General features: G+C 57.2%; 61 protein-coding genes and 1 pseudogene (1 of these 62 only partly in view). 10 read left to right on the plus strand and 52 right to left on the minus strand.

The window, feature by feature from the left end:
* From JFU58_RS10425 to JFU58_RS10445, 5 genes and pseudogenes are all read right to left on the minus strand, one after another.
* Positions 1-152, minus strand: a pseudogene (locus JFU58_RS10425) (transposase); it reaches 1,222 nt to the left of the window's first position.
* An 87-nt stretch (positions 153-239) separates the two neighbouring features.
* Positions 240-650 (minus strand): VOC family protein, encoded by a 411-nt coding sequence (locus JFU58_RS10430; protein WP_177082905.1) that lies wholly within the window; start codon positions 648-650, stop codon positions 240-242.
* A 135-nt stretch (positions 651-785) separates the two neighbouring features.
* Entirely contained in the window at positions 786-1,811 is a 1,026-nt protein-coding gene (locus tag JFU58_RS10435) for a sensor histidine kinase (protein WP_201140547.1), read from the minus strand.
* A 10-nt stretch (positions 1,812-1,821) separates the two neighbouring features.
* Positions 1,822-3,282: an ATPase domain-containing protein gene (locus JFU58_RS10440; protein ID WP_201140548.1), complete on the minus strand. Its 1,461-nt coding sequence runs from the start codon at positions 3,280-3,282 to the stop codon at positions 1,822-1,824.
* On the minus strand, positions 3,279-3,713 hold the full coding sequence (locus tag JFU58_RS10445; protein WP_201140549.1) for a hypothetical protein: 435 nt from the start codon (positions 3,711-3,713) through the stop codon (positions 3,279-3,281). The genes JFU58_RS10440 and JFU58_RS10445 overlap by 4 nt, the downstream gene beginning before the upstream one ends.
* 412 nt (positions 3,714-4,125) lie before the next feature.
* On the opposite strand from JFU58_RS10445, the gene JFU58_RS10450 reads away from it, so the two are divergent.
* From JFU58_RS10450 to JFU58_RS10460, 3 genes are all read left to right on the plus strand, one after another.
* Positions 4,126-4,335 carry a hypothetical protein gene (locus JFU58_RS10450; protein ID WP_046383000.1) on the plus strand — a complete coding sequence of 70 codons (210 nt, stop codon included), beginning with the start codon at positions 4,126-4,128 and terminating at the stop codon, positions 4,333-4,335.
* Between the two features lie 92 nt (positions 4,336-4,427).
* Positions 4,428-4,766 carry a hypothetical protein gene (locus tag JFU58_RS10455; RefSeq protein WP_201140551.1) on the plus strand — a complete coding sequence of 113 codons (339 nt, stop codon included), beginning with the start codon at positions 4,428-4,430 and terminating at the stop codon, positions 4,764-4,766.
* 28 nt (positions 4,767-4,794) lie between these two features.
* Positions 4,795-5,478, plus strand: a complete 684-nt coding sequence (locus tag JFU58_RS10460) for an SOS response-associated peptidase family protein (RefSeq protein WP_201140636.1) — start codon at positions 4,795-4,797, stop codon at positions 5,476-5,478.
* Positions 5,479-5,594: 116 nt separating this feature from the next.
* Here JFU58_RS10460 and JFU58_RS10465 read toward each other — a convergent pair whose 3' ends face one another.
* The 11 genes from JFU58_RS10465 to JFU58_RS10515 all read right to left on the minus strand — a co-directional run bounded on the left by JFU58_RS10465 (position 5,595) and on the right by JFU58_RS10515 (position 15,943).
* A complete protein-coding gene (locus JFU58_RS10465) occupies positions 5,595-5,882 on the minus strand; it encodes a helix-turn-helix domain-containing protein (protein ID WP_201140553.1) in 288 nt (95 codons plus the stop codon).
* Positions 5,883-6,111: 229 nt separating this feature from the next.
* Positions 6,112-6,630, minus strand: a complete 519-nt coding sequence (locus JFU58_RS10470) for a lysis system i-spanin subunit Rz (protein ID WP_201140555.1) — start codon at positions 6,628-6,630, stop codon at positions 6,112-6,114.
* On the minus strand, positions 6,627-7,052 hold the full coding sequence (locus JFU58_RS10475) for a structural protein (RefSeq protein ID WP_201140557.1): 426 nt from the start codon (positions 7,050-7,052) through the stop codon (positions 6,627-6,629). Before JFU58_RS10475 ends, JFU58_RS10470 begins: the two co-directional genes overlap by 4 nt.
* A 57-nt stretch (positions 7,053-7,109) precedes the next feature.
* On the minus strand, positions 7,110-7,670 hold the full coding sequence (locus JFU58_RS32420) for a tail fiber assembly protein (RefSeq protein WP_201140559.1): 561 nt from the start codon (positions 7,668-7,670) through the stop codon (positions 7,110-7,112).
* 2 nt (positions 7,671-7,672) lie between these two features.
* Positions 7,673-8,227, minus strand: coding sequence for a hypothetical protein (locus JFU58_RS10485; protein ID WP_201140561.1), 555 nt, complete (start codon positions 8,225-8,227; stop codon positions 7,673-7,675).
* A gap of 52 nt (positions 8,228-8,279) precedes the next feature.
* Positions 8,280-8,960 (minus strand): hypothetical protein, encoded by a 681-nt coding sequence (locus tag JFU58_RS10490; protein WP_201140562.1) that lies wholly within the window; start codon positions 8,958-8,960, stop codon positions 8,280-8,282.
* Positions 8,961-9,279: 319 nt separating this feature from the next.
* Positions 9,280-12,876 (minus strand): TipJ family phage tail tip protein, encoded by a 3,597-nt coding sequence (gpJ, locus tag JFU58_RS10495; protein WP_201140564.1) that lies wholly within the window; start codon positions 12,874-12,876, stop codon positions 9,280-9,282.
* 59 nt (positions 12,877-12,935) lie between these two features.
* Positions 12,936-13,547: a tail assembly protein gene (locus tag JFU58_RS10500; RefSeq protein ID WP_201140566.1), complete on the minus strand. Its 612-nt coding sequence runs from the start codon at positions 13,545-13,547 to the stop codon at positions 12,936-12,938.
* A 215-nt stretch (positions 13,548-13,762) separates the two neighbouring features.
* On the minus strand, positions 13,763-14,404 hold the full coding sequence (locus JFU58_RS10505; RefSeq protein WP_201140568.1) for a LysE family translocator: 642 nt from the start codon (positions 14,402-14,404) through the stop codon (positions 13,763-13,765).
* 391 nt (positions 14,405-14,795) lie between these two features.
* Positions 14,796-15,137, minus strand: a complete 342-nt coding sequence (locus tag JFU58_RS10510; protein WP_242167177.1) for a hypothetical protein — start codon at positions 15,135-15,137, stop codon at positions 14,796-14,798.
* Positions 15,138-15,286: 149 nt separating this feature from the next.
* Positions 15,287-15,943 (minus strand): hypothetical protein, encoded by a 657-nt coding sequence (locus JFU58_RS10515; RefSeq protein WP_201140570.1) that lies wholly within the window; start codon positions 15,941-15,943, stop codon positions 15,287-15,289.
* Between the two features lie 378 nt (positions 15,944-16,321).
* Here JFU58_RS10515 and JFU58_RS10520 point away from each other — a divergent pair, with 378 nt between their 5' ends.
* On the plus strand, positions 16,322-16,558 hold the full coding sequence (locus JFU58_RS10520) for a hypothetical protein (RefSeq protein WP_201140572.1): 237 nt from the start codon (positions 16,322-16,324) through the stop codon (positions 16,556-16,558).
* Between the two features lie 99 nt (positions 16,559-16,657).
* On the opposite strand, the gene JFU58_RS10525 is transcribed toward JFU58_RS10520, so the two are convergent.
* The 21 genes from JFU58_RS10525 to JFU58_RS10625 all read right to left on the minus strand — a co-directional run bounded on the left by JFU58_RS10525 (position 16,658) and on the right by JFU58_RS10625 (position 33,619).
* On the minus strand, positions 16,658-17,422 hold the full coding sequence (locus tag JFU58_RS10525) for a C40 family peptidase (RefSeq protein WP_201140574.1): 765 nt from the start codon (positions 17,420-17,422) through the stop codon (positions 16,658-16,660).
* A 2-nt stretch (positions 17,423-17,424) separates the two neighbouring features.
* Positions 17,425-18,177 (minus strand): phage minor tail protein L, encoded by a 753-nt coding sequence (locus JFU58_RS10530; RefSeq protein ID WP_201140576.1) that lies wholly within the window; start codon positions 18,175-18,177, stop codon positions 17,425-17,427.
* A gap of 11 nt (positions 18,178-18,188) precedes the next feature.
* A complete protein-coding gene (locus tag JFU58_RS10535; protein WP_201140578.1) occupies positions 18,189-18,527 on the minus strand; it encodes a phage tail protein in 339 nt (112 codons plus the stop codon).
* Between the two features lie 3 nt (positions 18,528-18,530).
* Entirely contained in the window at positions 18,531-21,569 is a 3,039-nt protein-coding gene (locus JFU58_RS10540) for a phage tail tape measure protein (RefSeq protein WP_201140580.1), read from the minus strand.
* A 27-nt stretch (positions 21,570-21,596) separates the two neighbouring features.
* Complete coding sequence (locus tag JFU58_RS10545; RefSeq protein ID WP_201140637.1) at positions 21,597-21,869, minus strand: DUF1799 domain-containing protein; 273 nt, start codon at positions 21,867-21,869, stop codon at positions 21,597-21,599.
* A gap of 47 nt (positions 21,870-21,916) precedes the next feature.
* Positions 21,917-22,297 carry a phage tail assembly chaperone gene (locus JFU58_RS10550; protein ID WP_201140581.1) on the minus strand — a complete coding sequence of 127 codons (381 nt, stop codon included), beginning with the start codon at positions 22,295-22,297 and terminating at the stop codon, positions 21,917-21,919.
* A 3-nt stretch (positions 22,298-22,300) separates the two neighbouring features.
* Positions 22,301-22,957 carry a phage tail protein gene (locus tag JFU58_RS10555; protein ID WP_063030564.1) on the minus strand — a complete coding sequence of 219 codons (657 nt, stop codon included), beginning with the start codon at positions 22,955-22,957 and terminating at the stop codon, positions 22,301-22,303.
* A gap of 72 nt (positions 22,958-23,029) precedes the next feature.
* Positions 23,030-23,446, minus strand: a complete 417-nt coding sequence (locus tag JFU58_RS10560; RefSeq protein ID WP_201140583.1) for a phage tail terminator-like protein — start codon at positions 23,444-23,446, stop codon at positions 23,030-23,032.
* On the minus strand, positions 23,443-24,039 hold the full coding sequence (locus JFU58_RS10565; RefSeq protein ID WP_201140585.1) for a hypothetical protein: 597 nt from the start codon (positions 24,037-24,039) through the stop codon (positions 23,443-23,445). Before JFU58_RS10565 ends, JFU58_RS10560 begins: the two co-directional genes overlap by 4 nt.
* Positions 24,036-24,404, minus strand: coding sequence for a hypothetical protein (locus JFU58_RS10570; RefSeq protein ID WP_201140587.1), 369 nt, complete (start codon positions 24,402-24,404; stop codon positions 24,036-24,038). Before JFU58_RS10570 ends, JFU58_RS10565 begins: the two co-directional genes overlap by 4 nt.
* 147 nt (positions 24,405-24,551) lie before the next feature.
* Positions 24,552-24,998 carry a hypothetical protein gene (locus tag JFU58_RS10575; RefSeq protein WP_201140589.1) on the minus strand — a complete coding sequence of 149 codons (447 nt, stop codon included), beginning with the start codon at positions 24,996-24,998 and terminating at the stop codon, positions 24,552-24,554.
* A 107-nt stretch (positions 24,999-25,105) separates the two neighbouring features.
* Positions 25,106-25,609, minus strand: a complete 504-nt coding sequence (locus tag JFU58_RS10580; RefSeq protein ID WP_201140591.1) for a DnaT-like ssDNA-binding protein — start codon at positions 25,607-25,609, stop codon at positions 25,106-25,108.
* A gap of 143 nt (positions 25,610-25,752) precedes the next feature.
* Positions 25,753-26,190, minus strand: a complete 438-nt coding sequence (locus JFU58_RS10585) for a tetratricopeptide repeat protein (RefSeq protein WP_242488253.1) — start codon at positions 26,188-26,190, stop codon at positions 25,753-25,755.
* 132 nt (positions 26,191-26,322) lie between these two features.
* On the minus strand, positions 26,323-26,904 hold the full coding sequence (locus JFU58_RS10590; RefSeq protein ID WP_201140593.1) for a hypothetical protein: 582 nt from the start codon (positions 26,902-26,904) through the stop codon (positions 26,323-26,325).
* A gap of 47 nt (positions 26,905-26,951) precedes the next feature.
* Positions 26,952-27,917, minus strand: a complete 966-nt coding sequence (locus JFU58_RS10595; RefSeq protein WP_042572010.1) for a major capsid protein — start codon at positions 27,915-27,917, stop codon at positions 26,952-26,954.
* A gap of 12 nt (positions 27,918-27,929) precedes the next feature.
* Complete coding sequence (locus tag JFU58_RS10600; protein WP_201140596.1) at positions 27,930-28,658, minus strand: hypothetical protein; 729 nt, start codon at positions 28,656-28,658, stop codon at positions 27,930-27,932.
* An 82-nt stretch (positions 28,659-28,740) separates the two neighbouring features.
* Positions 28,741-29,826, minus strand: coding sequence for a minor capsid protein (locus JFU58_RS10605; RefSeq protein ID WP_201140598.1), 1,086 nt, complete (start codon positions 29,824-29,826; stop codon positions 28,741-28,743).
* Positions 29,801-31,219, minus strand: coding sequence for a DUF4055 domain-containing protein (locus tag JFU58_RS10610; RefSeq protein ID WP_201140600.1), 1,419 nt, complete (start codon positions 31,217-31,219; stop codon positions 29,801-29,803). The genes JFU58_RS10605 and JFU58_RS10610 overlap by 26 nt, the downstream gene beginning before the upstream one ends.
* A complete protein-coding gene (locus tag JFU58_RS10615) occupies positions 31,216-32,517 on the minus strand; it encodes a terminase large subunit domain-containing protein (RefSeq protein WP_201140602.1) in 1,302 nt (433 codons plus the stop codon). The genes JFU58_RS10610 and JFU58_RS10615 overlap by 4 nt, the downstream gene beginning before the upstream one ends.
* Positions 32,504-32,965 carry a DUF2280 domain-containing protein gene (locus JFU58_RS10620; protein WP_167665108.1) on the minus strand — a complete coding sequence of 154 codons (462 nt, stop codon included), beginning with the start codon at positions 32,963-32,965 and terminating at the stop codon, positions 32,504-32,506. Before JFU58_RS10620 ends, JFU58_RS10615 begins: the two co-directional genes overlap by 14 nt.
* A 30-nt stretch (positions 32,966-32,995) precedes the next feature.
* Positions 32,996-33,619, minus strand: a complete 624-nt coding sequence (locus JFU58_RS10625) for a putative metallopeptidase (RefSeq protein ID WP_201140604.1) — start codon at positions 33,617-33,619, stop codon at positions 32,996-32,998.
* A 73-nt stretch (positions 33,620-33,692) separates the two neighbouring features.
* Here JFU58_RS10625 and JFU58_RS10630 point away from each other — a divergent pair, with 73 nt between their 5' ends.
* Positions 33,693-34,214 carry a GNAT family N-acetyltransferase gene (locus JFU58_RS10630; RefSeq protein WP_201140605.1) on the plus strand — a complete coding sequence of 174 codons (522 nt, stop codon included), beginning with the start codon at positions 33,693-33,695 and terminating at the stop codon, positions 34,212-34,214.
* Positions 34,215-34,291: 77 nt separating this feature from the next.
* Here JFU58_RS10630 and JFU58_RS10635 read toward each other — a convergent pair whose 3' ends face one another.
* From JFU58_RS10635 to JFU58_RS10660, 6 genes are all read right to left on the minus strand, one after another.
* A complete protein-coding gene (locus tag JFU58_RS10635) occupies positions 34,292-34,501 on the minus strand; it encodes a hypothetical protein (protein ID WP_201140606.1) in 210 nt (69 codons plus the stop codon).
* A 48-nt stretch (positions 34,502-34,549) separates the two neighbouring features.
* Positions 34,550-34,894, minus strand: a complete 345-nt coding sequence (locus JFU58_RS10640; RefSeq protein WP_201140607.1) for a hypothetical protein — start codon at positions 34,892-34,894, stop codon at positions 34,550-34,552.
* Positions 34,884-35,225, minus strand: a complete 342-nt coding sequence (locus JFU58_RS10645; protein WP_201140608.1) for an MFS transporter — start codon at positions 35,223-35,225, stop codon at positions 34,884-34,886. Before JFU58_RS10645 ends, JFU58_RS10640 begins: the two co-directional genes overlap by 11 nt.
* 198 nt (positions 35,226-35,423) lie before the next feature.
* Positions 35,424-35,738 carry a hypothetical protein gene (locus JFU58_RS10650; RefSeq protein WP_201140609.1) on the minus strand — a complete coding sequence of 105 codons (315 nt, stop codon included), beginning with the start codon at positions 35,736-35,738 and terminating at the stop codon, positions 35,424-35,426.
* 143 nt (positions 35,739-35,881) lie between these two features.
* Positions 35,882-36,754 (minus strand): putidacin L1 family lectin-like bacteriocin, encoded by an 873-nt coding sequence (locus JFU58_RS10655; RefSeq protein ID WP_201140617.1) that lies wholly within the window; start codon positions 36,752-36,754, stop codon positions 35,882-35,884.
* Positions 36,742-36,936 carry a zinc finger domain-containing protein gene (locus JFU58_RS10660; protein WP_342215244.1) on the minus strand — a complete coding sequence of 65 codons (195 nt, stop codon included), beginning with the start codon at positions 36,934-36,936 and terminating at the stop codon, positions 36,742-36,744. Before JFU58_RS10660 ends, JFU58_RS10655 begins: the two co-directional genes overlap by 13 nt.
* Between JFU58_RS10660 and JFU58_RS32475 the strand changes: the two genes are divergently transcribed.
* Positions 36,844-37,083 carry a hypothetical protein gene (locus JFU58_RS32475; RefSeq protein WP_342215246.1) on the plus strand — a complete coding sequence of 80 codons (240 nt, stop codon included), beginning with the start codon at positions 36,844-36,846 and terminating at the stop codon, positions 37,081-37,083. The two genes, JFU58_RS10660 and JFU58_RS32475, sit on opposite strands and share 93 nt — an antisense overlap.
* Here JFU58_RS32475 and JFU58_RS10665 read toward each other — a convergent pair.
* From JFU58_RS10665 to JFU58_RS10705, 9 genes are all read right to left on the minus strand, one after another.
* A complete protein-coding gene (locus tag JFU58_RS10665) occupies positions 37,032-37,310 on the minus strand; it encodes a DUF1496 domain-containing protein (RefSeq protein ID WP_201140621.1) in 279 nt (92 codons plus the stop codon). The two genes, JFU58_RS32475 and JFU58_RS10665, sit on opposite strands and share 52 nt — an antisense overlap.
* Positions 37,311-37,523: 213 nt before the next feature.
* The gene (locus JFU58_RS10670) at positions 37,524-38,069 is read right to left on the minus strand and encodes a hypothetical protein (RefSeq protein WP_177071706.1); all 546 of its coding nucleotides are present in this window, start codon (positions 38,067-38,069) and stop codon (positions 37,524-37,526) included.
* 72 nt (positions 38,070-38,141) lie between these two features.
* Positions 38,142-38,774: a hypothetical protein gene (locus JFU58_RS10675; RefSeq protein WP_201140623.1), complete on the minus strand. Its 633-nt coding sequence runs from the start codon at positions 38,772-38,774 to the stop codon at positions 38,142-38,144.
* The gene (locus JFU58_RS10680; RefSeq protein ID WP_201140626.1) at positions 38,759-39,364 is read right to left on the minus strand and encodes a recombination protein NinG; all 606 of its coding nucleotides are present in this window, start codon (positions 39,362-39,364) and stop codon (positions 38,759-38,761) included. Before JFU58_RS10680 ends, JFU58_RS10675 begins: the two co-directional genes overlap by 16 nt.
* Entirely contained in the window at positions 39,361-39,831 is a 471-nt protein-coding gene (locus JFU58_RS10685; protein ID WP_056861768.1) for a hypothetical protein, read from the minus strand. Before JFU58_RS10685 ends, JFU58_RS10680 begins: the two co-directional genes overlap by 4 nt.
* Positions 39,831-40,637 carry an ATP-binding protein gene (locus JFU58_RS10690; RefSeq protein ID WP_201140628.1) on the minus strand — a complete coding sequence of 269 codons (807 nt, stop codon included), beginning with the start codon at positions 40,635-40,637 and terminating at the stop codon, positions 39,831-39,833. Before JFU58_RS10690 ends, JFU58_RS10685 begins: the two co-directional genes overlap by 1 nt.
* Positions 40,627-41,484, minus strand: coding sequence for a replication protein (locus tag JFU58_RS10695; RefSeq protein ID WP_201140630.1), 858 nt, complete (start codon positions 41,482-41,484; stop codon positions 40,627-40,629). The genes JFU58_RS10690 and JFU58_RS10695 overlap by 11 nt, the downstream gene beginning before the upstream one ends.
* Before the next feature lie 65 nt (positions 41,485-41,549).
* A complete protein-coding gene (locus JFU58_RS10700) occupies positions 41,550-41,972 on the minus strand; it encodes a phage regulatory CII family protein (protein ID WP_201140632.1) in 423 nt (140 codons plus the stop codon).
* Positions 41,973-42,053: 81 nt separating this feature from the next.
* Positions 42,054-42,266, minus strand: coding sequence for a transcriptional regulator (locus JFU58_RS10705; protein WP_178964894.1), 213 nt, complete (start codon positions 42,264-42,266; stop codon positions 42,054-42,056).
* A gap of 88 nt (positions 42,267-42,354) precedes the next feature.
* Between JFU58_RS10705 and JFU58_RS10710 the strand changes: the two genes are divergently transcribed.
* The 4 genes from JFU58_RS10710 (at position 42,355) to JFU58_RS10720 (ending at position 44,893) form a co-directional block, all read left to right on the plus strand.
* Positions 42,355-43,014 (plus strand): S24 family peptidase, encoded by a 660-nt coding sequence (locus JFU58_RS10710; protein WP_201140639.1) that lies wholly within the window; start codon positions 42,355-42,357, stop codon positions 43,012-43,014.
* 322 nt (positions 43,015-43,336) lie between these two features.
* Positions 43,337-43,645, plus strand: a complete 309-nt coding sequence (locus JFU58_RS10715) for a hypothetical protein (protein WP_201140634.1) — start codon at positions 43,337-43,339, stop codon at positions 43,643-43,645.
* Between the two features lie 22 nt (positions 43,646-43,667).
* Entirely contained in the window at positions 43,668-43,886 is a 219-nt protein-coding gene (locus JFU58_RS32265; RefSeq protein WP_242488260.1) for a hypothetical protein, read from the plus strand.
* An 89-nt stretch (positions 43,887-43,975) separates the two neighbouring features.
* Complete coding sequence (locus JFU58_RS10720) at positions 43,976-44,893, plus strand: hypothetical protein (RefSeq protein ID WP_201140635.1); 918 nt, start codon at positions 43,976-43,978, stop codon at positions 44,891-44,893.
* The last annotated feature ends 1,066 nt before the right edge of the window (positions 44,894-45,959 follow it).

Here is a 45,959-nt window from a genome sequence, read left to right on the forward strand (position 1 = left end):
ATCGGGCTATAGAAATCGGTGAGATAATGGCGCAGGTCGCCCAGATAGAGACACCGATCAATGCTGCGCAGAAGATGATTTGCTGGGATGTGATCTTCAAGGTTGAACGAGTAAAACAGTCGATCCTGCCCACTCGATAACTGTCCCATCATGCTGCGTACGCTCCCGCTGGCCGATGTGTATATTTTGCCGCAAGCCCGGTAGGAGAGCTACTTGTTCAATAAATCGATCGAAAACTGTCAGTCAAAGAACTCCATACCTGCGTATGGATGGCGCCGACATTGCTCAAGCCGCGAAGCCAGACTGCCGACATGCACTTCCAGTCGGTGCCCGTCGGGGTCTGAGAAATAAAATGAGTCACCCTCGCTCGAATTGGTTTTCCACTCGATAACGTTCCGTAACCGCAAGCAAACAGTTACTCCTTCAAAATCGTCCTGCCCCACCGAAAACGCATAGTGAGTGTAATCAGGGTGTTTTTCCGATGCACAGTTCTCATCGAAAGACAAACAAAGCCAGAGATCGCCAAGGGTAAGATAGGCCCCCGTTTCCCAGCGAGCAGCCAGCCTAAAACCGAGTAGCCCCACATAAAATTCGATACTGCGAGGAAGGTTCGCAGTCGCCAACGTAAGGTGATTCAAGCCAGTCAACATGAGCACCTATCCAAAACAAGTCGATGAGAGGGGTTGAGCATACCAACGTCGACTTTTTCAACACAATCGGCCAAAAGCAGTCATTCAATGCTTTATAGTTAGGCCTTTGGAAAGCCTTTTCCCGTCTAGGCGCCGTCAATGGCTCGCTAGGGGTAGTCTCATTACAAACTCGCTTCCCTTCCCTTCTCCCTCACTAGTACCAGTCACCGTACCGCCATGGGCCTCGATCAACTCACGCACGACCGTCAGACCAATGCCCAGGCCCGCCCCGTTGAAACCCACCGCGTGAACATCCTGTACAAAGGGCTCAAAAATAAACGGTAGTGCGTTGGGAGTTATACCAATACCGTTATCGCGAATAAGTATCTCCAAATATTCGGCTTGAGTTGTTGCTGTCAGAATGACCGTACCATCCGCAGGCGTATACTTCGCTGCGTTGCCCAGTAGATTGCCAAGGATTTGAGTAAGGCGCGCTGCATCGCCGTTAACCATCAAAGTGCAATCCGGCAGTTTCGAACTGAAATGCAAGTTATTAGCGACCATCATCGGGGTGCAGATGTCTATTGCCTCATGGATGATTTGAGCCATATCGACAATGTGGCAATCAAGGCGAAATTTGCCGGTGCTGGCGCGTGCAATGTCGAGTAAGTCTTCGACCAGTCGGGACATCTGCTTCACCTGGCCTTCAATCAACATCTGCATGCGGGGTAATTCTTCGCGAGGGACACGTACCAGCCTGCCAGCAATCAAGCTAATGGGCGTCAGAGGATTTCGCAGTTCGTGGGCCACCTGGTTTAGAAAATTGCGTTGCTGCTCCAGCGCATGTTCCGCTGCAACCTGCAGGTCTTGTGCGCTAAGCGCGGCTATCACCAATTGCTCATTTGCCTCGCGCATCTCTAGGTACATCTGCTGTTCTATCTGGGAGCTTGTCGGATTTTCCGCATCCGACTGCGCGGATAGAATTGACAGCACCAACTGCTGGTTGGCCTCAATCAATTGCTCGATATGGAGACTATCGACGAGTTGAGTATTGGCTTGATTGAGTTCCTTATGAACCGCTGCTAGAACCGCACGCGCCGCGACCGTTTTCTGGCCGAGAAGAAACAGTTCACGTGCTGCAGTAGCTATAGCTTGGTCATTCTTGCCGTCGGCCTCGCTCATTATATTTCGCTCATCCTTCGAATGTGACCGTACGCTGTTGGGTAGGTCGCCCCCCTAACAATCCTTCCTTATCTGGCAACATTTTGCCGACTTGCAAGCCATCATCGTCTATCTGGTACAACCGCAGCTCATCGGAATGAGCGCTGGCCCGCACCTTGACCACAGCCATGATCCGCAACAAGCGGCTCTGCACTTCAATGTAACGCTGGACGATGATTGCATCGGTAAGAAATGCCGTGCCGTAAGGACTGAAGCGCAGGTCGGTGTATCGGTCTTCCAGCTCGGAGGTCATCAATACGCTGACCCCTGCACCAGTAAGAGCCGTCACCATGCGCGACAGCGACTCACGGAAGTCTTCACGAAATGTCGGGGCCAGCGCCAGTTCGAAACCTGATAGGGAGTCAATCACGACGCGCGTGGCGTTTAGTCGGCTTATTTCGCTCAACAGCAACTGGACGATTTCGTCGATGGATAAGTCCGGTGCACGGCTATCAACCAGACCGACTTTTCCATCCTTAATCAACCCCGCAAGAGTGGTGTTCTGGGAGTGATTGGGGCGTTGTTCAAATACCGCAATCACGCCGGTCTCGCCATTGCGCGCGCCCTCGGCGAGGAACGTCGCAGCGAGAATACTCTTGCCCGAACCTGACGGGCCTGCCACCAATAACGAGTATCCACGGGGCAAGCCACCACCAAGCATTTCGTCGAGTTGTGGCACACCCATTTTCAGGCGCTGCATCGGAAACGTCGGGGGAGGATTAACGTGGTTGAGCGGTGCCGGCGCGAAAACCTTTATGCCTGACGTGGCGATGCGGAAGGTGTGCAACCCCGGCAGCGTTGGCTGGCCGCGCATCTTCATGATTTCCATCTTGCGCACCATGGAATTGCGCTGCACGCTCTGGCGCAGCCAGATCAGGCCGTCGGCTACGGTGAAAATTGGGTTGGTATCAGTTTCGCTAAAGTATTCGCCAATCAGGAAGGTTGTTGCTTGCCAAGTGGTCATCAACATGCCCAATTGCTGAACGAACTGCGGCAAGTTGTTATTGGGGTTGTCCTGAGTCTGACTCGCTAGCACCACTGAGCGAAACGAGTCGACGAACACCAGCGCCGGTGAGTATGCCTCTACCTCAGCGACGATTCGGCGTAACACTTCATCCAAATCCCCCGCCAGGGTGTCACTGGCCAGGTTGATGTAACGGATCGATTGATTGATAGCTTCGTCGTCGAAAAAGTCGAATTGCTGTTGGTAACGCAGCATCTTCAACGGAGGCTCGCCGAGCACGGTAAAGAACAATGCCGGACGCTCGGGCGTAGCCAGGGCGAACATCATTTGATGCGCCAGGGTGGTTTTGCCACAGCCCGGCGGGCCGGCGATAAGGTTGAACGAAAACTCCGGCAATCCCCCGCCCAGCACCTCGTCTAATCCTGGCACCCCGGTGGCCAAGCGGTTGATAGTCACTTTGGTGTTCATGGCGAATTTTCCTGCGCAGATGTGTCGCTCAAAGAAGGATTCCACACGTCACGAAGCAAGCGTGCGGTGAGCGAGGGCCCGATCAGCGTAGTGAGCAGTTCGTAGAAGGTGGTCAGCATCACCTCACCAAACAACAAGGCGTCTGCTTCGCTTTCTGTAACGAGTTCAGAATTAAGAGCGTTGAGGTCCCGCGCGGTTTGCACACGATCAGATATGTGGGCGAGGTGCGGTTGGCGGGAGGCGCAGAGATGAAGGCTGCGTCGATAAAGCGCTGCGACCCCCTGCTGACCAATGATAGGGGTAAGTGCTGCGTGCATAGCCTCCAAAATCGAGACCGTCACTTGCGCGATGCTTGCAGTATCAGCATTGGGGCCAACCCGGTGCGCCAGAGCAGCTACGATCTGGCGGCTCTCTTCGTTTTGCGCGGACATGGCTAGCTGATTTCTGATGGACAGGTCTTGATAGTACACCCTATAACAAATCATAGAGTCCCAATTGGCTAGAGAACTTTATTCACTGTCAGTACCAATGCTCTGTGTGCCAAATGGGATAGCCTCGATCTCTCGAAATTACCAGCACGGCAGCAACGACTTCACCCAAAAAAGAGTGGACGACGGATTTCTGTTTCCCGAGATTCCTGTGGTCAAGCCTTGATGATCGCTCCCACGCTCTGCGTGGGTATGCCGCTCTGGACGCTCTGCGTCCGGCCGTTGCACAGGCTTTATCCCGTGCCGTAGTGACGATCCCATTTGTCCGCTTTGTCTCGAGAGCGGACACTCATGAACTTGGAATGGGCTCCCAATCGCCAACTGCTAAGCTGTTCACTCCACCAGAGGAACGCCGATGCCCAACTCAGACCTTCTCCCCTCGCTGCTCTCCAAACTCTACGAAAACCAGCTGGCTCTTGAGGCGTCCATCATGGAGATCTCGAACTGGGTCGAGCAGCGAGGCTCCGCTGATGTGGCGGAAAACGTGCGCGGCGCTCTACACACCATCGACGAGAATGAAGAGTTCATCAAGCTGACCCTGGCCGTCCTCATGGCGCCTGACTGATCGTCGGGTAAATCTGCAGTTCGTCGCCTCAAGCCTTCCGCTTCGCCAAATCTCGAATACTGTACGCACATACAGCACTCGGAATACCTCCCATGAACATCGATGAAGACACCTGCGAGTGGCTTGGCATCCCCACGCCTCTCGAAATGCACAAACAGCACGCCCGCCTACTGGAGAATGAGATCCAGGAACTGAACCTGCAGCTGCGCAAAGCACGAGAGGATATTCACGGCCTGGTGCAAATGCTGGCTGAGGCTGAGGCGGTCAAGACGCAGTTCCGTGGATACCTCGCCGAGAGAGGTACCGAAGCCGCCGCCATGCGCAAACAGATCAACGACCTGACGACCTCATCAAGAGCCGACAAGAAACGCGCTGATCAGCTGAAAGAGCTGCTCGATGGCCTCGTCACTCGGCCAAAAACCATCGTCTAAGCTCAGATTTCAGATCGAGGGCCCAATCATTTGCGGAAGACTTTCCCAGTACAGCGGAATTCATGACTTCGTTGCAGCGCTGAGCATGCCCAATGCCCTGGCGAACTCCGTGGGAGAATTGCCCCTGGAGCGGTACAACGTGGCGCCGGCCACCCAAGTCGCCTTGCTCCACCTGCAGGGCGATCTGCTGCACGCCGACCTAGTGCGCTGGGGATGGCGACCGCACTGGGCCAAGGATCGTACTGTACCGATCAATGCCCGCGTCGAGAAAGTGGCGCACGGCCCGTTCTTCCGCACGATCTGGCCGCACAGGGCAATCACGCCCATCGATAACTGGTTTGAATGGGTCGATGAAGGCGGCCCGAAAAAGCAGCCCTACCTGATCCGCCGACGGGATGGCGCGCCCGTGCTGTGCGCAGCCATTGGCCAACTGCCTGACAGCGATGAAGGACCGGGCGAGCATGACGGCTTCGTGATCATCACCGCCGACAGCGCCGGCGGCATGGTGGACATCCACGACCGGCGCCCTGTGGTGCTGACGCCGGACGTGGCGCTGGAATGGTTGGACCCGGACACGCCCAAGGAGCGCGCCGAGCAGCTGGTGCTGCACCAGGGCGAGCCGGCTGAGGTCTTCGAATGGTTCAAGGTGGACACGGCCGTAGGTAACGTACGGAACAAAGGACCGGCTTTGGTGCAGCCCAGTAGCGACTGACTTTACGAAAACGCGTACATGCACGATCCGGCTACTACGACCCATGTGAGAGTCATCAGCAAGGGCAGCGCGGTTATGAATTTCATCATCGTGCCGCTCTTCAGACTTGAAATAAATCAGTGCATCAGCTGTTTTGCCTTTTCGAGGCACTCTGTTGCACTGTCCAATGCCTCAGCAGCTTTAACCGAATCCGCGTTACCGTTTTCGGTGCGTTTGCCAGTGACCACGAACAGGATATCGACGCCGGATTTCGCGACCGATGCGAGGTAATCCGCCCGCGGAAGCCGAATCCCGCTCTCATACCTGCCCTGAGCATTCACTTCCACTCCGCCAACCGCACCAATGGCAGATTGGGACAATCCAAGCCTCAAACGTTCAGACTTCAATCTTGCACCGATGCTCATGGCTGCATATCCAAATGGGTGTACTCATGGGAGCCATCGAATGCGGAGCAAGTTCCCGCCTATGTTTTTTTCATCTACCAAAAAACCACACAACGTCCACCACAACAACGACCCATCTGAGCGTTAAAAGAAAAGAGAGACCTGCCAGCTGCTTGTCCATAAGAGCCTGTCCGTTTTAATGGAAAATCGCTGTCCTGAGCATCCAAGCCAAAAGCGTAGTCCACAATCCTCAACGCGCAATAGCCCTAACATACGCCTGGCACGCCCGCAGCGCGATCAATCCTTGGTCGCCGGTGTCGGTGATGCCGATAATTCTTTGAGCATGCGCTGGGTCAAGTTGGGCTCTACGGGCTGCATGAACCACGCCGACGGCGCCGGCGGCGGCAGGCACATTGCAGACACTGGCTGAATCCGTGGCGTCGATAAGGACTGACAGCCGGACATCAGCAGTGGCAAGGCGATCGCGCAGAGCAGCCTGCTTGCGTTGTTCATTGGAAAGCTCCAGGGAGTGTTGTTGGTCGGCGGCGGCCAGTTGCTGCTCGGTGGCCAGGCGCTTGTCTTGCTCGGCGCGCGCCTGGGCGCTCGCGGCATTGCCGATCGCGTTGAGGTCCGTCTGGAACTGCCCCGCCTGTTTTGCCAGCTTCCCGTCGTACCGCCAGTCCTGCACCTGCCAGCCAGCGCCGAAGCTCACAGCCATGGCCAGCAGGATCAGCGCCGCCAGGCTGGCCATCTTCTGCACCGGCGTCATGCCAGCGCCCGCCGCACGCCTTCCGCCAGCACCGCTTCAGGGTAGGCATAGCCAGCGTTCTCGTGATGAATGATCGCCTTGACGAAACCAGCCATTACCGGCGCCCGGGCCAGATCAATCTCTGCACCTGGCTGGGTGCCGGTGTTCGCCTCGACGGCGCGCACGTAGGCGGCGGTATCGTTCTCCACGGACGGAGCCCAACGACTGATGATCGCCTTCACCGTCTTGAGCCCGTGCTTGCGCTGATAGGTCAGCAGCAGCTTGCCCAGGGCGCGGATGCCGTTCTCCGGCGTATCGAAGCGGGCAAAGCGTTTCTCGAAGGCCGGGTCGGGCTTGAGCTGGCCCTGCCACTGGTTGGCAGGGTTATAGTCGATGTTGCCGGGGTTGCGGTTGCGCACCCCGCGGGTCTCGGTGATCGGCATACTTTTCTCCAGGCGAAAAAAAACCGCTCGAGGCGGCCGGGGTGTTCAGTCGTATGGTTAGGCAGGCACATCAGGCCAAGCGATGGCCTCTGGATAGCCGGCCTGCTCTGGCACTCGATTGAGCGCGACGCGGTATTTCTTCCAAGCCTTGAGGGAAGCAATCTCCCCATCCGTGGCTTCGTCGACATCCACGGCGTCCTGAAGTGGCGCAACGGCGTAGTCAGCAACAGCGCGCAGCCGGGAAATCTCGGCCTGTGCGCGCTCCTGCGGGTCGGTAACGATAGGCGCAGGTGGTGGCAGCTCTACCGGAGGAAGATCCGGAACCAGGATGTGGAGCGTGATTAGCGTTTTCAGATCGTAGGGCTCGCCATCCATCGTCACCGTAACGGTGAGCAGGCCCTCGTCGAAGGCGGCGTTTACCTTTGCAGAGTTTTCCGAAGGGTGCAGTGAATATCCCCAGCCCTGGTCGACAGGTGGAAACGGCACCAAACCCAGCGTGCCAGTGACACAGTACACACCCACGCCAGAGCGATAACTGTCAACGTCCATACCACCCAGCGAGGTGATATCAAACAGAGCGCCCGTCTCCCCCATGATATTGATTGCTGCTCTTGCCATGATCAGATCGCCTTGAGGGTGCCGTCTTGGGCACGGGTGGTGTTTTGGTTGGTGTAGACGATGTTCCAGGGGCCGGGTACGCCGTTCGCATTGAACTGGCGGTAACCCATCGTCGGGCTCGTGGCGCTGTTTGCGGCGATCACCAGTTCGTTGAACAGCAGGCCGCCAGTGTTCATGGTCAAGCGCGAACCACCCGACCCCGTCGATGGAGTCTGATCTGCACCGCCGCCGGATGTGACGCTGAACCCGACCGTGGATGGTGATGCTGAAACAGGCGCCGAAACCGCGCCAAGGCCGTACGCACCCACCGGCATGACGTTGCCGGTAGCTGTCCCGACTGTGGCAGTTGCCGCTGATCCGAGACCGAGCGCCGCACGTGCATCCGCTGGAGTTTTGGCGCCGGTGCCGCCACGATCCATCGACAATGGCGCCGCAGGAGTGCCGATGCCTTGGTAAAGTTCCAGAGTCATCGCGTTGATCTTTGAGCTGGCCACGCGCGGCGTATCGCCACCCACGCCCGTCGGCGGTGTACCCAATATGATTTCTTGTCTGGCCATAATATTCCCCTCATGAATCACTCTAGATCTCAAGTGACTTTATTGAATTAAGTTAAACTTGTTTCTTAGCAAAGACGGCAGGCAAAAACATCGTAGTGACGTTCGTCGCGCCGATGGTAATCGCCCACAACTTATTACTAGGAAAATCCCACCAACAGTAAAGATCTACCTGGCCGTATTGAGCGCCGCTCATCTTCATTGAGAAGTTATTGATCAGCATAAATTCATTGGAGTTAAAATCGAAAGGCAGTGAGAAATACACCATGGTTAACCCTTGAGCATCTCGGCCGGCAGTGACATACGTCCAACCCTCATAGGCTCTAGTGAAATTCGCGAAGGGCATGCCGGTGTCGAATATTACCTTCTCAGCTCCATCGAAAAGCCTTGCCCCGTACTCAGCAACAGCGGCTGACTGCCACGCAGCGGCGAAATACTCGCCGTTGGGACGCGCGGTATTGACGTCATAGCCACGTACAGAAAAGCCGGTCCAGGCTCCCGGTGAGCCGATCATTCTGAACTGGCATAATCCCGCAACCATGTTGACCCGATCGGGCTTTATGAATACAAGCGGGGCTTCAACGGTGGTAATAGTGCGCGAAAACATGGTGATCGCAACAAAATTACTTTGCTGATTCCAAGTAAATCGGCCACTCGATATAACAGAAAGGCGCGCAAACTCACTATCAACCGTCACCACGCCTTGATCATTAATGAACTCAAATCCGTAACTCATTTAAACCTCACTACAAGTACGCGCTGAGTCCCATATCCGTTCAATCCCTGCACAGCGGTTCTGTGCCCTCGCCAAACTCGAACGCTCCCGTCGAGCATTTGAGGTTCGAATATCGTCCCGTCATACACATCAACGGGAACTACCAAAGAAAAACTGTTCTGTGGATTGCATCCGGGAACGGAGAAGGTTTGAAAAGTGCCGCCTGCAGTACCAGGGGCGAAGTACACAAGAGAGGAAAATGCAACGCGCATGGTGAACGAACTGGGGTCAAGCTCCTTGACCCCAGCTGCACTCCATGTGGCCAGCCCGAACTGATCCATTACGAGAGCCTCCCGAACATACCGCGGCGAACGTCGCTTCCGTCGTATACAGCCAGCCCGAAATTATTGAGGAGAGATGACCCACCAACGCCCTCACTGCGCAGCGTGAGCGTGCCCGCCTTGACGTTGATCTCCAGCAGCGGTCGGCCCTTGGAGTCGACAGCCTCAGAACGCAGGGTCATGCCCAGAATGATCTCCTGAATAAACGCTTTGCTAATGATTGCTTGATTGATGAACACCTGGTTGTTCTGAACTACGAACATCGGGACAACAGCACCACTGACCTCGTCGACTACGGCGAAGCGTTGAGCAAAGATCAGGAACTCTGCCTGCTCGCCGTCCGATCCAAAGGCAAAGCCGGAAGCAACTTTCTTGCCCCCAGTAACCGTCTCAGCCTTGAAGGTGACCATCGACGAAACCTTCCCGTCGGTAGTGGCCTGGGCCTTGCTGACGACTTGGATGGCCGCCGTATTTGACCCGGCGGTCGCCTTAAGCGTGTTGATTTGTTCTGCCGTAGAAGCCTTGTCAGTGGCCATAGCGGTCTGCACGGTAGTGATGCTGGCCGCGTTATCCCTTACCTTGGCCTCGACAATGTCGGACCGTTGAGATTGCGCAAAATCCCGCTCCGCAATCGCAGACATCAGCGACCAGGCGCCGGCAGATGATGTGTCATCCCCTGCGCTGCCTACCTCCGAACCCGCAGAGTCGGACTTGACCAGCGCATACACTCCGTCCAGCTTCTCGGCCGTGGCTTTGACCTTCCCGTCGACCTCTTCGATAGCGGTCTTGTTCTTACTGATTTCCAGGGCCATGGCCGCGTTGGTTTCGGCGACGGTGCCCAGGTTGAACCAGAAGTTGGCGTTCGGCGGCGATGTGTCAGCCGGTACAGCCTTGGTCGCCTGGAACAGCTGCTGACCCACCCGAACCATGTCGCCCTTGGCGTAGGTCTTGCCAGGAACATATTCCAAGGCATCGACCACTTCAGAGATCAGGTCTTCCAGCTCCTGCTTGGCCTTCTCCAGGCGATCGTTGACCGAGCCAGGGCCATCGCCCGTGATCAGGTCGATCTCCGCACGCAGGCTCTGGTACAGCGCGCCCTTGCCGATCTTATCGGCGAAGTACTTGTCGTACTCGGTCTGGTCCGAACTGGCCCGACCATTTACTGCTCCGGGAATCGGCCAGAACGACCCGACGTTGCCGGTGCGGTCCACCAGGCGCGCCCAGAAGTAGAGGCTCGCACCTGCGAGGATGTTTTGCATCTCGTGCTTTGCCTGCGGATAGCTAAAGTCGCTCAACTTGATCTCCGTGCCCAAGTCCGGCGACTGGCTGTACCAGAGCTCCGTGCGCTGGGTATCTTCGGCGCCCGGCCGGAATCCCCACTGGATGCCGATGCCATAGACCAGGCTGGTGGTGGTCAGGAACGCCACCGCCGGCGGCAGGCCGACCTTCCCTTCCAGGTTCGTCAGGCTGGAGCTTTTCCAGATCGACGAAATTTCGAACGCGCTCACCGAGCGGACCCGGGCCACGTAGGCGCCCGAGTAGATCCCGGTCACGTCGACGCTGGTCGAGCCAGTGCGTTGCACCTTGATCCAGTTGCCGCTGTCCTTGCGCCACTCCACGTCATAGGCGATCGCACCGTTCACGGCTGGCCACGAGATGTTCATGGTGCTGATTGCGATGCCCTGATTCACGGCGTAGCTGGATGTCAGCGTGACGCTGGCCGGCGCCGGAACCACGGTGATCGGAATAACGCTGATCGGCCGCTCTTCCAGCCGAGCGCCGGTGTCGATGTGCGCGAACTTGCTAGGGTCGTACTGCACGGCCGAGATTTCGAACACGCCAGGCTCTGGCCGGGAAACGCTGGTCACCCGGTACAGCGGGATGGCCAGGTCGTCAGCGTCGAGAGCCCACACCAGTTCCCGCTCAGGTGCCACGGAGTACGCCGTGGTTACTGTGAGCTGTCGCCCGCTGACCAGTTGCACGGTGCGCCCCTCGCACTTGCCGTCGGGCAGGTTGAGGATCAGCCGGTCACCGGGCTTGGCCTGGGTGTCGCGGTCCAGGGTAATGACTTTGCCATTCACCGCAGAGATGCGCCCGCCAACCGGCCGGCCAGCGAGCAGTTCGTCAGCGATCGGGATTACGTAGCCAGGAAGCGGGATGCGCCCGTCGAGGCCAACCTTGAAGGTGACAGCCCGGTCCTTGGAGTTGGTGAGCAGAGCCCACTTGCCGCGGCGCTGGGCCTCCGATTCACGCGTGCAACCGATCGCACTGATCTCCAGCGGGTTGTCGCCGTAGCGCCGCTGCAGCTTCTGGTCGGTCACGGCCGTGACGTCGGTGTCGTAGTTATTCAGCGGATTGTCGTAGCTGACAAGAGCCCGGCTGTAGCGGGTGCGCTCCGATGCGCTCGAGTAGGTGAACTTGCCATCGATGACGTTCGCCCGGGTGTAGGCGAAGTCGAAGTCAGTGGCGCGCGGCATATCCGACAGGGTGAACACCTGGCCCTGGGCCCAGTAGGTCATGCCCCGATAGATCGCCGAGATGTCGCGTAACAGCGACCATGCGTCAGCCTTGCTTTGCAGGTTCAGGTTGCAGATGAAGCGCGGCTCTTGACCGCCCTTCCCGTCCGGCACCAACTGATCCGCGTACTGGGAAATTCGGTAGAGCTCCCACTTATCGACCATCCACGGCTTGATGCGGCGGCCCAGGCCGAAGCGATCGGCCGTGGTGATGTCGTAGGTCATCCAAACCGCGTTATCGGTCCAAGCCTGCTTGAAGGTGCCGTCCCAGATCCCGGTGTATGAACGCGACACCGGGTCGTAATTGCTCGGAACCTGCATTTTCTTGAGCTTGGTCTCGACGGTCACCGCCGGAATGCTCCGGAACTGCTCGGCGGAAAATTCAATGTAGAGCAGCGCGGTGTTCGGGTACCGCAACTTGGCGTCGATCACCTCAGTGAAGCCGGCGATCTGCATTGTGTCGGAGATTTTGTTGTTGTTTTGGTTGATCGTAAGCCGTGTGATGCGCATCAGCCAGCCAGAAGTAGCCTTCGGCAAATCGATTCGTCGGGTGCGCTCGTACACGCTGGTGGTCTTACCGTCGACAGCCTCGCTCAGCACCTGCTGGTACGCGCCGCCGTCGGTTGCCAGTTCAACCTTGTACTCGATCCGGTACCCGTTGATGTTGCCGCCGGCGTCCACAGACTGGAGCGCTGGCCAGGCGAAGCGAACCCGCACAGCCGAAAGCTGGACGTTGTTGATCGCACGAACCCACGGAGTACCACTACGCAGTTCGGTGCTGATGGTGGTTTCGTTCTCTACCGACGGGATCCCCTGGATATAGGTCTGGTCCACCGCACCGGTGCGCCACTCCCACTTTACGTTCGGGAAGTTCATGTTGCCCTGGGGGTCTTGCAGAGGGGTGTTATCGAGGTAGATATCCTTGGCGGTTGGTGTGCCTTCGAACTCACCCTCCCCAATAGCGATCAACATTTTGGCGATGGCAACGGAGCGCAGGCTGTCCGGGGCCTCAGTTGGCGTTTTTGGTTTCTCTTCGCCGCCCTTGGCGCCGTGGATATCGATCTTGCGTGCTGCGCCCATGCTTTTCTCCAAGCAATAAAAAACCGCCTCATGGGCGGCTGCGGTGCTTCAGGTGTTGGCTACATCTGGTCTTCGGCGTAGATAGCGGCGCTGATGATCGCGCCTCCTACCCGCCGCTTGCCGTAGCAGAGCGGTACCGGGTTACCGGATGCCGTGGTGTTCTTGGCGCTGCCGAAGGCGTAGCCCGGGGTGTTTTCAGGAGCCGCACTGGTCTTGAGGCCGCCGGCCTGGGGGCTGAGCATTTGGATTACGCCGCCCAGCACCATCGAACCACCCATCATGATCAGGCCGGAACCGAAAGGTGCCATAGTGCCGAAACTGCCCCCGGTGATGACAAGGCCCACAACAATCAGTACGGCGCCGATTATGGTTTGCAACGCACCGCCGCGCTTACTGCCAGTGATGACCGGTGCGATACGAATATCACCTTCGCCCGTAAAGCCAATCTCCTTCTCCGCCAGGTTCGTCTTTCCTCGAAAGACGGCGAACTCAACGCCTCGCGACTTGGCATTCGAAAGGAAGCGCTCGAACCCTGGCAGTTGCACGCAAAGAGCCTTGATTGCTTCAGCCGGCGTCCTCACCGCCATACGGAAGGACCTGCCAAACTGGCGAAGATGACCATAGAGAAGGATCGTCGTCATGGACTGATAATTGATGGCAAGTTCCGCCATAGGCTTTTCTCCAGATAATAAAAAGGCTCGCCGAAGCGAGCCTTGAGAACAATGTTGTGCTGCTACAGGCAGCCTTGCAACGCGGTCAGTCTTTTATTGGCAATCCAATTACTCAACACTACGTAATATTTCGCCTCTGAGCCCGAGCCCTTGGCTTGGATATCAACAAAGTACTGAGAGCCCTCAGTAAATACCGTATATCCGGTGTCGCGCCCCTATGCAGTTTGCCGCCGTATGGTCAGGATCGCCGCACCGAAACCGATAAATGTCGCCCCTACCACCCGATTGACCCAACGGGACAGCGCAGGCCGGATCAGTAGTCCCTTGGCTCGGGAGGCGAGCGCGGCATAGATGCTCAGAGACGACACCGACAATGCCATGAAGATCGAGGTAAGGATCAGAAACTGCGGCAGCAATGCCGCGCTCTGATCGATGAACTGCGGAAACAGAGCGGTGAAGAACATCGTCGCCTTGGGGTTGGTTACCGCCGTCAGGAAGGCTGATTTGAAAAGCTTGGAACGAGTCGGCCGGCCTTTATTCAAGTCATCTTGAACTCCGTCGGGAAACATCGGGCTTTTTCTGAACAATTGTCTGAAGCCCAGATAGAACAAATAACCGGCACCGAGTAACTTCACCGCGTTGAACAGCCATTCGGAACTGGCAAGCAGCGCACCAAGCCCTAGCATGGCAGCGGACGATAGGCAGAACAAGCCACTGGCGTTGCCGAGGGATGACCACATGGCGCTGCGCTGCCCATGGGCTAGGCTATTGTTGATCGCCATCAAGATAGCAGGCCCTGGGCTGGCGATGGCAATCGCGGCGACCATTGTAAAAGTGAGAATCGAGTGAGAATCCATTTCCAGAACTCGTAGTAGTGAGGAATAAATGTTACAGGAACGAGGGGGGCAATTTTCCTGGCCTTGTCATGTCTAGTAGGAGAGCTCTGCTAAGCGCTTCAAATACGCCTCCAAGCTATTTTGAGCCGACCACTGACCTGGAGTTCTCGCAAGCCAATCTCAGCCTCTCATGAGCCCTAGGTTCCATCGGAGCTGTCATCATGGCGCTGTACATCATGCACTCCTGAGTATCTGAAACGGGCTCGACATGCTGGACAGCGCTCGTGGGTGGCATACACCCCGCCAGCAGCAGCACCGCTACCGCCGCTATCAAAATCCGCATGTCGTTCCCTCTTTGGTTTGGCGGGACTGTGGCCCAACCTAAACTGCTGAACCAAGCAGACCTAACTGATCAGCGCTGATCTATTTCAATCTTCTGTGTGGGGTCTGGGCTGTATTTTTGGCGCTTCAACTGCGGATCGCCCTTGGCCATACAGAAGAAATAAATCTCTGCCTCACCGCAGCCGCCGTGCAATGCGCACTCACTGGCTTGCATGTGATCCAGCAGGATCTCTCGGCCTTGCGACTCGCAGAACACGTTCGCTTCTTTGAGCGCCTGCCCTTTCGCGGAGGCAGGCCCGCCAAAGGGAACACGAGTTGAAATCGTGTATGTATCAGGCCCGACCTTGATTGGTCCGCTGTCCGCGCAGCCCGCGAGCATCGCAGCAGACAGAGCCATCAGCCAAATTTTCATAGTTGTCCTCCCCAGGAAAGAAGGGACTGTACCCCGGACTTGGCCAGGCATCCACTTCACTGAGAGATGGATGCAAAAAGCCCAGCGCGGCGCTGGGCTTTTTATCGTTTAACCAGAGGTTGAGCGCACCATCACTGCTAGAACCACTGCTACCCTTGACTGAAGTCGATTTGATTCAAATCTAAGGATGGAAATGTTCCTGCCGGCTGATCATAACCAGAGTTCGGTACGAAACACTGCCAGCCGTTCCCCTTCCAAGCGGTGTTAGCTACGCCCCATACCGAGCCATCATCCTTCGCACCTGAGCCATGGTCGTTCCATATCTGCTTGTCGATTGGGTTATTCTGTGTCAGCAGACTGTTCGCAACAAACGCGAAGCTATTGATATTAAAAATCCCACGCTCATCCCCGCCGTACCCGAAGAAGCCACTGAGCGCCGAGAAATTTTCCGGTGGGACCGCGACAGAAAGCTCTAGCGTTTTCGACCCTGCATTCATGCCCCACTTCCGCTGCACTCTCCCGCCTGGAGAGAATGGGCGTATGAGCGAATCGCCTTGATAATTAGGGTTATGCCTGACGATAAGTTGACCTTGCTTCATCGCCTCGTAATTACCGGGGTCGCCTCCCGCCAACAAGGCAACCCAATACCAGTCCCTAGGTACTTTTGGATAAAAAACATTCAAGTCCTTGTTAGCACCTGATTCGCTATCGCTAAAAATTTCGCCGTCAACCCAGCGACCCAACAGAGGCAAATTGCTCATCGATATCTCTCCCACGATTAGTGTCGGGGCACCAAATAAACTCATTCGCCCCTCCAGTGGCTTGCCCCATGTACAAGAACCGTTAATTGACTTGGAAGTCTTACGCTCTTGGCTATATTAATTGGGGCACGTTTCCTTTCTAGTCCTAGCAAAAAGCACTAAACCGTTTAAGTGTTTCATAGCCAGCATCGGTAATGGCTTTGCGCCATCCAACTCTGCCTGCAAGAATCCTAGTCAGACTTTGAAAAAACGCCACCGAGCTAGAAAGAATACTTCCTGTAGCTGTACAAATCCTCAGTAACGCCACACAGCCCTCCGATAGTAGCCTCCTGCCTTCATGCAAGGATTTCCCAGTCCTTTGCCTGCAAGCCCAAGGGACTGGGGTTGCGCCAATATCGGCGCGTTTATGACCTGGAGGTCAATGTGAGTGAGAAACCAGTAGTAAGCCCTTTTCAATTGGGCGTATGCGCAGCAATTCAGGTTCTTGCAACTGCAATCGCCGCCATTGACCCGACAAAAAGACAAATGATTAAGGAAGCAGCAGAAAGCGTTATGAGTTCTATGCCAGCTGATAAAGGCCTGGTTGACGGATCTTCTGAGCATCACATTGCGCTGCAATCACTGATTTTAGGGCTTCACCTAAACGACTCCCCAAAATAAGCGTGCTGAACTCTTCGCTCCATTGCTGAAAAGTCTTGGGCGCTAGCTGGTCGTGCGCCCCTAGCCTCTGTTTCATCTCTCTCCTGCGGCCATGCCGCGTCATGTTGGTTGTTTTGCATCTTTGTGCCTGAGGATCAGGCGCGTCCGGTCGTGCCAGGGCCCGCCGTAGACGATGATTTCGGACGACCTGCCATATAGGTGGTGCAGAAGAAACGGCCCGGGCCCGAAGGTGCCCGACTCTTCACCAGGTAGAGTTGGATCGGTGCCAAGATAGATCCCGGCATGATTCGGATGAGCCGTCCGGCCCACATGCATGACGATCAGATCTCCACGCTGCGGCCGGTCGACGCGAACAAAGCCGGCGGCCTCGTAATGCTGCTCGTAGAGACTGGCGTTCTCCGCACTCTCCCACCAGCCATCAGTGCGCTGGAAGGCCTCAAATTCAAGCCCCCATTCCCGCTGGTACCACTCGGCACAAATTCCCCAGCAATCCCAAACCCCATGTACAAACGGACGTTTGAGCAGCGGCGTGCTGCCCGTTGGCGTGATCGTGCGCAGGTCGCCCTCGGGCCAGCTGAGAATGTGCCAGGGCAAAGCCGTGGCTTCGCACATGGCCAGGTCATGAGGTGAAGGTCTGCTGGTTGCGTCCGGGTGTGAATGGACAATGCCAATCACCTCCCCCATGTCTTCCGCCGCAGCGTAGTCCTCAGGATCAAGTCGAAACTCTTCGTTCGGCTCCGTGGCGATGTTCCGACATGGGAAGTACTTCTGTTTGCGCCCGATGGCCAGCAACAGACCACAGCACTCTTTCGGGTACTGCGCCGCCGCGTGCGCCTGGATGGCCGCGATGATGTGCTTGCGCATGGTCAGCTCCGGGCAATGAGGGACACAGCGGGAAATCCACCGTGACCTAGCTCTTCGTTTTTGCCGAAGCGCAACTTGCAGGACGACAAGCAGCCTTTGCATTGATCCTTGGCTGGGTCATCCGTGGGGTTGTCTTCGTCATCGAACATGGCTGCGCCGGTGTATCCGCAATCCGGCCCCCGGTAACCATTGGTCATGGCCCAGTGGCAGAAGGTCGTCATCTGGCGCCCGGGCAGGCCGTGGTTATCAATCTCGCCCGGCGACGACAGTTCCCAGACCACCGCCTCGCCGTCCTCACTGGTTTTCTGGTCGATGTACCAGATCTCCAGTCCTTCCTGAGTCGGGTCAGCAGTCGGGTTGCCTTCGGGAAAGTTCGCGGCGTCCAGGTACTGAGCCAGGGTCTCGCGAACCGTCAGCTTGAACTTCAGCAGGTCCTCGAAGGCCAGGCACAGCGCGGTGACACGTCCGTTGATGTTGCCGGCGGCGAAAGTCGGCCTGGTGGCCGTGCCGTCACTGCCAGAGGCGATACCCTCGATCTGCACCGGCCAGGCCGCGTACTCGGCGCCCTGCCACCAAATCGACTTGGCGGGCAGATCCTCCTCCGAATGCTCGTAGGCCAGCAGTTCCTCGGGCGTGTGCGGGATGGCGTGACCGTGGAAGCGTAGGTAATCCGCGCCGTATTCGGTCCCGTCGATTTCGAACAGGCGAATTTCGGCGCCGGGTTCCAGTTTCTGGATATCCGTGATCAGTGCCATGGGTGGTTATCTCAGGGTGAAAAGGTTTGTTCGAAGGTCGCGGTGATCGCGTACACCTGGCCGCCGCGGTGCACTGGCTTGTAGCCGTTGCACTTGTAGAGGCCCAGGTCGCCCAGAGGCGGCTCCCAGAGGAAGCCCTTTGCGCCCTTGTGCCGGTCGATGAAGTCCATGATGTCCTTGATCCGGCCCTTCAGGCCGGTAAAGGTGACCGGCCAGGACTGGGATTTGTTGTTGATCCCGTCCTCGGTCGACTGCGCGTAGCCGTCGGCAAACTGCTTCGTGCGCACGCGCTGCTTGATGTCCCCCTCTACGCCTTTTTCAGTGGTCCAGGTGAATCGCTCGATTGCCATAAATCATCCTTTTACGTTTCGGCTGCTCACGCCGCCTTGGCGCCAAGACTTGGCGATCTCTTCTGTTGCGATTTGCCGGGTGCGCGTCTCCATGTTGCGCTGGAACAGTTCGGCGTCGAACTCGGCCCCATCAGGGCGGCCGGCCTCTTGATCCGTCAGGATGATCGGCATGCTCAGGCTGAGGTTTACCCCGCCACCGCCGCCTCCAACCGCAGAAACACCCAGCTTGCCGCTGGCTGTGCGAGTGAGCGGCATTATTGCCTCGTCGCCTGCCTCGCCCATGACACCGGTTTTGCCGTTGGCCATACCGAACGCCGTGGGCTTACTGACGATTGAATTGGTGAACGCGCCGCCGTCGGCGAACATCTGCACACCGCCCGACCAGGCGCCGCCCTTGGCCTGAATGCTGCCTGGAGTGAAGTTTGAAAGGTCGGTACCGGTGTACCCGACCTGACTTGCCCCGCCAGAGCCGCTGCCGCTGCCGCCGAAATAGCTCAGACCTGCGCCAAACAAGCTGCTGAGTAACTGTGAGCTCGCTTGTCGAGTGGCAATGCGCGCCATGTCCGCAAGGATCGACTTGGCGAAGTCCGAAAACGATGCCTTGCCGGTCATTGCAAAGTTGACGGCCGCGTCCTCCATGCTGCTGAAAGCGTTGCCGAACAGGCTTTTGGTCTGGCCGGCAATGTTCTTCGCCGAATCCAGGTAGTTGGTCCAGGCCGACGTCGCGCCCTTCGTCCAGTCGCCCTGGGCGTTCTCCACATCCGCATAGTTCTGCCGGATCTGGTCAGTGGCGGCCTTGTTCGCATCTGCGAGCGCCTGGGATTTTCGCTTGAACTCCTCCTCCGACATGTTGCGCGACGGGTCGGATTTCTGGTTGGCCAACTCCAGCGACTGCTGAGCAAACCGGTCTTGCTGGCTGTTCAGTTCGCCGTTGAGTGCGTTCTGGCGGTCCCCCTGGCCAACGCCGAGTACTGCGCGCTGGCCGGCAAGCTCCAGGGCTCGTTGCTGCTGAGCCAGGGCCTGCACGTAGGTGGTGATTGAGCGCTCCTGCTTGGCAAGGCGGCCGGTCTCGTTGGTGGCCAACACCTCAAGCTGGCTGTCGGCCTCCTTCTGCGCCCTGACCATCCCTGCGCGCGCGTCAGCGATCTTCTGGTCCAGCTGGATGCTCTGGGCAGCAGTCGTGGACTTCTTGCCTTTGACGGCCTCCAGCGCGGTAATCTCGGCCTCATAGGCTGCGGTGACCTCGTCGCGCTGGTTGCCGATCAGGGCTTCGCGCTTCAGCGCATATTCGGCCTGAGAAATAAGCCCGGCCTTCTCCGCCGCGTCCAGTTGCTTCTGGGTGTTTTTGTACTCATCAACGATGACTGCCAGGTTGTTCTTGGCGTTGTTGAAACCGGTCAGGTCGACCTGAGTTGCGGCCGCCTTCGGGTCCTTGAACTTGCCGTTTATGTTGGAGATGTTTTTGTCGACTTCCGATTGATCGAGCCGCGAATCCTTCGGGTCAACCTTGCGGATATCGTCGAGTTGCCGTTTGTATTCCTTGATCGCCTCGGTGCGCTTCTGCTCGTTCGTCCACGACGATTTGGTTAGAGCATCGATCTTGGCCATCGACGAAACAGCATCGCCTTGCGCCTTGGCCTGCTCGCCCTCCCACTTGGCGATGTCAGCCTGGGCCGCCTTTTCGTCCTCAAGCATGTTCAGGCGATTCTGCCGGAACTCAATCAAGGCATCCTTTGACTTTTGGTTTTGAAACAACCCATCCATATTCTGGGCTTCGAGCAATCCGGCCTTCGCGTCCTCAATGTCCGAATTAATGTCACGACGTCCGGCGTTTTTCAGTCCATCTGCCGCCTTGGCTACTGCGTTATACGCCCGCTCCCAGAAGCTCAGGTTTTCCAGGATCTTGGGGGTGCGCTCGTTGATTGCATCGGCGTACGAATCGGTGGCCAGCTTCACAGCGCCGGCGTGATCGCCCTGCTGCTCCAGTGCGGCAATCTGCGAGTAAACCGAGGCCGTCAGGTAGTGGTACTGCTCGTTCAGCGCAGCAGAGGCCTTTACCGGATCGTCTGCCAGCTTGGAGAACTCGGCGACCGTCTCGCTCACGGCCTTGCCGGTGGCTTCCTGCATCGACACGGCAGCCTGGGTGATGCCGGTGAAGCTGTCCCCGGCGATCTTGCCGTTGTCGGCCAGCAGCGCAAGCACGGCGGCGGCTTGGCCGGTGGTTCCTACCGTTGCGCTCACCTGGCGCGCCATATCCCCCAGTTGGCCAGCGCTCACTCCCGCGTAGTTGCCGGTGAGGATCAGCGACTTGTTGTATTTGTCTTGCTCTTCGCTGCCCTTGTAATAGGCAACTGCCAGGCCGCCCACTGCCGCGGTGGCCAGAGCCAGCGGACCCAGAATGGCTAGCAGCCCGGCAGCGCCTGCTCCAGCCCCGGCACCCAACTGAGCAACCGCACGCACACCACTTCCCCAGTCACCAGAGGAAAGCGCATTGCCCAACTGCACGACGTTTTCCTGCGCCTGGCGGGTGCCGAGGCGCAGCTTGTCGAAGCCGGTGGTGGTCTTTTCGAGCTTGGCGTAGTCCTTGTCGATCTTGCTCAGGGCGGTGTTGTACTGATCCTGGCTGATGCGGCCGGCGTCCAGGTGTTTGCCCAGTTGCTCGACCTGTGTGTCCAGCTTGGCCAGAGCGCCGCGAGCCGGGTCAATCGCTCCCAGCAGGCTGTTGAGAGCCTTCTGCTCGTCCATCGCAGACTTAGCCAGCGCGATCTGCTGCTTATCGAGTTGCGCCGAGATTTTCGCTGCCTCGGCCTCACCATAGGCGCCGGTCTTGGTCAGCTTGGTGAGCGCGTCACGCTGCTTTGCCAGGTCCTGCGTGGTCTTGGCGCTGGAGGAAAGTGATTTCTCCAGTGCCTGCATTTCATTCATCAGGCTGGCAGCGGATTGCTCGGCCCGGCCGCCGGCCTTCGCCATCTCATCCAGGCTCGTTTTTGCCTGGATTGCATCGGCCGAGTCGATCTTGACGCCGAGTTCTGCAATGTTCATCGACTCACCTTGAATAAGTGCCCGTAGTTACGGGCTGTTTTCCCTTTCCTCCGCCATAACGCGCAGGGCCTCGCCTTCCAGCACCTGAAGGTCAGGGAAGATTTCAGCGAGTTTCTTTTTCTTGATGCCGAGGAACCCGGCCACGTCGCGGATGCAGGTGTAGTCGAGGCCGATTGCGCCGTTGGAACCCGCCCGCCACTGAGTCGACATCCGGTTGAACAGTAAGAACGCCGGCCAGTTGCAGGTCCAGACCTCGGTCACCTCTTCAAGGTCACCCGGGGTGAGCCCGAACAGGGCCATCAACTCAGCAGGTGCCGCCGGCGCGTAGAGTGCGCGGGCGGCGTCCGTCAGTTTCCCAAGCGGGCCTGATTGAATGCGCTCTGGTAGGCATTCACGACCGCCTCAGCAGCGCCCTGGCAGGATGTCACCAGCGCCCGAATGCTCTTGTCATCGAACTTGTCATCGAAGCCCCAGCCAACAACCAAGTCCTTGATCTGCTGCGACTGCTGCTCAGTGTCAGCAGCAACGATTTCGGAAAGCGTTGGGCTTTCACCCAGGGAGGTCCGAGCTTCATCGCGCTTCAGGTTCCACTCATCAAACAGAGCGGCAAGCCCCGGGCGATCCCGATACTTGAAGGTGAACTCGATTTTCCCGGGCTCACCCCCAACGATCGGGATCGACACGAAGGCCTTGAACGTCGGGTTTTGGGCGATTCTGATCTTTGCCATGGGTTACGCCACCGCAGTCAGGTAACGGGTCGGCTCGGCCTGCAGCGCCAGGTTGACGGTGCGCGTCAACAGGTTGTTGCGGGAGACTGCCGGCTGCTTGGAAAACGACGTGTAGGTGCCGTACAGCAGGGTGTCATTGCCTGGCAGGTTGAGGCGCGCCGCTTCAATCTGCTTGCCGGCGTCAGCCTTCAGCAGAACGCTGTTGAATGCCTGGGCCGGGTCGTCAGCGATGGTCAGCACCATACTTGCCGCCGATTTGTCGGTGGGGATCTGCTTGCCCTGGTCATCCTCGAGGAAAACCACGTCGAGGTAGTTCTGCTCGCCGCCGGAGAAGGCAACGTCTGAGATCTGCGGGATCTGCACCCAGGTCAGCACCTTGCGCATAGTGCCTGCGCCGCCTGCCGCCGGGAAAACCTGAGTATCGGTGGTGTCGATACCTTCCAGGGTGATCGCTGTTGCGGTTGCCGCCTTCACACGCACCACTTTGCTATCCAGCTTGCTCCAGCCGGAAGTGAGCAGAACGATATCGCCGGCGGCAATGGTGCCGCCGACTACAGTAGCCACGGCCTCGCTCGCATTGCTGATGGCAGCGAACGCCAGTGCCGCGCCGTAGGTTGCAGCGTGCTGGAAGGTGCCGCCGTTCGGGAGTTTGTAGCCCATGGGTATTTCCTCTTTGCAGATATGAAAAAACCCGCTCAATGGCGGGTTTGTGGGTTTGCCCAATGGGCGGGATCAGTTCGTGTCGGCTCGGTACAAGAACGAGACCGGGACGGTGTAGGTAGAATCGCCGGTGATGCCGGGGCCTGGGTCGACCGGCGACATCGTCACCACGGTGACCAAGCCCTTCGTGTCCCTGGCGTATAGCGGGAACAAATCGGTCAGTTCAACTGCTATAGGGCTCGTCTTCGTCTTACCCGTGCCCGCCGGTGCGATGATGCTGACTTGGAACACGCCTGTGAACAGCCTGTGATCGCCGCCAAGCGTGTTGCTCGCGGTGTCGCCCGGGATAGTGAAGGCTCGCAGGTAGGTCTCGCCCGCCGTCGGCGTGTAGGCCGTGTTCTCGAAGACGATCTTCAGCTTCTCCGACCTGGCAGCGTTCCAGGCGATCAGCTTTGCCTCGTAGATCGAGGCGATGATTGCGTGACTCATACCTGGTTGTTCCTGATGGCCTCCAGCACGACCTGCTGGAAGCGAGCCACTGTTACCCGAACCATGCCGCCGGGGGCCTGGGTGGAATGGCCGAACTCCAGCGGAATCGCGTAGGGCAAATTGTTGATGATGTAGGCCATCTGGCCGGCGGTGAAGTCGCTCATTGCGGCGACCAGGGCAGCTACTGTCTCGGTGCCGCTCGGGTCAACCTCATCGAACGTGACGCTCTCGACCATGCCGAGCGATATGTGCCAGTTCGCACGGAACCGGCCGCCGACGTAGCCTTCAGGCGCCTTAATGTCCATGCCGTCGTTGAGCTTGCGGCCCTTCTTGAGCCTACCGCCCTTCGTGAGGTTGGCCGGGTCACTACGCAGCGCGCTGTTGTGATCGTCGACGGCCTTGTTGTACTGGGTGGCAACTGCGTTCTGCGCCCAGATCTCTGGGTTGCCCACGGGGGACATTCGGATCAGGCTGCTGCCGACCTCGATGATGATTTCACGCACGCTGGCATCGATGGCTTCACCCGTCTGAGCGGCGAACTGTGCCAGGCTCAGAGCGAAGCTACCGGACTGGCCGGCACCTGCCCGGCTCACGACCGCACCTGCAGCTCATACAAGATGGGCCTGCCGGCCGGGTTGACCTCTTTCAGTGGGGGCACGATTGACCAGGTGCGGCCCTGGGCAACGACTTTGTCGAGCAAGCCCGGCGCCCAGGCCATGCCCTGCGCAGCAATTTTGAGCTTCTTGTCGCCCTGCTTGATGAGGCTGTTGTTTTGAAATTCTTGGCCGGTGAAGTCGAGCAGGATGCCCTGGGCGATTTGCTCAACAGTGGCGCCTGGCGCCTCCCCGCCCGCCTCCGGGTCATACTCGCCCGGCACCGTCTTGCTGATGGCCACGGGCTGGCCGAACTCTGTGATCATATCCAGAGCCATCACGGCCATTTCGTCGTAAAAGGCCATGGTGGCTCCAGATGTTAAAAGCCCAGCGCGATGGCTGGGCTCTTGATGTTTCGGGTTTCCAAAGTCTTTGTCGACTGAACCAGCTAGATACGGGAGCAATCCCATATTCGCCTGGCGTCGAAATTGTGCCCTTCTAAAGCTGGTACATCACGAGTGGCCAGAGCAAAGCGCTGTCCGCTCAGTGGTTTGCTGAGTAGCCTGATATAGGCCTTCGGCAGAGCGCACAATCATCAGCTCGAAGGCTGATCTGTAAGTCCCACCATTGTTCGCATCATCCTCTATGCAGAGCACTTTAGTGTCACCGTCGTCCCGGGCAATACGAAGGCTGAAATGCCAACTGTCATCCTCCAGCGCCAAGGAAATCGCCTTGTCTGTAACTGATCTGACCTTGGTGAAACCATACTGCTGAAGTGTATGGGCATCGGGACGAGACCTCGGGCGCATGGAGTTACGGAAAGATAGTACGTCCAGTGTCTCCACTACTTTTGCAATCTCAGTCTCTCCGCTGCCAGTGTTGGCAGAAGCCGCATTCACTGCCGGTAAGAGCAGACATACACCGACAACAAGCAGCATTGATTTAAGCAGTTCAGGCACATCGAATCCTCGAGATCGAAGTCATCTATTCTCGCCACCCAATCATGCAGGTTTCTTTATGTGGTTTTTTGCAAAGGGTGATCGGAACTGTCGGTAGGAATACCTTTTTACGCCCTAATTGTGAACAACCCGCGTCGCTGTAGGTAGTCGGCAAACTGAGTGACGCTAGGCCGGTCCGGCGCCGCTGGCAGAAGCCGATTGCTGGTGTTAGGGATCGCCGCGTACTGCCGCGTCACCGCGCCCTCAACACGGTCGAGTAGAACGGCGCCCTTCCGTTTCTCCACCGGGTCGATATCGTCCTGATGGATTTCAGTGGCCAGGGCCATCTGACCGTACTGGATACGCGCCGGCAGGTAGTTGTTCGGCTTGTTCTCGTGATCCAGCAGCACTTGCCGGCGCGGCCAGGACAGTGCCTGCTCGCTGTTCGTTTTACGCCCCTTCCAAGTCATGCCATCCATTGCCAAGGCGGCCCGGCGCAGCAGCGCTTCCTGCTCCGGAACGCCTACGGGAATGACCGCGCCGAACTTCACGGCATACAAGGCCAGGTCCTCGGCGCTCGCGTAGCTTTCAGCGTCAGGCTTGCCGGTGCCGTCCTCGATGATTAGTGTCATGCGTTTACTCGCTGAATGGGTTTAGACCGCCTGCTCGCTTTACGGACTAAGTCATTAGACCAATTGCGCGCACGATGGAGTGCCTAGAGCGCTAGACAGGCTCAATGCAGTAGAGAGATGGTCAGCCTAGTAGTTAAAGAACTTCAAAGATCAGCACGTGTTTTGAGAAAGATTAGGTATCGAGCATCTTCAATTGCGAAAATCTCTGGGCCAGCCCCCATGTATGCTCGCATCAACTCGTCTGCTGCAGAGTCTTCTTGACCTTCATCAAACAAAACCTGCCCAAGGCGCAGATGCAAAAATGGATTTCCGAGACCGCCAGGGCAGGTCATTGCGTACTGCAAAGCTTCGCGAGCAGAGGTTTTGAATCCTGACAAGAAACAAGCATCAGCTATGGCCGCCAGAATCCAAGTAGCGGCCTCCCAATCGTTTTTGGGTGAAGGGATCATTTCCCAGGCCTTGTTATATTCAGTCACCGCTGCCTCATAGCGGCCTGACTCAGCCAGCATATCTCCGGCACTACTGAATTTCTTTATTTGCTCGTGAAGCTCAGGATTTAGCTCTCCATTTTCGCTCATCATTATCCACTCCATAGATTCGGTGAAGGTCAGAAGTTAAAACCTACCTGAATCACGCCTGATTTAGTAGATTTCTGAAGAACTCACGAAGCTTTTGCTTAGTCCTTTATTAGCCTTGCCTACAGCTCGGTCGTATTAGGCACTCAACTTTGCGACGAGCCTTTCCAGGGATTCTTTCGAGGCGTTGGCCCGGTACTGGACCTTGGCCTCATCGAGCTTTGCTTTCAGCGCCGCGATTTCACCAGCCTCATCTGCCGACGGCGTGAGGGCAGCCTGCTTCAGCGCTTCAACCTCGCCGCGCAGCGTGTCGACGGTCAGGGTCAGGCCGTCACGTTCTGTGGTCAACTCACCAACCGAAGCATGGATGGCGCCCAGCACTTCATACAAGCGCAACGCCAGGTCGCCGGACTCTGGACGATGGATTTCGCCAGCTTCCAGCCCGTCAACAAGGATCCGGATCGATCCATGCTCAGCACGCAAAGCCGCGATCACCTTTTCCAGTTCGGCTTGGTTGCCCGCACCAACAACCTGCGCCCGCTTGGCTTCCTTCACCGACACATCGATGCCGGCTGCTTCGTACGCATTGACCACGCTCGGCCAATCGCCAATCACCAGCACGCTGGTCACACCCGCTTCGGGCTTATCGAAGTGTTCCGGATTGCGATAACGCTTCTCCGGGTCGAAGCCGCTCAGCTGGTTGCTGTAAGTCAGTTCCATGTGTTTCTCCAAGGCGGCCATTGCTGACCGCGCGTTGAGTTTGAGGCTTAACCGCCAGTAACAGGAGGCGTTGCGGTCAGCGTGATCATCACGCCGGCGGTGACTTTGTTGCTGCCCGCATGCTTGACCCAGTTGGCAGCGGAGCCGACGGCAGCCAGCGTTGGGTTGGAACCGCCAGTGGTGGCTTTCCAGCTATAACCCAGCACATCGATGTTCACGGTGCCTTCCGCGCGGTAGCCGATGCTCAGGTTTTCTTCGTCGTTCACTTCGTAGGAACGGAAGCCCGGGGCCTGGGATTCAGTGATGGTTACCGCGTTTGGCAGCAAGCCGAAGATCACGTCCGCCGGCGCGGTATCGGTCACCAGTACAGGCTTGCCCAGGGTGCCAGGCAGGCCGCCGTAGATCACGACGCCAGCTTCTTCGTAGATCTTGTTGGTGATGGCTTCGTCGACGATGTCGAAGTAGGCGCTGGAGTGCATGACCCACAACGCAATACGGCCGAACTTGTCGCCGAACTTGCGCATGCCGCGAGTCAGAGTCTTCTTGCCGTCGGTTTCGATGTTGGCCGAAACCACCATGTCGGCGTTAGAACCGATGGCGGCACGCAGGCCAGCAGTTGCGTACTGGATGAAGCCTTCCAGGGTCGCGTCAGCAACGTCGGCTCCGACGATCTGGGAGAACTCCTCGACCGGACGACCGCGGCGCTTGAACGCCTCCTCGGTGGTTTGGTAAGGGCCGTACTTCCAGGGTGCCTTAACGCCAACGGCTTCGCCGGCGCTGATCTTCTTGGCAGTCACCTTACCGTCAGAGTTGACGTCGCGGTGCTCCAGGGAGCCGTTCAGCTTGTAAAGAGCGCGCTTTCGGAAGTCGCCTTCGATCAGCTCGTTGTCCAGCACCATCGCGCCGTTGGACGATGCGTTGAACACATCCAGGTTGTCCTGAACACGCTCCAGGTATGCGGTTTGCGCCTCATCGTTGTAGATGATCAGGTCGCTGTTAACGGTTGTAGCCATGGGTCAATCCCCTTACTTGGGCAATGCGAGATATGCGGTTTGGCCGTGCTTGCGCTGAAAGTCGCGCTTCTGCTCGGAGGTCATTTCGGAGCGCTTGAATGCAGCCTTGCCGCCACCCCCGCCCGGGGCAAATGTCCCTGAAGCCCTTGGCCACAGATGAGGTGCGCTTTCGCGCAGAGATTCCGCCCATTCGAGCGGAGTCAGAGGGGTCTTGCCGTCTTTACCGAGGATGACCTGGCCGGATTCATCAACGGCGACTGCATCGCCATCTTCGTTAAGGGTGAACACGCCTTTGGCGCGCAGGATGATGTCGTCGGTTGCTTCCGGCAGAGCACCGGCCTTCAGCGCTGCGCCGCGTACCGAATCGCCCAGGACTTTGCCCTGGAACTTGGCAGCGAAGGACTCCGCCTTCTCGGCGCGTTCGCTGATGGTCTTCAGTTGCTTGTCGTAGTCGCCACGCAGGCGCTCGGTGCGGCGGTTGAAGACCTCATCAACCTTGCCCTCAGTCAGCAGCTTGGTTTCTTCGTCTTGGCCCGCTCGACTGAGCAGGCCTTTAACAGCGTCGATGTCGATGCCCTCAAACTGAGTTTCGAAATGGGTCAGCTTGCCGGAGGTTTCCTTCAGCTTGCCCAGCAGTTCCGAGTTCTTGGTTTTCAAACCGGAAACGGATGCTTCAACGGCAGTCGCGATAGCGGCCTTGATTGCCGGGTTTTCCAGGTCGATTTCGTTTTCTTCTGCCACGTTGATGCACCCCTAGGGTTTGGTTAGCCCGCCTTGCGAGCAATAAAAAACCGCCCGGAGGCGGCTGATTGAATGTGTTCGGTTAAATTCCCGCCATAGCGAATGCCAGTGGCTCCAAAACCTTCATCTGGGCGAGTGTCAGCGGCGCAAAGTTACGATCAAGCTGAAGTTCGGTGAACCGCTCTAGCGTCAGGCCGCCTTCGCGGAACAGCTTGGCTCGTACTGGACCAATAGCAGCATCCTGAAACGCTGCTGGTTGCTGCTGTAGCCAGTGGTAGTAGTCGAGGCTGGCGTTAACCTGCCTCCCGCCATCAGCACCTACAGATGCGCGCGTGGCGCCCTTGGCGAATATCTCGCTGAGCCTGGTCAAAATAATGAAAGTCGTGCGGCAGTTAGGATGAAACGGCGGCCTGGGCCCAGACTCAACCGGAAACCTACGGCCGTCCAGCGATCGGCATTGCTGGCTGGTCTTGCTGTCCAGCGTCGCAACGATTTGGATCTCGGACACAATGTCGGTGTTGGCCTTTGCCACCTCCATGCGCGCCTGGGACGACACATGCTGAATGGCGGTGTGCACGACCGTGCTGGCATTGCGGTTGGTGGTAGCGAGAATTCCATCCTTGTAGCCGGCAGCCTTGGTGCCGCGAATGTTGCGAATGATCTGGAAGTTCGTCTGCCCTTCGAAGAAGCCCTGCCGGATGGTGCCGGTAACCCGTTCACACTCTGCACCGGTCCAACCCTTGATGAAGGCCTTCAGCAGCCTCCCGCCGCCGGTGCCGCGCACGCTGAGGGGGTTCGTCAGCACTGCGGTTCGGATTGCCGCAGCCGTCGGCGCCACCACATCGAGCGACACGCCAACCGGTGCAGACTTGGCCAGGCTGGTCACCTCAAACTCGGCCTCGTATTTGGCGATGTCTACCAAGTCGAGATTCAACTGCGCGCTGTAGCGGTCGAAAATGCCGAGCAACAGGCTATCGACCTCCTTCAGCAACGCTTCCAGGCGCTTCGTGTTGTACTCGGTCAGGTCTGACTGCGTGAGCCGGTCACGGATCGAACGGTCAATCTCCTTAAGGAAAGGAGCAAATTTGCCGACCTCCCCTGCCTTAAGCTTTTCGAGGAAGACCGCGTGCCGGATCGTGGCATCAAGTACTACCGGATTTACCGCCATTTGGTTTGTCCTCGTCATCCAGGCCCAGGCCGTCGCCCTGCTCTTCTAGTTCACCGTCGATTTGCAGATCAGTACGCTCTGGCGCGATCAACCCCAGCTTGCGCAGGTAGGCCCGAAGGTCTGCCTTGGCAAAGCCGCGTTGCTGCCACAAGCCAACCAAAGCCGTGATCATCTGCGGATCAGCCGTCAGCTCAACGAACTCCTGATTCACTTGGTAGGCGACCTTCTTGTCAGCGATGCCCATATAGGCGCAGCACCACATGATTGCCCGGGTGTATGCCTCGCTGACGTTTGCCACGCAGCCAGCCAGCACAGAGGTAGATGCCGATTGATCGCCGCGGGACTCCGTAGCGGTCTTGGCGGCCAGTGAAGCCACCACCATCCGGGCACCCAGTTCGATCATCATCTGGTTCTTGTCGGCCATGGCCTCTTTGACCAAGGTGTTCGGCGCCGGCTGTGCGTAACCGAAGGCGCCGCCCGCTGGCAGCATCATTGGCGCCCTGGAGCCGACATAGACACCGTTCTTTTCCATCCAGTCGCGCCACTGCTCATCCAAGCCAGAAATCCACGGTTGAGCCTGGCCACACCAGAAGACGCTATCTTCGTAATCGGCACTGTTCCGGTAATGGCCCAGGTTGATCATCGCGATGTCGTACAGCGGTGACTCGTCGATGCTTGGGTCGTTGTTCTGCGCCCCGACGAAGGTGAACGGAATCTCCTTGAGGCGACCGGTTACGCCTTCGGGCTTGAACTCGTCAATGACTGCCAGTGGCCCGCCACCTTTCGGCCCAGACCGCCGCCAGACGCGGCAAACAAAGCCGTCATCCTCAAGCGCCAGTTCCCGGTACTGCTCAGCCGTCTTGTAGCCGAAGCCATCAGGAATTTCCGGAGACTCGCGCAGCACCACCAGAGTCAGCACGCTATGGCCGTTCACCATGCCCGTGCGCCAGTTGATGATGTCTTCAGCGCAGTAGGAAAGGATCACCGAGTGTCCGCCGATGCCGTCATCCTGGTGATAGTCGACGTATAGGCCGTGGCGACCAGCTTCAAGCACCTTTTCAAGCGTGCCCTGAGAGTGTTGATAAATACTCACTCCGGAGCCGTTGGCGTTGTCTTGCAGGTATTCCAGCTTCTTCGGCACCGTGAGTGTCGGGTCTTTATGGAAGGCCAGGCCCAGCAGCCCGTTACGGGTGTGTCCGGTGGCGTTCTTGAACACCGCCCGCTCGCGGTAAGCCCGGTTCCGATCTTCGTTCTCCGGCGACTTGTCGTGCGCGTTGATGTACGGCAGCCGATCGACTACCCGGTGCTGGCCCGCGCAGACGTCGCGAACGGTCGCCCAGCGATCCAGCACTGCCGTGTATTCCGCCCGCTTGAAGGAGACGTCGTTGCTCATCGGGCGTATCCCATTTTGATAGCGGTGACCGGTTTGATGATCGGGTACTCGCGGTGGATGAAGTAGCCGCCGGCGTCGTTCGCGTGATCGATGCCGGCGGTTTTGTCTGGCTCCCCATTCGCGCCCCACACCTGCTGTTCCAGGCCATCGGCGTAGGTCGGACAGGTGAATGAGTTGATCAGGTAGCGGCGCTCGCCCTGCGCATTGCAGAAGACGGCGTTCATTGCGTTGATTCGGTCCTTCACCGGCGGGTTTGCCGCTGGAGCGATGACCGCGAACCCGGCCTGCTTGAGCATGGCCAGGTCGGTAATGCTGGCGTTCACGGACTTACGTGAATCACCAGAGGCATCCGGGTAGATCCTGATCTCGCAGGTCTTCTTGAAGTCATTGCCGTCGTGCTGCCAGTAGCGCTCTTTGATGCGGCGAATCATGTCGGGCGTGTCGTAGCCGTCGATCAGCTCATCCACGGCCCTGGGCAGCCCCTGGTCGCGCTTAACGTGGGTGATCGCCGCCATCTTGCCGACGTTGAAGTCCATCCCTAGGAACAGTGGCTCACCGGGCTGCACGGTGTCGAAGCACCCATTGAGCTTGCGGTCGTAGGCCGTGTAGATCGTGCCGGATGTGAGGTTTACGAACTGGCCCTTGAGGTACGCCATGATCAACTGCGGCGGATAGGACTCCATCAGGGAGGCGATGTAGTCATCCGGCAGGTTCAGCTCGTTGTCGAAGGTGCTGGCCTGCACCAGGCCGTACATCTCCTTGAGCGACGGCCTGTCGCGCAGCTGCTTCACGAACTGCAGGAAGACGAACTTGAAGCCCTCCGGCGTCGTGGTGACGTCCACACCGTTCTTCAGCCCGGGCAAGTTGTAGCGCATCCGGGCGATGATCTTGCGCCAAGCCTGCTGTGCCTTCAGGGCAGTCAGCACGTCCAGCTCATCCACCAGGGCATGGCCAATCTTGAACCCGACAATCGTCTGCGGTTTCTCCATCGACCGGCAAATCACAGTGCCGCGGTACTGCCGACCGCTGTAAATGTGAACCTCGTGGTTCGCCTGGTTGATCTTGGTCTTGAGCCCCCAGTCGTAGGCCACCTCATCCATGGTCGGATAGAAGATGTCCCGGATCTGCGGGTAAGTCGGAGCGAAGTAGCCGGCGTTGACGCCGGGCCACTCCATGAAGTGCTTACTCAGTGCCGAACAGCCCACCCAGGTCTTGCCTGAGCCGAACCCGGCAACGAACGCACGGAATTTGTGGGGCAGAGTGAGGAACTGAGCCTGCGGAACGTTAAGGCTCGGCATTCGGCTTCCTCGCATCCACCACGTCGACCTGAATGCGGGTTGGGATCACCGGCTCGTCGCCAACCTCTTCCTTCCGGGCCCGGTTGACGTAGATGTCGCCGCATTCTTTGGCAGCCTGCTCCAGTAGCTGGGCAGTCAGCGCCATATTCTTCATGCCTTCGGCTTTCTCAGCCATGCGGCTCAGGGCGCGCAGTCGGAAGGCTCGATTGGCGATCGGGATGTCTTCAGTCTCTTCGCGGAACCGCTTGCGGCTCTCGCGAAACATCGTTGCCCACTTCTCACCCAGCGCTTTGCCGGCTGCCTTTGTTGGGTCGTGTGATTCGCACTGTTGGCGAGTGACAACAACGTTGAATTCTTTTAAGACGGCCTCAACCACCTGAGAAGGTGTGTCAAAGCACGCGAGAGCCTGAACAATAAAGGCTTTCACCTCACTTCGAAGAGCTGCCATTGGCGATCATCCGTCTTAACCTGTCTAAAATCAGGCCGACTTGAGCAGACAGGTTCCGCAGGCCCTCGCAATGTTCAATTTCCCCACCTCAGCAGGACTGTTTGCAGCATCCACTAACGCTTGAACGTCAGGACTTGCACCGTAGCGGCGGACCACACCGACGAACTCTTCTACGTCATGTCCACGCATCTCAAGCTTTGGCGCGCCCTCCTTGTTGAAGGCTGGTTGACCGTACTTGTCGGTAGCATGAGCCAGGTGATAAAGCTCGTGCTCGACCAGTGCGCAGAATTCAAGGTCGCTGCACTGGGCGCAGTAGTCAGCTGCCAAGGTGATGATGAAGGCCGGCACATCGCCGAACCAATCACGCATCTGTTGCTCCATCCGGGCTTTCTGCCAACCGCCGGCGCGGAACGCTACCTGCTCAGCCTGGCCCAGCACGGTGCGACCCTGCTTCTCGAAGCTGGAAGACGCCCACATGACCCGGATGTCTGCATCCTGTAAGTGGGCATGGTCTTCGTTGTGAATGCTGCCAGTGTCGGCGAGGACCTCGACTTGGAGCCACTCCCAAACATCAGGGGCGGGAGTCAGTCGGATGCCAAAGTCTGAAAGCTCGGAAAGCTCAAGCAGCGACGATGGAGGGTATGGCCTATCCACAGTTCACCCTGAGCTTGTATTAGTGGCTGGTTATCGGTATTGGTTGGAGTCATTTAGCGCAAGGAGCAGAACAGTGATCACGATTCGAGAGGCAACGATTGAAGACCTTCAAGCGCTCCAAGACATCGGCATAGCGACCTACAAAGAGCACTTTTCTGATATCTGGACCGCGGAAGGAATAGAGAACTTTCTAAGCGAGGACTTTTCAGTTTCTGAACTGCAGAACTCTATCGGATCACCTATCAATCATTGCTGGCTCATTGCGCTTAACGAGGAAGACCAGGCCGTAGGTTTTTCGAAGGTCAACTGGTCTAAACCAATCCCAATATCTGATCAAGTTGGCGCCGAACTCCAAAAAATTTACTTCCTCAAATCTCAGGCTGGCAAGGGCTATGGGAAGCAGCTTCTCCAGTTCATTCACGACTCGGCGCAGAACCGCAATGAAGGCTTCATATGGCTGGACGTACTGAAGACCAACTCAAACGCGCAGCGCTTCTACGAGAGCTTCGGATTCAGGGCGCTGGGCGAAATTCCCTTCAGTACCGACATAGGCGAAATCGGGATGGTCGTTATGTGCCGCAAGCTTTCACGATAACTGGCTGGCCGTCGATGATCCTTCCCGCCGGCCTCGGCCATCATCCCAGTAGTGGACGTGTGCGCCTGATTGGTCGCTCATGGCGAAACCTCATACTGGAACGCCCGATCAGCAGGCATGGCCGTGACAAACCGGCAACGGTGAGAATCGAACTCTTCGTCGAAAGCAATGGTGCGCCGGTACTCGGAGGTGACTTTGCCGGTGAATCGCTCACGATGAACGACCGCACCTTCACGCAGGAACTCGACTTCAGCCGAACCCAGCAACTTGGTTACGATTACTTTCATTGGGTTATCCCGCGCCACGATTTGGCGCATTCGAAAACGTGGCGCGGATTACTTGCCCCGGCGCTCGACACCATCAGGCGCCGTGTCGCAGTGCAGGCAGTGCTCGCAGTTCAGCGTCCGGCACAACCAGACCTTCACTCGCTGCCAGTAAGTGACCATGAAGACGTGCCGCACACCGGCCAGAGCCAAGGACACATGCAGCGTCAGGCCGGCACTGGTCGGTCCGAAGAAGATGTTTTGACTGCGCGCCATAACGACGAAGCCGCTGATGGCGATCGTCGAGTAGATCAGCTTACCGAGAATGCCGTCCCTAACCTTCCCGCTCAGTACGCACCAGGCCGCCCACAGCGCGATAAGGCCGCAGGCGATGGAGTTGATCAGTTCAAGATTCATGGATTGCCTCCCCGAACCGCTGGCGAATGAGCGCCCAGAGGTCAGCGGATTTAATGGCTCGATTGATGGCCGCCAGGAGCGAGCCGCCGAAGGCCCCCAGCAGGAAGCCGATGCCGGCGACGATCTTCGGCTCGGTCACTCCCAGGTAGGTGCTGACCATGCTCGTCAGGTAGATCGAGCAGGCCATGCCGGTGATCAAGAAGATCATCCAGGCACGCCAGTCGTTCAAGTCGTCCTTGTGCCACCAGCTAGCGATCACGGCACCAACTAGGCCCGCGATCAGTAATTCAAACCTGTCGATCTTGTCGAGCAGGCGCTGTAGATACTCCATGCGCTCGACTCCGTGGGGCATGTTTGAAATAGGTCAGCCCCGGCGGCACTCCCTGCTCAGTGCGAAGGGTGTGCCGGGGCCGAAAACGAAAAGGCCCCAGCAAATGCTGGGGCAGCAAAGCAACAATCGCGCATCGCTAAACTTAGAAATGCGCGCTTTTGAAATGCGGAACGCCTTTACGGGGTGTCCCGCAGAGGCTTAGGGCAAATAATCGAAAGAAACTCGCGCCACACCACTGTTACCGCCATGGACCCAAAGCCCATAACCTGCGGGGAGCAGAATCGGATACGGGAATGCCACTAGAAAAGAAGCCCCCGCAGGCCCCTCAGCAAGTAGCGGGATATTGACCTCGGTGACAAATGTGGGTTTAACAGTGCCGGTATACAACTTGGCCCCATTGAGGCTGATAGTGCTAAGCACTACGCCGTTAGTGTTGAGAGCAGGATCGACAATTTGGTCATATTGAGCGCCGGATGTGCGCGAGTAACGTGAGCCATATTTTACTGGTTCCATTTTTTCACCTATTGAGTCGAATGATTTGTCGCGGAGGATTCCGCTTTCATGTCGCTCAGAGGCGATGAGGTGAGGTTCTCGACCTTCTTGCAAACAGGCCCAATGCAACGCGCTGAGCCTGAGTTGAAACAGCGCGCCAGAGATCAGAACTCGTAGCCGATTGTGCCGATCTGAGTCGGGAACGGCTTGGTGCTGTGGGTCAACGGATCAGAGTTGTCTGGGTAGTACACCTTGCGTGCGCGGATCGAAGGCGTATAGCCAAACCGCGCCCAAACTGGACGTGGCTGAGTGATGGTGAAGCGGCCGTTGAGCTGCAAGCTCAGAACTGCATCTGGATTCCCAGCAGTGTGGGTGTGCCACAAAGCAACACCGGCAGCGTTGTAAATCACCAGGTTGCCGTCACCCTGCATGACACAGGTAGTGCCGCCCTTGCCCTGGGTGTAGCTCGCCCAGACAACAGAGCTGCCAGGGCCGTAGACAACCAGGTTACCGTCGCCCTGGAACACCACACCATAGCTACCAACGGTGTAAATCTTGCCGGGCTCAAGGTACGTGCCAGGCGGGAAGATGTATGACGGCTGACCGTAGAGCAGCGGCAGGCCAGAAGTCGTCCAAAGAGGTGCCGACTCAACGATGACCATGTTGCCGTCGTCCTGCACCTGAAGATGAGTTCGCACAGCGACGTTATCGAAGTTCTTGTCGCCACCCGATACGTCGCTATTTGTGGTCTGCCAAATGCGCTGACGGCTGTAGTCGTTCAGCACCAGGCCGTAGTTCATGAAAACTTGAGGCGCGGTAACGGCCTGCCACTTGTAACTGATCTGAGTGGCATAGGCGCTGTTCGAGTCTGCAACCCATACAGTTTTATCACCGTCGTAGAGCGCAAGATTCTCATCAGGCTGATAGATCAGCCGGAACCGCTTATTCGGCGACTGCAGAAACTGGCCAGCGCTCATGACGTTTCGCGGCGGGAGCATGGAGCTGCCATTGGCTGTGAAGGGGGTCAGGTAAGACATGTATTCACCTTTTGAGTCGGACAATTGATTGCGGAAGATCCCGCGTTCGTGTCGCTCAAAGGCGATTGCTCGAGGCTCGTGGCCTTCACATGATTCAACGTCCCGCATCGGGAACATTTGATCTGGAGCTCTGTAAACCCACCCGTACGGGCGAGAAGTCGGTTGCAGTTACCGCATCTTATTTCTTTCAACATCTGCAAATTCCTTTTGCTGAATCGCCCTTTCCGTGGGCAATAAAAAACCCCGCACATGGCGGGGCTTTTTGGGATAAACCTGATTACAGCTCGGACTCTTTGACCCACTCAAATGGTAAAGAAGAGTCACGCTGATTGTATGAGCTTTTAGTATGCGCACAAACCAAGGTGCCAGACTTAACATCCAGCCTCATACCTTCTGAATAGAACTGATCAGCGGCGTAACAGCCCTTCATTGGGTCATTTTGGACGCGCGGCGTTTGAGATTGGGTGTCCGCGAAATTATCGCTAGCTTGCTGAGCGAAAACTTGAGAGGAAGCCAATGCCAACAGAAGTGGTGCTACATAACCGGGTTTCAACATCGTCAGATCCTTTGGGTTGTGTGTGCCACTACAGAATGGAGGCACAATGATGCCAATTTAATGGCGTCATATAATATTTACAACCCGTGGACGGTGCTCACCCAATAAAAAACCCGACACAGTGGCCGGGCTTTACTGTGCAACCTCAACGCGCAAGATCGACAGGATGGGTAAATACTCTCTCACTTTCTCACTCAGTGCAATAGCTTTTTGCTACGCCGCGCAAATTTCGATTAATCCCTCTGCGTCGAGCAGTTCCTGAGCAGCGGTGAGCGCCTCATTCACCTGGTCATCCAGCGTCTTGCGGATCCCTGAACGCCACCGGTACCGAGTCGACTCTGGCTTGCCGTCGTTATCCCAGTTGGTGATGTCGTACCAAGCGGCCGGCAGCACAGCGGCGGAACGTTTGCCCTCGGCACCGGCAACCTGCGGAATGGCCCACGTCAGCACCGCGCACTCACGAAACCGTTTCGGCGCCGGCGTTTGCACCGAATTCAACAACTCCAGTATCGCGCCATGCTTGCGCTCCTGGTGCGTCGAGTACTTCGCTACAAGCGCCCGCCAGTGCGCCGGGGTCAACGCCTTGTGTAGCCGACCGAATACCCAGCAGTCCTGGAGAAATGCCGCCTCCTTGCCGACGATTTCCCCCTTCTGCTTAGCGCACTGCACCTTGGGCTCGAAATCGCACCCGCCGGCGGAACTGATGGTCTCGGCCGCAAGGGCTCGAACTACTGCTGAAACAACGTTGCGATAGGTCATGCGGCCTTCTCCTTTAGCTTTCTGGTCTTCGCTCGGTATTCGGCCTTGATGGCCTTGATCTCTTCCATATCTCTAGGCCCTCAGGTGCGGCAGGTTGTTTGCATCTAGGTAGTCGTTCCGTGCCTTCACTGCATCCTTGATGTCATCGAATCGCCCCAGGTGAACCTGCTTTTTCTTCCACTGGACTTTTGCGGCCCATTTACCGCGAGACCAGTTGATGCCGACGTGACCGCTTGTGTTCTTGTCAGTCAGACGCCGGTTCGCTGCCTGTAAGTTGTAATCCGCATACCGACAGTTGCCAGGCTCGTACCCTTTCGCGGATTCAATCCGGTCAAGAGTCAACCGATCGGAATAGCCATTTGCGAGAGACCATTCCATGAAGGGCTCGAAGCTCATCCACTCCTCACAGAGCGTAACCCCGTGGTACTTCTGGATTTCAGAACCACGAGGCTTCAGGCAGCGGCGCTTCATGTTCGCCCACGTCACATGCAGCCGGCTATTCGAGTTATTGAGGCCGTGGGTTGCGCGCTTCCTGCCCGCCGCCTTGTTTGCGCATGGAATGCAGAGCCCCGTCATAACCTTGGCGCGCTCCATTCGGGTTTCGAATTCGACCAAGCACTCTGGGCATCGGAACACTCCGATCGATCTTCTCGATCCAGAAATCTCGACGAGCGATTTTCGAACAAGAATCACATTGCTACCCATGACTGCCCCCTTTCATATCTCTGCTCTATCCGCTTCACCTTCTTCGCGAAAATCGCCTTCAAGCGCTTTAGGTAAGGGATTTCATGGCGGACCAGGTCTTGATTGCACTCCAGCCATGCAACCTTTTCCGCGCCGATCTTCTTCACAAGGCCGGGCCGGTAAATCATGATATTTCCGCTCAAGTGGGCGTTGCACTGGGAGCAGGACTTGTTCATGTTCCAGAGGTTGAAACGGAGATGTGCGGCGGCGCCGACACTGCGGAAATGCGAGCAGTGCCATTGACCGCTCCAGCTCGCCGGCTTGTCGCAGCTGATGCAGCCCAGATGAGCGTCACGCAGCCGAACGTAGCGGTTGATGACCGCCTGAGCCTCCTTGGCGTGATCCGCCCTGCTCTTCAGCTTCTCTTTGCGGACCTTGATCTCGCGGCGCTCAACTTGAGCCAGCGACTTACGCGCTTTGGCCTGGTTCACGTCCTTGATGGCCAGGCCGCATTTCGGACTGCACACGGCTTGGCCCAGGCGCTGCGGCGGGAAGCTGATGCCGCATGCTGGGTTCTTGCACTTCTTCGGTTTGGGTTGCTTGGCGATCATGCAGCCTCCTTGCTGAGTAGATCAGTGAAAACCACACCTTGGCCTGTGAAATAGGCGGCGATGCGGTCGGTGTAATTGATGCCCTGGGCGCGGTTAAAAAGGCTTGTTACCGGGAAGCCGTCAGGGCCGAACAAGTGGCACTCGCCCATCATGGCCAGCTTTGTTTCGTAGGGCAGATGGCGCATGACGCGATACCACTCTGCCTGGAACCCGGCATCCTCGTTTAGCAGGATCTGTACGCCGAAGTGCAGCTTGCAGTAACGGCGAGCGTCGGCCGCGTCGCCGATCTGGGTCATCTCGGCGATGCGCTTGTACATCCCAAACCACAGCCGGTTTTGATCCAGTGTGCGGTCCTTGCCCGGGCGCAGGGTCACCACGACAAACTTCTTGTCTTTGTACATGGCGCTGATTTTGGTGATGACTTCGGAGAGCTTGGCCTGGCAGTTGACGCTGATTTTGTCGGACATCAGAAACCCTCCTTCCCGCGCTGCGATTCCCACTCAAATGGAATGACGATCACCCCGCCCTCCCGCAACCGGTCAATGCAGCGCTCGCCGATGGCCCCTGGCAGCGACTGCCCATCCAGGTTGGAAACGATCACCGTCGGGCGCAGCTCTTCGTAGCGGCCATTGATGATTGCGAACAGCGTGGTCAGCTCGAAGTCGCTCGGCTTCTCCTTGCTGACGCCGATCTCATCTAGGATGAGCAACGAGGGGCTGATCAGGCTCGACAGAATCTGGCTTTCGCTCTGGTCGCTGGAGTGATCGTAGGTGGCGCGGATGGCCTGCAGTACGGCGCCGATGGTGCGATACACCGCGGTCGCGCTGGACTTGGCCATGATCTCGTTGGCGATCGCCACGGACAGGTGGGTCTTGCCGGTGCCGGGCTTGCCCAGCAGCAATAGGCAGCGGCCTGTCTCGGCGATCTGCGCGAACTCAGCGGCATACCGGCGGCAGGTGTTCAGCGCCTTTCGCTGTTCCGTGGTGGTAGCGACGTAGCCGTCCAGGGTCTTGCTGGCGAAGCGCTTGGGAATCAGCGCGGCACCGAGCTTGCGCTCCATGGCCATGCGGAGCTCCATCGCCCTGTTGGCCAGTTCTGCAGCTTCGGCCTTCTCGCGGATGATCCGACCGCACTCAGGGCAACCGCTTTTCAGCTCCTTGCCCAGCACCGGAAAAATCTTCTGGTCGTAGTGCCCGTGGGTCTCGCACCCGGCAGGCTGGATGCGGGTGCCCGGCGGCAGTTCAGGAGTTTGCTGGGCCGGCTCAGATCGCATAGGAACCGTCCTCACGCTGAATCAGGCCATCGGTGTAGTTGCGGTCAGCAAAACCGGTGTGGCGAGACCGAGAGGCCGGCACCGGTGCGAATTCAGCCAGACGCTTGATCACCCAGGAAGCCTTGAAACCCTGCCAGCCGGAATTCAGCGCTTCGGTGATGGCATCGTCTGCGGTGATTCCGGCCTCGGCGCACTTGGATAGCTCGGTGTTCACGGTCGACCAGACGGTGGCTGTCACGGCAGCGCGCTTGGCCTTGCGCTGAGTCAGCCAGTCAGCGAGCAATTGCTCTGGAACGTTGTGCGGGTTGTCTGCCAGCAACTGGGTCATGCCGAACGGAGTCTTGCGATCAGGCTTCGGAGGTTCGACTGGCTCTTGGGGCGGATTAACCTCTTTCGTAGAAAGAGTTAATAGGGGTTCTTTCTTTGTATAAAGAAGGGAGTGAGCAGTTTTGGTCTCACTCGCAGGCGGTCTCAGTGAGACAATATTGTCTGAGTGAGACGTTTTGGTCTCAGTGAGACTCGGCTGTTTTTCTTCGAAGAAAGACCACTCGCGGACAGGCGCGATGCCGATATCCCCACGGCTCCCGCCAACGCGAAAAATGATCCGGCGCTCAAGGAGGTGGCTGATCGCTTTCGACGTGACGTCGCGGCGCAAGTTGGTCTGCTTGCCGATATCGTCGGCAGTCAGGCGTTTGGTTTCCAGTTGATAGCCGATAGTCTGGCGTGCAATGGCCATGAGCACGCGCAGCTCACGCGCAGGCAGGTCAACTGTAGCCAAAGCCTCCATAAGGCTATTGTCCATACGGGTGAATCCCCGAGGGTTGTGTAACGCAACAATGTTTGGCATGATTTCTCTCGCTTAAAGCTGTTGAAGAAGCCGACCTCGTACGTCGGCTTTTTTGTGTCTGAAATTCAGGCTGCCTTCACCGACGCATCCATCACGTCCAGGCTCTGCCGAACGTGATTGATCTCTTGGCGGATCAGGCTCTTTTCGAAAGAGCTGACGTGGTTGTCGTCCAGCGCTTCGTGCACCGCGATCGTCAGGTCTGCAACTTCCTTCCCTACGTTGATCAGCGACTTGGTGAGCGCTTGCGGCTCTGGTGCCGACTTCGATACCAGGTCAAAGCCGAACTCATTGGCCAGGGCCTGCAATGGGCGCATGTCGCCGGTGTGCAGCAAGATCCCGAACAGATGCTCCACGGTCAGGTGATGAGCCTCGTTGTCCGGGTTCGCGCGCTGAAGCAGGCCGACATGCGCAACACCCATCTTTGCCGCCAGTACCTTTGCCTCGTTGTCCAGAACAGCGCTCTGACAGGCCCGCAGAAAATCTTCCATTCGTAAAACCTCAACTTTGTTTCCGTGGCGCCCTGCCAGTGGGTAGGCGAAACTTTGTTCCTGGATCGACAGACAGGGATGTCACGCCGCGGATTGAGCCACCTTCTGGCGCATGCATAGCTCGCGGGCAGTGATTTTTCCACCGGTCAACTCTTCTGCCTTGAAAGCCTTTTCGGCGCGCATCGGGTGAATCCCGGCAACCCAGTACGAAACTGCGGCTTGAGAAACGTCGAGCGCTAAAGCGGTTTTGGTTTGCCCGCCGAAGAAGTCGACGAGCCTTTCGATAGGGGTCATAAGAGCGCCCTCCTGATAAGCCTGCTTATATCCTAAGTAGAAGGACACTTATTTGCAAGCCGATAAGGGAACTTATAAATTTCAGCTGATGAGCACACTCGCCGAACGAATCAAAACCGCACGCAACCACGCCAAGCTGACGCAGAAGGCGCTCGCCTTAAAAGTGGGTGTTGAGCAACCGGTAATCTCCCAGCTGGAGACCGGAAAGAACCTTCAAAGCGCACACCTGCCAAAGATCGCCCATGTGTGTGGCGTGAACGCTATTTGGCTCTCCGAAAATACCGGGCCAATGACAGGTGTGAGCACTGCCGAGTCAAATATCTCTATCGCCGCCCAACCCACCAAATCATTCCGCTACCCAGTAATCAGCTGGGTAGCCGCCGGCGCCTGGGCGGAGGCCGTTGAGCCCTACCCGGCCGGTTTCTCGGACAGCTACGAGTTCTCGGAGTACGACTCCAAGGGCACTGCGTTCTGGCTGAAGGTGAAAGGTGACTCGATGACGGCGCCCGCCGGCCAGAGCATCACCGAAGGCACCCTGATCCTGGTGGACACCGAAGCTGAAGTCGCACCAGGTAAGCTGGTCGTGGCCAAGCTGCCGGACAGTAACGAAGCCACATTCAAGAAGTTGGTCAGCGATGGCGGCCGACTGTTCTTGAAGCCACTGAATCCGAGCTACCCCATCGAGGCCGTCGACGAGCACTGCCGGATCGTGGGCGTAGTTGTGCAGGCGCTGCAAAAGTTTTACTGATGCTGCTCAGAAGGCTCCATCTCCCTCACCAAACCCAACCAGCAACTGCGCAGCGATCTCAAGGCGATCGCATTCAACCTTGAGCAATCCTGTGTCGACCTGGGCAGGTTGGCCAGCCGACTCAGCGACGCCGACGCCATAGCCCTGATGGGACTTGTGGGTACGCTCTATGAGGAAGCAGACAGGCTGTCGGGGTATGCGGATGAGGTGAGGGCTGGGCAAATAATCCGGAGCAAGCCCGAGTAGGCGCATCGTCTTACGCGGCAACCAAATAGAACTACAGCGAGCTGAGTAGCGCTCGTATGCACAAGGGAATGTGGTAATGAACGCCTTTCGGATCGCGACTCTAATCGTCGCCCCGCTTTTTATCTCCGGCTGCTACAGCACGCCAAAAGAAAAAACTGAGTACGAAAAACAGATCGACGCCGTACCGATGCCTGTTACGGAAGCCGAACGGGCTGAGCAGTGTCGTAACTTCCAGCGAAGCGCAGATCACCAGCGGGTTGACGACCTTATACAGCACATACAGCGGTCCAAAATCGGCGCCTCGGATTATGAATATGCAGAGTCTCGAGCGCTTTTACGTCGCCTCAGAGCCATGAAGTGCCCTGGGTATGGCTGGTTTTCCTGATGCTGCTGCCCAGAGTGAGCCAATGACTGCATGGCGAGATCAGAGCTTCTGGAGCAAGGTTGGAGTCATTGCTTGCCTGGCATTCTTTATGATGCTCCCCGGCTATTCCGATGTCGCTGGGCTGGGCGGAGGCTCTTCCGGCCGCAAGCGGGTGTTCAGCCCTAGATTCGTTGTACTCTGTGTTTTCGTGGCTGTGTTCGTGCTGATAGCGCTGAACCACTTCTATGGCTCGCGCGGATGAGGTGAAAGCGGGAAGGGTTGTGCGGAGGAATTCAGATTAAGTTTTAAGTCCGAACTCAATGGTTATGATAAAAATTTCAAGGATATGAGATGAGCAGTTTTGAACTTAGCCTAGAAGATGTTCCAGTCCTGCCTGATATTGAATCGATTGTTGGTCGGGCTAATTTTCAGTCCCCGCTTTACTTTATTCCCGACCATAATGACCGAGACTTTGGCAGAATAATTGCTCCATATCACTTAAAAGGAAAGATGATAAAGTGCGGAATTGCCAATTGTGGCAAACCACACCTTCATGGTTATGCCATTACTACGAGCGACTCGCTAGAAACAAATATCGGAAAAGATTGTGGCACCAAGCATTTCAAGGCCAATTTTGCCGCAGAAATGAAAAGGCATGATGAGTTATATAATCGGCGACTGAAGATTAATCGAATTCTAGAGCTGAAGGGCGTCGCTCCCGAAATGCTAAGCGCACTGCTTTCAGCTAAAGCCGAATACTCAACGCTTAAGTCCTTGAGGTACTCGCTTCGAGCGGCACTGTCGGCTACTGAGAACGAACGAATCGCGCATAAGCTGAAAACTGGAGATTCTAGCCTTTATCGCTATGAATCAAGATCTCTTGCCGAGCGGGAAGCTTACTTTGAAACGAATCCAGCGGCTAAGAAGTCCGGGGTTGTACCGCCCCACCAAATCAAAATCGGCGAAATCGCTGGTTTTGAGTTTTTGAATGCGACCCACAGAGACGAAGAGGTTTTTAATTTTGCAACTCCGCTAAGAACTGTTATATCAGCATCTGTTGAGGATATTTATTCTTGGCGCACAGGGGAGATAGATAAAGTTCATATTTGGATAGGCAAGGCAAACAAGGGATTGGAGCGAGTCAATTACTTAATAGCTAGTGGAAAGAAATTCTTCACTAAAGAGAATCTATCCGGGCTTGGGGCGATAGGTCTTTCTGATGAAAGCGTACAGTCAGCCATCAGAATAGCTGGTGGCTTGAGGTGCTGACAGATCTTCTATCTACCTGCAGGTTACTGATTGAGTAAGGATATCCATTGCGTCCACAGAGGGGAGCTCGGCCCAAAACAAGGTCTGGTCGGGATGCATCGCTTCGTAAGTTGCGAATAGATAAAACCCTGGGGGATCTTCATTCAGCTGCTTCCAGGTAGCAATCATAAACCCCTCGCAAGGGCTGTAAACGAGGCACTCCTGATAATCTTGTGGCTGTGTTTTGGAGGTTTGGTGAAAGCTCTGAAGCAATCTAGGATCAGTCGATGCATTACTCATAGGAATAGGACCTAAAAAAACCATTCCACAAGAGAATACACCATTGCCTGGCTCAGTGCCGGGCTTCTTGTTTCTGCCCTTCGTCGTGCCACCATTGAGCTGGCAACCCGCGAGATTGCACGCTGGCAGCGCTGAAGGATCGGCGCCCCAGGTGTTATAGAGAGCCCGCACAGAGCGGGCTTTTCTTTGCCTGAAATTTGATAGTGTGAAGCGTGACCGCTGCCGGGTTTCTTGTCTCGGCCATTCGCTACCAGCTACAAGATGCTGGCTACCCTGCCCCGCTCAGCATGATTAGATAAGCCCGCGCGGAGAAGGCGATCTTCATGATCGCCTCTAATCCTCTCGGTTGCCTTCAAATCCTGATCCGTTATCGCGGTCCGCTACCAGGACCACCGCCAGGGCCCCCACCAGGTCCACCGCCTTGACCGTGGCCACCGCGACCACCATCGCCACCACCTCCTGGCGGCATGAAGATCCAGCATCCCGACAGAGAAGACAGCAGAGCAACAACTGCTGCAACCTTGACCAATCGATTTAAAGTCATAACTACGCTCTCTATTCTGGAACAGTTGATTCGCGTGATTTATGACAGCTGAAGAATGGGTTACGTCATATTTTTCGTGTAGCGACCTGGTAAGCTTTGTGTTGCAAACGACAAGGACCAAAAGCAGCAGCCAGCCGAGCGTAGACATTCTGCTTTTGCGACATCCTTTTCACCTGGCATTTACAGGACCGGGGCCAAACTCCCCCTACTCCTTTGAAGAATTCCCTTTAGGCCCGCCCATAA

Origin of the sequence: Pseudomonas sp. TH34 (assembly GCF_016650865.1) — a bacterium.
GTDB classification, from domain to species: domain Bacteria; phylum Pseudomonadota; class Gammaproteobacteria; order Pseudomonadales; family Pseudomonadaceae; genus Aquipseudomonas; species Aquipseudomonas yamanorum.

Excerpts from the sequence above, each read along its gene's own strand:
- JFU58_RS10430 (WP_177082905.1), bottom strand. The coding sequence starts at position 650 with ATGTTGACTGGCTTGAATCACCTTACGTTGGCGACTGCGAACCTTCCT.
- JFU58_RS10435 (WP_201140547.1), bottom strand. The coding sequence starts at position 1,811 with ATGAGCGAGGCCGACGGCAAGAATGACCAAGCTATAGCTACTGCAGCA.
- JFU58_RS10440 (WP_201140548.1), bottom strand. The coding sequence starts at position 3,282 with ATGAACACCAAAGTGACTATCAACCGCTTGGCCACCGGGGTGCCAGGA.
- JFU58_RS10445 (WP_201140549.1), bottom strand. The coding sequence starts at position 3,713 with ATGTCCGCGCAAAACGAAGAGAGCCGCCAGATCGTAGCTGCTCTGGCG.
- JFU58_RS10450 (WP_046383000.1), top strand. The coding sequence starts at position 4,126 with ATGCCCAACTCAGACCTTCTCCCCTCGCTGCTCTCCAAACTCTACGAA.
- JFU58_RS10455 (WP_201140551.1), top strand. The coding sequence starts at position 4,428 with ATGAACATCGATGAAGACACCTGCGAGTGGCTTGGCATCCCCACGCCT.
- JFU58_RS10465 (WP_201140553.1), bottom strand. The coding sequence starts at position 5,882 with ATGAGCATCGGTGCAAGATTGAAGTCTGAACGTTTGAGGCTTGGATTG.
- JFU58_RS10470 (WP_201140555.1), bottom strand. The coding sequence starts at position 6,630 with ATGACGCCGGTGCAGAAGATGGCCAGCCTGGCGGCGCTGATCCTGCTG.
- JFU58_RS10475 (WP_201140557.1), bottom strand. The coding sequence starts at position 7,052 with ATGCCGATCACCGAGACCCGCGGGGTGCGCAACCGCAACCCCGGCAAC.
- JFU58_RS32420 (WP_201140559.1), bottom strand. The coding sequence starts at position 7,670 with ATGGCAAGAGCAGCAATCAATATCATGGGGGAGACGGGCGCTCTGTTT.
- JFU58_RS10485 (WP_201140561.1), bottom strand. The coding sequence starts at position 8,227 with ATGGCCAGACAAGAAATCATATTGGGTACACCGCCGACGGGCGTGGGT.
- JFU58_RS10490 (WP_201140562.1), bottom strand. The coding sequence starts at position 8,960 with ATGAGTTACGGATTTGAGTTCATTAATGATCAAGGCGTGGTGACGGTT.
- gpJ (WP_201140564.1), bottom strand. The coding sequence starts at position 12,876 with ATGGGCGCAGCACGCAAGATCGATATCCACGGCGCCAAGGGCGGCGAA.
- JFU58_RS10500 (WP_201140566.1), bottom strand. The coding sequence starts at position 13,547 with ATGGCGGAACTTGCCATCAATTATCAGTCCATGACGACGATCCTTCTC.
- JFU58_RS10505 (WP_201140568.1), bottom strand. The coding sequence starts at position 14,404 with ATGGATTCTCACTCGATTCTCACTTTTACAATGGTCGCCGCGATTGCC.
- JFU58_RS10510 (WP_242167177.1), bottom strand. The coding sequence starts at position 15,137 with ATGAAAATTTGGCTGATGGCTCTGTCTGCTGCGATGCTCGCGGGCTGC.
- JFU58_RS10515 (WP_201140570.1), bottom strand. The coding sequence starts at position 15,943 with ATGAGTTTATTTGGTGCCCCGACACTAATCGTGGGAGAGATATCGATG.
- JFU58_RS10525 (WP_201140574.1), bottom strand. The coding sequence starts at position 17,422 with ATGCGCAAGCACATCATCGCGGCCATCCAGGCGCACGCGGCGGCGCAG.
- JFU58_RS10530 (WP_201140576.1), bottom strand. The coding sequence starts at position 18,177 with ATGGCACTGATCACGGATATCCAGAAACTGGAACCCGGCGCCGAAATT.
- JFU58_RS10535 (WP_201140578.1), bottom strand. The coding sequence starts at position 18,527 with ATGGCAATCGAGCGATTCACCTGGACCACTGAAAAAGGCGTAGAGGGG.
- JFU58_RS10540 (WP_201140580.1), bottom strand. The coding sequence starts at position 21,569 with ATGAACATTGCAGAACTCGGCGTCAAGATCGACTCGGCCGATGCAATC.
- JFU58_RS10545 (WP_201140637.1), bottom strand. The coding sequence starts at position 21,869 with ATGGCCCTGTTCGGGCTCACCCCGGGTGACCTTGAAGAGGTGACCGAG.
- JFU58_RS10550 (WP_201140581.1), bottom strand. The coding sequence starts at position 22,297 with ATGGCAAAGATCAGAATCGCCCAAAACCCGACGTTCAAGGCCTTCGTG.
- JFU58_RS10555 (WP_063030564.1), bottom strand. The coding sequence starts at position 22,957 with ATGGGCTACAAACTCCCGAACGGCGGCACCTTCCAGCACGCTGCAACC.
- JFU58_RS10560 (WP_201140583.1), bottom strand. The coding sequence starts at position 23,446 with ATGAGTCACGCAATCATCGCCTCGATCTACGAGGCAAAGCTGATCGCC.
- JFU58_RS10570 (WP_201140587.1), bottom strand. The coding sequence starts at position 24,404 with ATGGCCTTTTACGACGAAATGGCCGTGATGGCTCTGGATATGATCACA.
- JFU58_RS10580 (WP_201140591.1), bottom strand. The coding sequence starts at position 25,609 with ATGACACTAATCATCGAGGACGGCACCGGCAAGCCTGACGCTGAAAGC.
- JFU58_RS10585 (WP_242488253.1), bottom strand. The coding sequence starts at position 26,190 with ATGATGAGCGAAAATGGAGAGCTAAATCCTGAGCTTCACGAGCAAATA.
- JFU58_RS10590 (WP_201140593.1), bottom strand. The coding sequence starts at position 26,904 with ATGGAACTGACTTACAGCAACCAGCTGAGCGGCTTCGACCCGGAGAAG.
- JFU58_RS10595 (WP_042572010.1), bottom strand. The coding sequence starts at position 27,917 with ATGGCTACAACCGTTAACAGCGACCTGATCATCTACAACGATGAGGCG.
- JFU58_RS10605 (WP_201140598.1), bottom strand. The coding sequence starts at position 29,826 with ATGGCGGTAAATCCGGTAGTACTTGATGCCACGATCCGGCACGCGGTC.
- JFU58_RS10610 (WP_201140600.1), bottom strand. The coding sequence starts at position 31,219 with ATGAGCAACGACGTCTCCTTCAAGCGGGCGGAATACACGGCAGTGCTG.
- JFU58_RS10615 (WP_201140602.1), bottom strand. The coding sequence starts at position 32,517 with ATGCCGAGCCTTAACGTTCCGCAGGCTCAGTTCCTCACTCTGCCCCAC.
- JFU58_RS10620 (WP_167665108.1), bottom strand. The coding sequence starts at position 32,965 with ATGGCAGCTCTTCGAAGTGAGGTGAAAGCCTTTATTGTTCAGGCTCTC.
- JFU58_RS10635 (WP_201140606.1), bottom strand. The coding sequence starts at position 34,501 with ATGAAAGTAATCGTAACCAAGTTGCTGGGTTCGGCTGAAGTCGAGTTC.
- JFU58_RS10640 (WP_201140607.1), bottom strand. The coding sequence starts at position 34,894 with ATGAATCTTGAACTGATCAACTCCATCGCCTGCGGCCTTATCGCGCTG.
- JFU58_RS10645 (WP_201140608.1), bottom strand. The coding sequence starts at position 35,225 with ATGGAGTATCTACAGCGCCTGCTCGACAAGATCGACAGGTTTGAATTA.
- JFU58_RS10650 (WP_201140609.1), bottom strand. The coding sequence starts at position 35,738 with ATGGAACCAGTAAAATATGGCTCACGTTACTCGCGCACATCCGGCGCT.
- JFU58_RS10655 (WP_201140617.1), bottom strand. The coding sequence starts at position 36,754 with ATGTCTTACCTGACCCCCTTCACAGCCAATGGCAGCTCCATGCTCCCG.
- JFU58_RS32475 (WP_342215246.1), top strand. The coding sequence starts at position 36,844 with ATGATTCAACGTCCCGCATCGGGAACATTTGATCTGGAGCTCTGTAAA.
- JFU58_RS10665 (WP_201140621.1), bottom strand. The coding sequence starts at position 37,310 with ATGTTGAAACCCGGTTATGTAGCACCACTTCTGTTGGCATTGGCTTCC.
- JFU58_RS10670 (WP_177071706.1), bottom strand. The coding sequence starts at position 38,069 with ATGACCTATCGCAACGTTGTTTCAGCAGTAGTTCGAGCCCTTGCGGCC.
- JFU58_RS10675 (WP_201140623.1), bottom strand. The coding sequence starts at position 38,774 with ATGGGTAGCAATGTGATTCTTGTTCGAAAATCGCTCGTCGAGATTTCT.
- JFU58_RS10680 (WP_201140626.1), bottom strand. The coding sequence starts at position 39,364 with ATGATCGCCAAGCAACCCAAACCGAAGAAGTGCAAGAACCCAGCATGC.
- JFU58_RS10685 (WP_056861768.1), bottom strand. The coding sequence starts at position 39,831 with ATGTCCGACAAAATCAGCGTCAACTGCCAGGCCAAGCTCTCCGAAGTC.
- JFU58_RS10690 (WP_201140628.1), bottom strand. The coding sequence starts at position 40,637 with ATGCGATCTGAGCCGGCCCAGCAAACTCCTGAACTGCCGCCGGGCACC.
- JFU58_RS10695 (WP_201140630.1), bottom strand. The coding sequence starts at position 41,484 with ATGCCAAACATTGTTGCGTTACACAACCCTCGGGGATTCACCCGTATG.
- JFU58_RS10700 (WP_201140632.1), bottom strand. The coding sequence starts at position 41,972 with ATGGAAGATTTTCTGCGGGCCTGTCAGAGCGCTGTTCTGGACAACGAG.
- JFU58_RS10705 (WP_178964894.1), bottom strand. The coding sequence starts at position 42,266 with ATGACCCCTATCGAAAGGCTCGTCGACTTCTTCGGCGGGCAAACCAAA.
- JFU58_RS10710 (WP_201140639.1), top strand. The coding sequence starts at position 42,355 with ATGAGCACACTCGCCGAACGAATCAAAACCGCACGCAACCACGCCAAG.
- JFU58_RS10715 (WP_201140634.1), top strand. The coding sequence starts at position 43,337 with ATGAACGCCTTTCGGATCGCGACTCTAATCGTCGCCCCGCTTTTTATC.
- JFU58_RS32265 (WP_242488260.1), top strand. The coding sequence starts at position 43,668 with ATGACTGCATGGCGAGATCAGAGCTTCTGGAGCAAGGTTGGAGTCATT.
- JFU58_RS10720 (WP_201140635.1), top strand. The coding sequence starts at position 43,976 with ATGAGCAGTTTTGAACTTAGCCTAGAAGATGTTCCAGTCCTGCCTGAT.